The 56676-nt window shown below is 64.4% G+C and carries 49 protein-coding genes, 1 pseudogene and 1 riboswitch (2 of these 51 only partly in view); of the genes and pseudogenes, 35 read left to right on the top strand and 15 right to left on the bottom strand.

The window, feature by feature from the left end; genetic code table 11:
* Positions 1–81: the 3' portion of a type II toxin-antitoxin system VapC family toxin gene (locus KLP42_RS18125; protein ID WP_215568349.1), read on the top strand. Its footprint begins 333 nt before the window's first position; only the last 81 of its 414 coding nucleotides appear in the window; its start codon lies off the left edge, out of view; the stop codon is at positions 79–81.
* 12 nt (positions 82–93) lie between these two features.
* Here KLP42_RS18125 and KLP42_RS18120 read toward each other — a convergent pair whose 3' ends face one another.
* Together KLP42_RS18120 and KLP42_RS18115 are read right to left on the bottom strand one after the other, a co-directional pair.
* Complete coding sequence (locus KLP42_RS18120) at positions 94–3564, bottom strand: ATP-binding protein (protein ID WP_215568348.1); 3471 nt, start codon at positions 3562–3564, stop codon at positions 94–96.
* Positions 3564–4832, bottom strand: coding sequence for a metallophosphoesterase family protein (locus tag KLP42_RS18115; RefSeq protein WP_215568347.1), 1269 nt, complete (start codon positions 4830–4832; stop codon positions 3564–3566). Before KLP42_RS18115 ends, KLP42_RS18120 begins: the two co-directional genes overlap by 1 nt.
* 105 nt (positions 4833–4937) lie before the next feature.
* Positions 4938–5040, top strand: a riboswitch (TPP riboswitch).
* 155 nt (positions 5041–5195) lie between these two features.
* On the opposite strand from KLP42_RS18115, the gene KLP42_RS18110 reads away from it, so the two are divergent.
* From KLP42_RS18110 to KLP42_RS18070, 9 genes are all read left to right on the top strand, one after another.
* A complete protein-coding gene (locus KLP42_RS18110; RefSeq protein WP_502941314.1) occupies positions 5196–5984 on the top strand; it encodes an ABC transporter permease in 789 nt (262 codons plus the stop codon).
* Positions 5981–6925 (top strand): ABC transporter substrate-binding protein, encoded by a 945-nt coding sequence (locus KLP42_RS18105; protein ID WP_215568346.1) that lies wholly within the window; start codon positions 5981–5983, stop codon positions 6923–6925. Before KLP42_RS18110 ends, KLP42_RS18105 begins: the two co-directional genes overlap by 4 nt.
* Complete coding sequence (locus KLP42_RS18100) at positions 6922–7668, top strand: hydroxyethylthiazole kinase (protein ID WP_215568345.1); 747 nt, start codon at positions 6922–6924, stop codon at positions 7666–7668. The genes KLP42_RS18105 and KLP42_RS18100 overlap by 4 nt, the downstream gene beginning before the upstream one ends.
* The gene (thiE, locus tag KLP42_RS18095; protein ID WP_215568344.1) at positions 7655–8317 is read left to right on the top strand and encodes a thiamine phosphate synthase; all 663 of its coding nucleotides are present in this window, start codon (positions 7655–7657) and stop codon (positions 8315–8317) included. Before KLP42_RS18100 ends, thiE begins: the two co-directional genes overlap by 14 nt.
* Positions 8314–9114, top strand: a complete 801-nt coding sequence (gene thiD, locus KLP42_RS18090; RefSeq protein WP_215568343.1) for a bifunctional hydroxymethylpyrimidine kinase/phosphomethylpyrimidine kinase — start codon at positions 8314–8316, stop codon at positions 9112–9114. Before thiE ends, thiD begins: the two co-directional genes overlap by 4 nt.
* Positions 9114–10889, top strand: a complete 1776-nt coding sequence (locus tag KLP42_RS18085) for a TRAP transporter large permease subunit (protein WP_215568342.1) — start codon at positions 9114–9116, stop codon at positions 10887–10889. Before thiD ends, KLP42_RS18085 begins: the two co-directional genes overlap by 1 nt.
* Positions 10890–10900: 11 nt before the next feature.
* Positions 10901–11887: a TRAP transporter substrate-binding protein gene (locus KLP42_RS18080; protein WP_215568341.1), complete on the top strand. Its 987-nt coding sequence runs from the start codon at positions 10901–10903 to the stop codon at positions 11885–11887.
* Positions 11888–11974: 87 nt separating this feature from the next.
* The gene (recX, locus tag KLP42_RS18075) at positions 11975–12544 is read left to right on the top strand and encodes a recombination regulator RecX (RefSeq protein WP_215568340.1); all 570 of its coding nucleotides are present in this window, start codon (positions 11975–11977) and stop codon (positions 12542–12544) included.
* 195 nt (positions 12545–12739) lie between these two features.
* A complete protein-coding gene (locus tag KLP42_RS18070; protein WP_502941313.1) occupies positions 12740–15718 on the top strand; it encodes a DNA translocase FtsK in 2979 nt (992 codons plus the stop codon).
* 3 nt (positions 15719–15721) lie between these two features.
* Here the strand turns inward: KLP42_RS18070 and KLP42_RS18065 are convergent, their stop codons facing one another.
* The 6 genes from KLP42_RS18065 to KLP42_RS18040 all read right to left on the bottom strand — a co-directional run bounded on the left by KLP42_RS18065 (position 15722) and on the right by KLP42_RS18040 (position 20913).
* Positions 15722–17074, bottom strand: coding sequence for an LLM class flavin-dependent oxidoreductase (locus tag KLP42_RS18065; RefSeq protein WP_215568339.1), 1353 nt, complete (start codon positions 17072–17074; stop codon positions 15722–15724).
* A 12-nt stretch (positions 17075–17086) separates the two neighbouring features.
* The gene (gene hutC / locus KLP42_RS18060) at positions 17087–17875 is read right to left on the bottom strand and encodes a histidine utilization transcriptional repressor HutC (RefSeq protein ID WP_215568338.1); all 789 of its coding nucleotides are present in this window, start codon (positions 17873–17875) and stop codon (positions 17087–17089) included.
* 4 nt (positions 17876–17879) lie between these two features.
* Entirely contained in the window at positions 17880–18671 is a 792-nt protein-coding gene (locus tag KLP42_RS18055) for an amino acid ABC transporter ATP-binding protein (RefSeq protein ID WP_215568337.1), read from the bottom strand.
* Positions 18668–19336: an amino acid ABC transporter permease gene (locus KLP42_RS18050; protein ID WP_215568336.1), complete on the bottom strand. Its 669-nt coding sequence runs from the start codon at positions 19334–19336 to the stop codon at positions 18668–18670. The genes KLP42_RS18055 and KLP42_RS18050 overlap by 4 nt, the downstream gene beginning before the upstream one ends.
* Positions 19333–19974, bottom strand: coding sequence for an amino acid ABC transporter permease (locus tag KLP42_RS18045; RefSeq protein WP_215568335.1), 642 nt, complete (start codon positions 19972–19974; stop codon positions 19333–19335). The genes KLP42_RS18050 and KLP42_RS18045 overlap by 4 nt, the downstream gene beginning before the upstream one ends.
* Before the next feature lie 114 nt (positions 19975–20088).
* Entirely contained in the window at positions 20089–20913 is an 825-nt protein-coding gene (locus KLP42_RS18040) for a transporter substrate-binding domain-containing protein (protein ID WP_215568374.1), read from the bottom strand.
* Between the two features lie 256 nt (positions 20914–21169).
* Here KLP42_RS18040 and KLP42_RS18035 point away from each other — a divergent pair, with 256 nt between their 5' ends.
* The 3 genes from KLP42_RS18035 (at position 21170) to KLP42_RS18025 (ending at position 26387) form a co-directional block, all read left to right on the top strand.
* A complete protein-coding gene (locus KLP42_RS18035) occupies positions 21170–22942 on the top strand; it encodes an ABC transporter ATP-binding protein (RefSeq protein WP_215568334.1) in 1773 nt (590 codons plus the stop codon).
* A 223-nt stretch (positions 22943–23165) separates the two neighbouring features.
* Positions 23166–25886, top strand: a complete 2721-nt coding sequence (locus tag KLP42_RS18030; protein WP_215568333.1) for an ABC transporter transmembrane domain-containing protein — start codon at positions 23166–23168, stop codon at positions 25884–25886.
* Positions 25887–25919: 33 nt separating this feature from the next.
* Complete coding sequence (locus KLP42_RS18025) at positions 25920–26387, top strand: cyclic nucleotide-binding domain-containing protein (protein WP_252193075.1); 468 nt, start codon at positions 25920–25922, stop codon at positions 26385–26387.
* A 19-nt stretch (positions 26388–26406) separates the two neighbouring features.
* Here the strand turns inward: KLP42_RS18025 and KLP42_RS18020 are convergent, their stop codons facing one another.
* From KLP42_RS18020 to KLP42_RS27150, 3 genes are all read right to left on the bottom strand, one after another.
* Positions 26407–26889, bottom strand: a complete 483-nt coding sequence (locus KLP42_RS18020; RefSeq protein ID WP_215568332.1) for a class I SAM-dependent methyltransferase — start codon at positions 26887–26889, stop codon at positions 26407–26409.
* A 74-nt stretch (positions 26890–26963) separates the two neighbouring features.
* Complete coding sequence (locus KLP42_RS18015) at positions 26964–28307, bottom strand: nucleotide sugar dehydrogenase (protein ID WP_215568331.1); 1344 nt, start codon at positions 28305–28307, stop codon at positions 26964–26966.
* A gap of 78 nt (positions 28308–28385) precedes the next feature.
* On the bottom strand, positions 28386–28514 hold the full coding sequence (locus KLP42_RS27150; RefSeq protein ID WP_286675483.1) for a hypothetical protein: 129 nt from the start codon (positions 28512–28514) through the stop codon (positions 28386–28388).
* Between KLP42_RS27150 and KLP42_RS18010 the strand changes: the two genes are divergently transcribed.
* Positions 28497–29585, top strand: a complete 1089-nt coding sequence (locus tag KLP42_RS18010; RefSeq protein WP_215568330.1) for a glycosyltransferase family 4 protein — start codon at positions 28497–28499, stop codon at positions 29583–29585. The genes KLP42_RS27150 and KLP42_RS18010 overlap by 18 nt on opposite strands.
* A complete protein-coding gene (locus KLP42_RS18005) occupies positions 29582–30322 on the top strand; it encodes a polysaccharide deacetylase family protein (protein WP_215568329.1) in 741 nt (246 codons plus the stop codon). Before KLP42_RS18010 ends, KLP42_RS18005 begins: the two co-directional genes overlap by 4 nt.
* A gap of 73 nt (positions 30323–30395) precedes the next feature.
* Here the strand turns inward: KLP42_RS18005 and KLP42_RS18000 are convergent, their stop codons facing one another.
* Positions 30396–31376: a glycosyltransferase family 32 protein gene (locus KLP42_RS18000; RefSeq protein ID WP_252193074.1), complete on the bottom strand. Its 981-nt coding sequence runs from the start codon at positions 31374–31376 to the stop codon at positions 30396–30398.
* Positions 31377–31636: 260 nt separating this feature from the next.
* Between KLP42_RS18000 and KLP42_RS17995 the strand changes: the two genes are divergently transcribed.
* The 15 genes and pseudogenes from KLP42_RS17995 (at position 31637) to KLP42_RS17925 (ending at position 48294) form a co-directional block, all read left to right on the top strand.
* Positions 31637–33529: an ABC transporter ATP-binding protein gene (locus tag KLP42_RS17995; RefSeq protein ID WP_215568328.1), complete on the top strand. Its 1893-nt coding sequence runs from the start codon at positions 31637–31639 to the stop codon at positions 33527–33529.
* Complete coding sequence (locus tag KLP42_RS17990) at positions 33526–35430, top strand: ABC transporter substrate-binding protein (RefSeq protein WP_215568327.1); 1905 nt, start codon at positions 33526–33528, stop codon at positions 35428–35430. Before KLP42_RS17995 ends, KLP42_RS17990 begins: the two co-directional genes overlap by 4 nt.
* Position 35431: 1 nt before the next feature.
* Positions 35432–36430, top strand: a complete 999-nt coding sequence (locus tag KLP42_RS17985) for an ABC transporter permease (RefSeq protein ID WP_215568371.1) — start codon at positions 35432–35434, stop codon at positions 36428–36430.
* On the top strand, positions 36427–37599 hold the full coding sequence (locus tag KLP42_RS17980; RefSeq protein WP_215568326.1) for an ABC transporter permease: 1173 nt from the start codon (positions 36427–36429) through the stop codon (positions 37597–37599). The genes KLP42_RS17985 and KLP42_RS17980 overlap by 4 nt, the downstream gene beginning before the upstream one ends.
* 62 nt (positions 37600–37661) lie before the next feature.
* Positions 37662–38870: a glycosyltransferase family protein gene (locus KLP42_RS17975; RefSeq protein ID WP_215568325.1), complete on the top strand. Its 1209-nt coding sequence runs from the start codon at positions 37662–37664 to the stop codon at positions 38868–38870.
* 5 nt (positions 38871–38875) lie between these two features.
* Entirely contained in the window at positions 38876–40114 is a 1239-nt protein-coding gene (locus KLP42_RS17970; RefSeq protein ID WP_215568324.1) for a glycosyltransferase family 4 protein, read from the top strand.
* A gap of 14 nt (positions 40115–40128) precedes the next feature.
* A complete protein-coding gene (locus tag KLP42_RS17965) occupies positions 40129–41343 on the top strand; it encodes a glycosyltransferase (protein WP_215568370.1) in 1215 nt (404 codons plus the stop codon).
* A gap of 343 nt (positions 41344–41686) precedes the next feature.
* A complete protein-coding gene (locus KLP42_RS17960; protein ID WP_215568323.1) occupies positions 41687–42202 on the top strand; it encodes an MgtC/SapB family protein in 516 nt (171 codons plus the stop codon).
* 179 nt (positions 42203–42381) lie between these two features.
* The gene (locus KLP42_RS17955; RefSeq protein WP_215568322.1) at positions 42382–42645 is read left to right on the top strand and encodes a Pam3-gp28 family putative phage holin; all 264 of its coding nucleotides are present in this window, start codon (positions 42382–42384) and stop codon (positions 42643–42645) included.
* Complete coding sequence (locus KLP42_RS17950; protein ID WP_215568321.1) at positions 42642–43352, top strand: hypothetical protein; 711 nt, start codon at positions 42642–42644, stop codon at positions 43350–43352. Before KLP42_RS17955 ends, KLP42_RS17950 begins: the two co-directional genes overlap by 4 nt.
* Before the next feature lie 199 nt (positions 43353–43551).
* Positions 43552–45222 carry a major capsid protein gene (locus tag KLP42_RS17945; protein ID WP_215568320.1) on the top strand — a complete coding sequence of 557 codons (1671 nt, stop codon included), beginning with the start codon at positions 43552–43554 and terminating at the stop codon, positions 45220–45222.
* Between the two features lie 38 nt (positions 45223–45260).
* The gene (locus tag KLP42_RS17940; protein WP_215568319.1) at positions 45261–45911 is read left to right on the top strand and encodes a hypothetical protein; all 651 of its coding nucleotides are present in this window, start codon (positions 45261–45263) and stop codon (positions 45909–45911) included.
* Positions 45898–46473, top strand: a complete 576-nt coding sequence (locus tag KLP42_RS17935) for a hypothetical protein (RefSeq protein WP_215568318.1) — start codon at positions 45898–45900, stop codon at positions 46471–46473. The genes KLP42_RS17940 and KLP42_RS17935 overlap by 14 nt, the downstream gene beginning before the upstream one ends.
* A gap of 247 nt (positions 46474–46720) precedes the next feature.
* Positions 46721–47194 (top strand): annotated as a pseudogene (locus KLP42_RS27405) (rolling circle replication-associated protein); the annotation flags it as partial.
* 593 nt (positions 47195–47787) lie between these two features.
* Positions 47788–48294, top strand: coding sequence for a hypothetical protein (locus tag KLP42_RS17925; protein ID WP_215568316.1), 507 nt, complete (start codon positions 47788–47790; stop codon positions 48292–48294).
* A 169-nt stretch (positions 48295–48463) separates the two neighbouring features.
* On the opposite strand, the gene hutC (KLP42_RS17920) is transcribed toward KLP42_RS17925, so the two are convergent.
* Together hutC (KLP42_RS17920) and KLP42_RS17915 are read right to left on the bottom strand one after the other, a co-directional pair.
* Entirely contained in the window at positions 48464–49183 is a 720-nt protein-coding gene (gene hutC, locus KLP42_RS17920) for a histidine utilization transcriptional repressor HutC (protein WP_215568315.1), read from the bottom strand.
* Positions 49180–50526 (bottom strand): formimidoylglutamate deiminase, encoded by a 1347-nt coding sequence (locus KLP42_RS17915; RefSeq protein WP_215568314.1) that lies wholly within the window; start codon positions 50524–50526, stop codon positions 49180–49182. The genes hutC (KLP42_RS17920) and KLP42_RS17915 overlap by 4 nt, the downstream gene beginning before the upstream one ends.
* A 96-nt stretch (positions 50527–50622) precedes the next feature.
* Between KLP42_RS17915 and hutI the strand changes: the two genes are divergently transcribed.
* The 5 genes from hutI to KLP42_RS17890 are packed head-to-tail and all read left to right on the top strand — an operon-like array spanning position 50623 to position 56503.
* The gene (gene hutI / locus KLP42_RS17910; RefSeq protein WP_215568313.1) at positions 50623–51897 is read left to right on the top strand and encodes an imidazolonepropionase; all 1275 of its coding nucleotides are present in this window, start codon (positions 50623–50625) and stop codon (positions 51895–51897) included.
* A complete protein-coding gene (gene hutH / locus KLP42_RS17905) occupies positions 51894–53429 on the top strand; it encodes a histidine ammonia-lyase (RefSeq protein WP_215568312.1) in 1536 nt (511 codons plus the stop codon). The genes hutI and hutH overlap by 4 nt, the downstream gene beginning before the upstream one ends.
* A 4-nt stretch (positions 53430–53433) precedes the next feature.
* Positions 53434–54246, top strand: a complete 813-nt coding sequence (gene hutG, locus KLP42_RS17900; RefSeq protein ID WP_215568311.1) for an N-formylglutamate deformylase — start codon at positions 53434–53436, stop codon at positions 54244–54246.
* Between the two features lie 2 nt (positions 54247–54248).
* Positions 54249–55922: a urocanate hydratase gene (gene hutU / locus KLP42_RS17895; protein WP_215568310.1), complete on the top strand. Its 1674-nt coding sequence runs from the start codon at positions 54249–54251 to the stop codon at positions 55920–55922.
* On the top strand, positions 55922–56503 hold the full coding sequence (locus KLP42_RS17890; RefSeq protein ID WP_353844890.1) for a HutD/Ves family protein: 582 nt from the start codon (positions 55922–55924) through the stop codon (positions 56501–56503). The genes hutU and KLP42_RS17890 overlap by 1 nt, the downstream gene beginning before the upstream one ends.
* 45 nt (positions 56504–56548) lie before the next feature.
* On the opposite strand, the gene KLP42_RS17885 is transcribed toward KLP42_RS17890, so the two are convergent.
* Positions 56549–56676 carry the final stretch of a LacI family DNA-binding transcriptional regulator gene (locus KLP42_RS17885; RefSeq protein WP_252193072.1) on the bottom strand. It continues 925 nt past the right edge of the window, so 128 of the gene's 1053 nt are visible here — the last part of the coding sequence; its start codon lies beyond the right edge, outside the window; its stop codon occupies positions 56549–56551.

The raw sequence follows: 56676 nt of genomic DNA, 5'->3' as shown, positions 1-56676 counted from the left end.
CATGGCGGGCGGCTTGCCACCCGCAACACCGGCGATTTCCTCACCTGCGGCCTCGACATCGTCAATCCCTGGGATTTCTGAGCGGCCGCCCCGTCACAGGGTGTGGATGCGCACCTCCGGCACCACGGCTTGGGCGATCTCGCAGAGATGGCGATGATGCGTCAGGTAGATCACCTGGCCGAGCCGTGCCATCTGGCCGAACAGGCGGAATACTTCTTCCGAGCGCAATTCGTCGAAGGTTTCCATGATATCGTCGGCGATGAAGGGCACCGGCGGGCGCACGGCGGCCAGTTCCTCATAGCCGGCAAGGCGGAGCGCCAGATAGAGCTGGTAGCGCGTGCCGGTCGACATCACCTCGGAGAGCCTGGAGGCGCCATCGCGCGCAACCCCGATCAGCACTTCGCGATCCTTGTCCGGCTGGGCGGCAAGTCCGGAATAGTCGCCGCGGGTGATCTGGCGGAAGGCTTCGGAGGCGCGTTTCATCATCGAGCTGCGGTGCCGCTCGCGATAAAGCGACAGGGCGTTTTCCGCCGCCAGCGTGCCGGCCCGGAGCTTCAGATAGGCAAGCGCCCGCTCCTCGATATCGAGGAGGAGGGTGGAGCGGCGTGCCTCCAGCTTGGCCACCGCATCGTCGCCCCCCACGGCCTCGACCCGGTCACGGGCCCGGGCCAGTTCGGCAAACAGCATGCGGCTGCGCTCGGCGAGGTTGTCGATCCGCTCGGCAAGTTCCTCCGCCTCGCGCGCCACGGCCTGCGCATCCGCATCGGCAAGCAGGGCTTCTGCCTCGGAAAGGCTTGCGACCTTCAGTTCGCCGAGAAGATCCGCCCTCAGATCGCTGCGTCGCCGCTCCAGCTGGTCGCGCTCGGCGGCCCGCTGCAACTGCATGCTTGCCTCGGCCAGGGTCTCCACGCCAAAGAAGCCGAGCAACTCCTGCCGGCGGGCCTGATGGGCGTCGATTGCCCGCTGCAGGTCGGCGCGCTCGGCGCGCGCCCGCTGCAGGTCCGCAGCCTTGGCGGTCTGGCGGTCGCGTGCGCGCTCCGCCTCTGCCCTGCGAGCGGCAAGCAGGCCTGCGAGATCGCGTGGCGAAAGTCCGTCCGCCGGCCATTGCAGCGCCTCGCGCAAGGCATCCACCTCGATGGCAAAGGCCTGCATGTCGCGCTCCATCAGCTGGATGCGCTGGAAAAGCTGTTCGCGCTCGCGCAGGATCGCCGGCAGCTCGGCGAGGGCGTCGAGAATGGCGCGCACGGCCGCCGGATCGGTCTCGTGACCAAACCAGGTGCGGTCAAGGGCAGAGCTCCAGTCGGCCGTCCAGCGACCCTCGGCCGCTTCTGCTTCGACGAGATCCCGCTGCCGTTCCGACAGGTCGCGGCGAAGATCTTCCAGCCGGCTGTCCAGCCCGCGGCGCTCGGCGAGCGCGGACTGCAGATCGGCCAGCCGGTCGGCGGCACCGTCGATCAGCAGGCGTGGATCGGCACCGTCCTCGACCGGCCAGCCAAGCGCCTCCAGCACCTCCTGCAACCGTCCGAGCGCCTCGTCCAGTTCATCCTTGCAGGCGCTTCTGCGTGCCTCGGCCTGCCGCAGCGTCTCTGCAAGCGCGAGGGCTTCGCTGCGCCGCAGGCGCCATTCGTCCAGCCGGGACAGCAGGCTCGCCATCTCCTGGCTCGCGGAGACGGGAAATGGGCAGCCGGCCTCCACGGCATGGCGCAACGCATCCATCTCCGCCGATGCTTCGTCCGCGAGCGCCTCCTCCTGCGCCAGGCTGGCGCGGCAGACCTGCGCCTCCTGCTGCAACTGCCTGAGTTCCGCCAGATCGCTGGCGCGGGCAAGGCGGGCCTCGGCCAGTTGGTCGTCCTGTCTGAGCCGGTCTTCGAACTGCCGTGCCGTCTCGGCATCGAGGTTTGCCCGATGCGCCTGCCAGGCCGCTTCGCGGGCCGCGCGGGCAGCGATGGCGGCGGCATCGTCGATGGTCGGTCCGGCGCCCTGCAGCGCCTGCAGCCGGGCCGTCACCTCGGCCAGCCGCGACGTCAGTTCGCGCTGCCGGTCGCGGCTGCGCTCAAGGCGCCGCTCGATGTCGGTGGCGCGCTGGCGCCAGCTTTCGATCTGCCGGACATCGGCCCCATCCTGCCGGGAAAGCTCTTCGACATCGCCCTGCCAGGGGTGCAGCCTGTCCAGCGCGCGCTGAAGGTTTTCCGCAACCTCGCGGCTGCTGCGGCTTTCGGCCCGCAGCCTTGTCTGCAATTCGCCCTTCTGCAGCGCTGCGACGGCAGTTTCCAGCCGGCGCAGCAGCGCGGCAGACGGCAGCGTGCCGACGCCGTCCTGCTCCAGCCGTCCTTCCAGGTCGTCAAGGGCCAAACGCGCCCGCTCCACCTCGCGCGCCGCGTTTGCGCGCGTTGCCGCTATGCCGGAACGGGTCTCGATCAGGTCGCGCAGCGTACCTGCAAGCGCGGCGGGCAGCACGAGCGCGGCGGCATCGGCTTCTGCCGGCTGGCCCAGCGCAGCCAGTGCCCGTCCAAGGGCGGCCTGCTGCTCGGCGAGCGACAGGCGGCGCTTGGGCAGGTCGTTTTCCGCCGTCTGATAGCGGGCGCGGCCGTCATCCAGACCGGCAATGCGGGCCGACAGCGACAGCAGGGCGGCATCCGGCACGATGTCGGCCAGTTCCTGCTCCAGCCGCAGGATCGCGGCATCGAGACCCTCGCTTCGTGTCTGCAGCCGGGTTTCGTCGCGCATCAGTTCCGGCAGAAGGTCTGCCCATTCGCGCGGCGGGCGCGGCAGGTCGGCATGGGCTTCCGCCTCGGCTGCGAGCCGCGCCAGTTCGCGCGACAGCGGCAGGGCCCGCTGCAGGGAGGCAAGATGCGCCTGCCGGGTGCGCGCAGCGGAAAGCTCGGCCAGCACTTCCGCATAGGCCTTGTCCGCCTGCGCCTGCGTGGCCACCAGCCCTGCATAGGTCGAGGCATAGGTATCGATCGCCTCGCGTTCGGCCTTCAGCGCCGCAAGCTGCTGTTTCAGTTCGGCAAGCTCGGTATTGCGCGCCCGCTTGCGGTGAAACTGGTGCGCCTCCTCACTGGCTGCGGCAAGAACCCGGCTGATATCGGCAAGGCCCGAGCTTGCTGAAAACAGCATCTCGCCCAGATCGCCCTTGCTTTCCAGGATTGCGGCACCGCCATCGCGCAGCGAGCGGTCGTCCAGAGAGAACATGGTGCGATAGGATTCGCGGCTGATGCCGCCGAGTGCGGACGAGAGCAGCGCCTCGTTGACCGGCTGCCCCCGCGGATCGACCAGCGCCTGGCTGCGCTGCTTCAGCCGCACCAGCATGTGCTCTGCGCCGTCGAATTCCAGCACGGCGCCCACCTGCATGGCGCTGTAGGCATGCAGGAAATTGTAGCCGCTGCGCTCCGGTATGCCGAACAACAGGTCGAGATAGGCGGAAAAGGCGGTGGACTTGCCGGCCTCGTTGAGACCGTAGACGATGTGCAGATCCGGCGCGCCGGGTGTCGCCGGCCCGAAATCGATCGCCTGGTCGGTGAATTTGCCGTAGCGGGTAAGGTCGAGACGCCTGAGGCGCATCAGCGCTCCTCCCCGGAGGCTGCAACGAGACGGGCAACGAGATCCTCGCTGCCCTCGCGGATGACCGTTTCCACGAAGACATCGAAGGCGGCCGGGTCATTGCCGGCCAGCCTGCGCGCTTCGGGCGGCAGGTCGTCCAGCAGGCCCTGTACCAGATCGCGCACCTCCTGACGGAAACTGTGGGCGGGCAGAACCTCGTCGCGCATCAGGGTGCCCAGTTCCAGCACCGGATCGCCGGAGACCGTCCGGCCGGGCAGCGAGGGGGCGGCGACGGCCAGTTCCAGCTTCTCCACCCAGGTCCGCCCCGCGCGCTCCGCCCTCTGCTCGGCCTCGGCGATCAGCAGGTCGAGATCACGGCGGAGACGAAAGGCAAGCGCGCTTTCGCCCGTAAGCCGCAGGCGCGCCACCAGATGGTCGGAGCGGGTGCGGGTCCGTTCGGTCTCCAGCGCCTCACCGATCAGATCCATCAGGCCGCGCCAGTCGGTCGCCGTCGACACATCCACCGTCACGCGGGCGAACTGGGCAAGGCTGGTCAGCCGCTCCTCCACGGACACGGTTCCATCATCGGCGATTGTCACGAGGGACACCGTCTTTTCGCCGGCCTCGTTGATGTCGCGCCCCTGCGGCATGCCGGGCATGATCACCATGCGCTCGCCGGCGTGGTGGGTGCGCTGGTGGATGTGGCCAAGCCCCCAGTAGTGGAAGCCATGCGCATGCAGATCGGCTGCAGAGCAGGGCGCGTAGGGGTCATGTCCCGGCGCGCCGGCAAGGCTGGTGTGCATCAGGCCGATATTCACCGCGCCGCCGATCGGCGGCTTGTATTTCGGCAGCAGGCTTTCCGGCGCCTGCGGCCTCGAGAAGCTGATGCCGTGAATGGCGATGGCAAGCCCGCCGCGCTTCAGTTCCACCGCCTCCGCCCGGCCGCCGAACACCTTCACCGACGGCGGCAGCACCAGTTCCTGGGTGATTTTCGACAGGGCGTCGTGATTGCCGCGGATCTTGAAGACGGCGATGCCGGCCGCATGCAGCCGCTGCATCTGCGTGGCGAGAAACCGGGCGGTCTTCATCGAGGTCTGGTCCCCGTCATAAAGATCGCCGGCGATCATCAGCGCATCCACCTGCTCCTCGAGGCAGAGATCGACGATGCGCACCAGCGCTTGGCGGGTGGCGTCGCCCACCAGGGCCGCAAGCTCCGGATTGCGCAGCGACAGCGAGCGAAGCGGGGAATCGAGGTGAAGATCGGCAGTGTGAACGAACCTGAAAGCCATGCCCATGGTCTAGCGCTCCGGCGCGCGGCTGGCAACGCTTGGCCGGCCTTTCGCAAAACATCCCGCACAGGCAATTGACATTGGCGGCGATTTCCACAAAGGTCACCGCATTCCGAGGGGGGCATCGTACGATGCTGAGATGGCGGTGAGCCGGACCCTTGAACCTGATCCGGGTCATGCCGGCGTAGGAACGGAAACGCGAAAGCCCGCGGTCTGCGGCCAGTCTCGCCATTTCTCTTCTCCGCTTCACCTGGGTCTCCCTGCTGTCTGGCTCTGGAGATCGCGATGTCATTCCTGCTACACCCCTTGAGGGGTCACCCCATCCTCCGCATCAGGTCCGGTCTGCCGACCGGCTGATACCGCATGTCGATGGCCCGCACGGGCTCGGCGCTCCTCGTCCTGCTGCTGGTGTGGCAGGGCGTCGTCACGCTGTTCGAGCCGCCCCGCTATCTGTTGCCAGCGCCACAGGCCGTGCTGCAGGTGTTCCTGCGCCAGCCGGGCTTCCTGCTGCACCACACGTTGGTGACCGCCGGTGAAATTGTCGTCGGCCTTGTCCTCGGCAGCCTTCTGGGGGCGGCCACCGCGCTTGCGCTTGCCGCCTGGCCGAAAGTCGGCGGGCTCGTCTGGCCGCTGGTGCTGATCCTGCAGGCGTTGCCGGTTTTCGTGCTGGCGCCGGTCCTCGTCCTGTGGCTCGGCTTCGGGCTGGCCTCGAAGGTGGCGATGACGGTGATCATCATCTTTTTTCCCGTCGCCTCGGCCTTTGCCGACGGGCTGAAGCGCACCGACCCCGTTCTGCTCGATGCGGCGGCGCTGACGCCGGCAAGCCACCTTCAGGTGCTGGTGATGCTGCGCATGCCGCTGGCGCTGCCGGCCCTGATTTCCGGGCTGCGGGTGGCCGCACCCCTTGCGCCGCTCGGTGCCGTCGTCGGCGAATGGGTGGGAGCGGCCGCCGGGCTCGGCTTCATCATGATCCAGGCGAACGCCCGCCTGCAGACCGACATCCTGTTTGCCGCCGTGGCGGTGCTTGCCCTCTTCACCCTTCTCCTGCGGCTCGCCGTCGATCGGCTGACGGCGGGCCTCGTTCCCTGGGCGCCGGAGAAGAACGAAATCTCTTCCCCTCACCTCTCCCTCAGAAGGAAAACCAACGGATGAAACGATCGATCCGCGCGCTCACAACGGCGCTTCTGCTCGCGCTCGCCCCGGCCTCCTCGCAGGCCGCCGACAAGCTCAGCGTTCTCCTGGAATGGTTCGTCAATCCGGATCATGCTCCGATGGTGATTGCTGCCGAGAAAGGTTACTTCGCCGAGGAAGGCCTCGATGTGCAGCTGATCGCGCCCTCCGATCCCTCGGCGGTGCCGCGCCTCGTCTCCACGCGACAGGCCGATATCGGCATTCACTACCAGCCCAATCTCTATCTCGATCATGCCGCCGGCCTGCCGCTGGTGCGCTTCGGCACCCTGGTCGAAACGCCCCTCAACACCGTGACCGTGCTGGCCGACGGCCCGATCAAGAGCCTGAAGGACCTGAAGGGCAAGAAGATCGGCTTTTCCGTCGCCGGCTTCGAGGAGGCGATGCTGAAGCGCATGCTGGCCTCCGAAGGCGTGGAACTGACCGATGCCGAACTGATCAACGTCAATTTCTCGCTGTCTCCCTCGCTGATCGGCGGCAAGGTGGATGCAACCGTCGGCGGTTTCCGCAATTTCGAGCTGACGCAGATGAAGCTCGAAGGGCATCCGGGGCTCGCCTTCTTTCCCGAGGAGCATGGCGTTCCCGTCTATGACGAGCTGATCTTCGTCACCCGCCCGGATCTCCTGAAGGACAGCCGCCTGCCGCGTTTCCTGCGCGCGGTCGAAAAGGCCGCCGTCTTCATCACCAACCATCCGAAGGAGGGCTGGGACCTGTTCGTGAAGGCCTATCCGAACCTCGACGACGAACTGAACCGCACGGCCTTCACCGATACGCTGCCCCGCTTTGCCAAGCGCCCGGCCGCACTTGATCGCGGTCGCTACGAACGCTTCGGCGCCTTCATGGCCGAGAGCAAGCTCATTCCCTCGGCTCCCGTCGTCGATGACATTGCGGTGGAACTGAAATGAACGAGAGCCTTTCCCGCCCGACCGCTGCGGATGCGGCCGAGCTTCTGGCACGGGTGCGGGCGCGGCGCCCGCGCGTGCACTGCCTGATGAATTCCGTCGTGCAGAAATTCACAGCCGATGGCATTACCGCCGTTGGCGCCATCCCGTCGATGACCGCTTCGCTGGACGAGGTCGCCGATTTCGTGGCGCGCGCCGACGTGCTCACCGTCAATCTCGGCACGCTGGATGCGGAGCGGCGCCACGTCATCCGGCTTGCCGTCGACATGGCCAATGCTGGCGGCAAGCCCTGGATCCTCGATCCGGTGCATTGCGACTATTCGCCGGGCCGTCTCGCTTTCGCGCAGGAACTGATCGGGCTCGGACCGACCGTGGTGCGCGGCAACCGGGCGGAAATGGCGCTGATCGGCGAGGTCCGCGCCAGTCTCGCCATCGAGACCGGACCGGTCGACCGCCTGTGCGACGGAGCGGTGCAGGTCACCGTCGAGAACGGCCATGCCTGGATGGCCGGTGTCACCGGCACCGGCTGCCTGTCGGGCGGCGTCATTGCGGCGTTTCTGGCGGTCGAGGGCAATGCGCTGAAGGCCGCGGCGGCGGCGCTTGCGACGACCGGTGTTGCGGCGGAGCTTGCCGCGCCCGAGGCGCGCGGCCCCGGCAGCTTCGGCATCGCCTTCCTTGATACGCTTGCCTCGCTGAGCGCCGATGACCTCCTGAAACACGCAAGGATTCGCCATGCGACCGCTTGATTACCGTCTGAACGCCATTGTCGATGCTGCGCTCTCCGATGTGGCGCCGCTGCCGGAATTGGCGGCCCGCGCGGCCCGCGCCGGCGCAACCCTTATCCAATACCGCGACAAGACCGCCTCGACACGCCTGATGATCGAACGCGCCAGCGCGATCCGGGCAGCGCTCGCCGACACCGGCATAGCCTTTGTCGTCAATGACCGGGTGGATGTGGCACTGGCGGCCGGCGCCGGCGGCGTGCATCTCGGCGCCGAGGACATGGAGGCCGAACAGGCGCGTGCGCTTCTCGGTCCGCGCGCGATCATCGGCCTTACGGTGAAGACCCCGGAGGATGCGGCCCGCGCCGGCACGGCGCCGGTCGATTATGCCTGCATCGGCGGCGTGTTCGAGACGCTGTCCAAGCTCAACCCGGACCCGCCGGTCGGTCTCGCCGGGCTGAAGGCGCTGCGCCGGCAGATCCGCGATCTCAACCCCGCGCTTCCTGTTGGCGCGATTGCCGGCATCACGCTGACCCGCATTCCCGATGTGATCGCCGCCGGGGTCGATGGGGTGGCGGCAATCTCCGCGCTGTTTCGCGCCGACGACATCGAGGCCGCCATCCGCGGCTTCCGCACCACCATCGACCACGGACTGAAGGAGAGACAGGCATGACCGCGATTGCACTGACCATTGCCGGATCCGACAGCGGCGGCGGCGCCGGAATCCAGGCCGACATCAAGACCTTTTCAGCGCTCGGCGCCTATGCCGCAAGCGTGCTGACGGCCGTGACGGCCCAGAACACCCGCGGCGTGACGGCGGTCGAGGACATGTCGCCCTCCGTCATCGCCGCGCAGATCGATGCGGTGCTCGGCGATCTCGCCGTCGATGCGGTGAAGATCGGCATGGTGTCGCGCGCCGAAACCATCGGCGTGATCGCCGGCCGGCTGTCGTCCTTCGCCGGCCCCATTGTCGTCGATCCGGTGATGGTCGCGACCTCCGGTGACCGTCTGCTACGCGAGGATGCGATGGCGGCACTGGTGGGTGAGCTTCTGCCACTCGCCCATGTGGTCACGCCGAACCTTGCGGAGGCAGCCCTCCTGACCCGCCATCCCATCGCGGCGGGGCCAGAGGAGATGATCGGCCAGGCCCGCATCATCCTTGGCTTCGGCGCGAAGGCCGTGCTGATCAAGGGCGGCCATGGAACGAGCGAGACGAGCACCGACCTTCTGGTGACGCATGAGGCAGTCACCGCGCTTGCCGCACCGCGCATCGACACGCGCAACGACCACGGCACCGGCTGCACGCTGGCCGCCGCCGTCACCGCGCATCTGGCGAAGGGGCTGGCGCTTGCCGAGGCCTGCCGCGCGGCAAAGACCTATCTGCATGCCGCGCTCGAGGCCGGCCGTGGTCTCAGCATCGGGCAGGGCAGGGGACCGGTGCATCATTTTCATGCCTGGTGGACGGCGTGATGAAGCGCTGGCTCGGCACAGTGGAGGCGGTTCTCGGGGCGCTGGCCGCCCTGCTGCTGCTTGTCCTGCTGGTGCTGGTACTGGTCAATGTCATGCTGCGCTACGTTTTCCAGGCGGGCTTCATCGGTGCGGAGGACCTGGGCATCTGGCTCAATCTGGCGCTGATCTCGGTTGCCGCGCCACTGTCGCTCACCGGGCCGCTGTCGATGCGGTTCGATGTTGGCCGCCGGCTGTTCGGGTCTCGCATCGGTGCGGTGGTCGATACGCTGGCCGATGCCGTCAGCGTCGTGGCGGCGCTGGCACTGGTCAGCGGGGCTGTGGCCACCATGGGCATGCTCGGCGGCACCTCGCCGACGCTCGGCCTGCCGGAATGGGTGCGTTATGCCTTCGTCGCCACAGGCGGCCTGCTGTTGCTGCTGATGCTCGGCCTCCGGCGTCTCGCCGATGACAAGGCTATGGGTCTTGTGGCGGCGCTGGCAATCGGCTCTGCACTCCATGTCGCGGCCAGCCGTTTCGACTTTGGTGGCGACTGGCCGCCCAGCCTGTGGCTGGCGCTGATGGCCGGTCTCGGCCTCATCTCGGCTGCGCCGCTGGCGCATGCCTTCCTTGCTGCCGCCTCGCTGGCACGCCTGTTCGGCAGCAGCCTGCCGGAACCGGCGCTGGTGGCGGCTTCGGTCAACGGCATGTCGAAATTCCTGTTGCTTGCCATTCCCTTTTTCCTGCTGGCCGGCGGCCTGCTGACCGCCTCCGGTGCCGCCGAACGGCTGGTGCGCTTTGCCGCAACTCTTGTGGGCCACCGGCGCGCCGGTCTTGCCCAGACGGTGCTGCTGACGAGCGTGATCTTTTCCGGCGCGTCCGGCTCATCGGTCGCCAATGCCGCCTTCGGCGCCTCCACCTTCCAGCCGCAGCTGGTGCGCAACGGCTATCCCCCGGCACAGGCCGGCGCGATCATCGCCGCGGCCTCCGTGCTCGACAATGTCATTCCGCCCTCGATCGCCTTCCTGCTGCTGGCCGCCGCCACCAATCTGTCCGTCGGCTCGCTGCTTTCCGGCGGCTTCCTTGCGGGCGGATTGATGGCGGTCTGCCTTGCCGTCGCCATCCACCTTTCGGTGCGGGCGCGCCCGGAAGGACGTCCCGCCACGCCGGCGGAGCGGGGAAGGGCGGCCCTTTCGGCCCTGCCTGCCTTCGGTCTGGGGATCATCGTCGTCGTCGGCATCCGCTTCGGCGTGGTAACCACCACGGAGGCGGCGGCGCTCGCCGCCGGCTACACGCTGTGCCTGGCGCTTGCCGCACGGCTCGACCGCAGGCACCTGCTGGCAGGCTTCCGGCAGGCCGCGACAGAGGCCGGCGCAATCGGCCTCTTGATCGGCTCGGCCGGACCCTTCGCCTTCCTGCTGGCGGTGGACGATGTCGGCAACCTGATTGCCGGGGCGGTGCATTCCTTCGGAAGCAGCCCTTGGCTCGTGCTGCTGATGGCCAATCTGGTGCTGCTTTTGGCAGGACTGGTGCTGGATATCGGCGCGGCCATTCTGCTGCTCGGCCCCATCCTGTTGCCTGTTGCGACGGCGGCGGGCATCGACCCGATCCATTTCGGGGTGATCCTGGTGGTCAATCTGATGATCCACGGGCTGACGCCGCCGCTCGGCATGCTGGTCTTCGTCGTCTCGGGCGTCACCGGCGTTCAGGCGGCCCAGCTGTTCCGGGCCGTCCTGCCCTATCTTTTCGCGCTCCTGGTGGCGCTTCTCATTCTCTCCCTTGCAACCCTGATGTTCTGACGAGGTTTCCGATGGTGCTTCTCTCCCGCCGCTCCCTGCTTGCCGCCTCGGCCATTCTGGCAGCGCCCGCCCTGTGGCGGCCGGCAGAGGCCCGCACCACCACCATCACGGTCGCCTCGCTGCTTGGCGAGGACAAGCCGGAAACCCTGATCTGGCGCCGCATCGCCGAGCAGGTGGAACAGGCACTGCCCGGCCGCTTCCGCTTCAACATCGTCGCCAATGGCGCGCTGGGCGGCGAAAAGGAGGTGGCGGAGGCCACGAGGCTCGGCTCCGTCCAGGCCAGCCTTTCCACGGTCTCGGCGCTGACCGGTTGGGTGCCGGATCTGCAGGTGCTTGATCTTCCGTTTCTGTATCGTGACGCCGACCACGTGCGGCGTGTCGTGACGGGAGCGGTCGGTGCGGACCTGACGGCCAAGCTTGCCGCGCAGAATTTCATCGCCTGCAGCTTCATCGATTACGGCGCCCGGCATCTGCTGACGAAAGAACCGGTGACGCGCCCCGACCAACTGGCCGGCAAACGCATCCGGGTGATCCAGAGCCCGCTGCACACCAGGCTGTGGAGCGCCTATGGCGCGGCCCCGGTCGGCATTCCGATCACCGAGACCTACAACGCGCTCGCCACCGGCGTCGTCGATGCGATGGATCTCACCAAGTCGGCCTATGCCGGCTTCAAGCTCTACGAAGTCGTGCCCTTCCTGACCGAGACCGGCCATATCCGCGCCTCCGGCGTCGTCTTCTTTGCCGCGTCCTTCTGGCAGGGGCTGCCCGATGCGGAACGCGCCGTGCTGCGCCAGGCCGCCGAAGCGGGTGCGGAGACCTTCAACCGGCTGATTGCCGAGGACGAGGCGCGCTCGATGGAGACGGCCCGCGCGCATGACGGTCAGGTTCTGACGCCCGAGGCGCTTGAGGCCTGGCAGGCCGGCGCCCGCACCGTCTGGCAGGATGTGGCGTCGCAGGTCGGCGGCATGGCGCGCATCGAGACCATTCGCGACGCCTGACCAGCGCATGCGGGGCTCGCCCGTTGGTCGTTCCGCAAAAGGCTGGACCTCTGGCGGGCAGGGCGCTTTCGGGCTAGGACATCGGCGATGACCGATGAGACCGACGACACCGACAGGCCCGATTCCGCTTCCCCGACAGCCCGCATGCTGAGCTGGGCACGCAATTCGGCCGCCTACCGGCTGTCGAAGCGGATGATGACGGAGCGGCAGCTGGCGGATGCGATCCGCCGCAAGGCGCGGGAAAAATTCGAGGGCATCAGCGAGGAACAGCTGCAGGCCCTTTCGGAGAGCGCCGTTGCCTTTGGCCGCGACGTGAAGGCGCTGGACGATCAGGCCTATGCCGAGATCCGCACCCGTTCCGCCGGCAGGGCCGGCAAGTCGCGGCGGGCGATCACCCAGACCCTGGTTCAGAAGGGTGTCGACCGGGAAATCGTCGAAGAGGCCGTGCAGGCAACGGACGATCTGGCGGCAGGCGTCGCCTATGCCCGCCGTCGTGCCTTCGGCCCCTTCCGCCGGGCAGACCTGGACGAGAAGCAGAAGGCGAAGGAGCTCTCGGCCTTTGCCCGGCAGGGTTTCGGCTACGAGATCGGCGCCCGGATCGTTGCCATGGCGCGTGAGGAGGCCGACGAGATCCTCTCCGGCCAACCCTTCGGTTGAGACACATCTTCAACATCTGGAACCCGCCGCGGATTCTTGCTGTTATCCCTTTTTATTCAATTTGTTATGGGCTGGATGACCGCCCTGGAAAGGGGCTTGCAGGCCGGTGATCCGGCCTCTGATCGCTGCGGGCGAAAGGAGCCATTAACCTTTATTTTCTATTCATACACTGCCATCTAGTACGCGGTCGGTGTCATGCATTTTTACAGAACGAACTTCCCCAAATCCTCCGAGGCCACGCAGTCCGACGACGGGTCCTATGACCCGGCGGGCGCTGCCCAGGACCGCAGGATGCCGGCGGTTGATCCGACCCAGGTCGTGGAAGAGCAGGCGCCCTGGCAGGCTGCCTTCCGTCTTGCCCCGAATGTTCGCTTCACCCGCACGCCGGAAGCGGTGATCGCGCGGCCGAGGACGCGTGACCAGATCGCACCCGTTGCCCCCGAAGAACGGATGCCTGCCGCCAATGGCCGGCTGATGGAGCCGGTCGAGATGGCCGGCGGCGCCCGGACAGGCGAGGAGACGCTGGCGCCGGAACTGCTGGTCAATGCCCTGCAGGGTGTGGCTTCCGCCATGCAGCAACCGGCAATCCCGCCGGTGCCGAAGGTGAAGCCGGAACCCTCGCCGCGTGCCCTGATCTTCAAGCGGCCGAAGAAGCCGGAGCCCGCACCGGAAACGCCGGAGGCGCCCGCGGCACAGGCTGACGTGCAGGCTGCCGCGAACACCGATGCCCCGGTGGCCTGCGTCGAGGCACCGTCCCCCGCAACCGCAGGCATGGAGGGCGCGGCAACCGCAAGCCCCGTGCTGCCGGTCGCCGGCGTGGCTCCGGCGACTGCCGAAGCCGCATCTCTCATCGCCGCCGTTTCCGTGCCGCTTGCGGCCACCGTGGCGGCTGCTCCGGTCGTGGCACCGCTTGCGGCCGCAGCGCCGGCTGTTGCCGCCGCACCTGCCATGCCGGGGCCGGAAACGCCGGTCGCAGCACCCGTCCCTGCAGCAGCCTCCACGCCTGTCTCTCCAAAACTCTGGCTGTCCGATTTCGCCTTCTTCGAAGCGGGTTTTGCCGGCGAGATCTCGCAGTCGCCGGCCGCTGCCGGCCGCAAGCCTGAAGCGGCCGTGATCCTTCAGCAGGCGGCACTGCCGCGCCGTCCCGCAGAGGTCGTGCGCCTGCAGCATCCGCTGGTGCCGGACAGCGTGACGGCGCTTTATCGCGAGGTGCGTCCGGGCACCCGCTATCCGCGTTCCGTCGCCGCCGCCCTGACGCCGAAGATGGCGATGCAGGCCATGCAGCCGACGGCAATTGTTGCTGCAGACACTCCGGCACCAGTCGAAGCGTCCGCGCCGGCGGCTGCAGCGACGGCCATTGCCGCCATGCCGCTGCCCGTGGCTGCGCCGGACGCGATGGCATCCGTTGTCCCGCCGGTCGCCCCGATGATGGCATCGGCGATCTCCGAACCGGCGGTGCCCGTCGAGGGACCCGTCATGGCAGCCCAGCCGCTGCCAGCCGCTCCGGCCGCCGAAACCGTTACTCCCGCGGCTCCGGCGCCATCCGCGCGCACCATCGTGCCGATGTCGCGCCGTCGTCCGGAAGGTCTTCCGGGTCTCTCCGGCGCCATGAGCGTGCGCGACAGCGACGACGCCTATGAATTCCCGCCGATTTCCCTGCTGCAGGAACCCTATGGCCAGCAGGCGGAGGCCATGCAGCCGGACATGCTGCAGCAGAGCGCGGGCCTTCTCGAAAGCATTCTGGAAGATTTCGGCGTCAAGGGCGAGATCATCGACGTGCGCCCCGGCCCGGTCGTCACGCTCTACGAATTCGAGCCGGCACCGGGGGTCAAATCCTCGCGCGTCATCGGTCTCGCCGACGATATCGCCCGTTCCATGTCGGCGCTCTCGGCTCGCGTTGCCGTCGTGCCCGGACGCAATGTCATCGGCATCGAACTGCCGAATGCGGTGCGCGAAATGGTGTTCTTCCGCGAACTCATCGAATGCGAGGATTATTGGGAAACCAAGCACCGCCTGCCGCTCTGCCTCGGCAAGACGATCGGCGGCGAACCGGTGATCGCCGAACTTGCGAAGATGCCGCATCTCTTGGTCGCCGGCACCACCGGTTCCGGCAAGTCGGTCGCCATCAACACCATGATCCTGTCGCTTCTCTACCGGCTGCGCCCGGAAGAATGCCGCCTGATCATGATCGATCCGAAGATGCTGGAACTCTCCGTTTATGACGGCATTCCGCATCTGCTCACCCCCGTCGTGACGGATCCGAAAAAGGCGGTTCTGGCGCTGAAATGGGCCGTGCGCGAGATGGAAGACCGCTATCGCAAGATGTCGCGGCTCAGCGTGCGCAATATCGACGGCTACAATGCCCGCGCCGCCCAGGCACGCGAAAAGGGCGAGACGATCACCGTCAGCGTTCAGACCGGTTTTGACCGCAATACCGGCGAGATCGTCTACGAGGATCAGGAACTCGATCTCTCTCCGATGCCCTATATCGTCGTCGTCGTCGACGAGATGGCCGACCTGATGATGGTGGCCGGCAAGGAGATCGAAGGCGCGATCCAGCGTCTGGCGCAAATGGCGCGTGCCGCCGGCATCCACCTGATCATGGCAACGCAGCGTCCGTCCGTCGATGTCATCACCGGCACGATCAAGGCGAACTTCCCGACGCGCATCTCCTTCCAGGTGACCTCGAAGATCGACAGCCGCACCATTCTTGGCGAACAGGGCGCCGAACACCTGCTCGGCCAGGGCGACATGCTGCACATGGCGGGCGGCGGCCGCATCATGCGCGTGCATGGTCCCTTCGTCTCGGATGCCGAGGTGGAACATGTCGTCACGCACCTGAAGGCGCAAGGGCGCCCGGATTACCTCGGCACCGTGACCGAGGACGAGAGCGATGCCGAGGACGAGGCGGAAGGCGATGCCGCCGTCTTCGACCGCACCCCGATGGGCGCTGCCGACGACAGCGACGACCTCTACGAAAAGGCCGTCAAGGTGGTGATGAAGGATCGAAAGTGCTCGACCTCCTACATCCAGCGCCGGCTCTCGATCGGCTACAACCGCGCCGCCTCGCTGGTGGAACGGATGGAGCAGGAAGGCCTTGTCGGCCCCGCCAACCATGTCGGCAAGCGCGAGATCATCTCGGGCAAGGGCAACGGCGGCCAGGGTGACGAGTGATCGTCACCCCTGCTGCCGGGCTGCCACGTAACGGTTGACCGGCAGCGAGAGGCCAAGATTCTCGCGCAGGGTCGAGCCTTCGTATTCGTCGCGGACCAGGCCGCGGCGGCGCAGTTCCGGCAGGACAAGCGTGACGAAATCGGTGAGGCTTGCCGGCAGCGTCGGGCACATCAGGATGAAGCCGTCGGCGGCACCGGCCTCGAACCATTCCTCCATGAAATCGGCGATTTCCGTCGGCGTGCCGGTGATGCCGTTGCCGGTGCTCTTTTCCGCATAGTGGCGGATCAGGTGGCCGAGCGTGTGGCCCTTGCGGATGTAATCGGTCAGTTCTTCGAAGAGCGCCTTGGAGCCCTTGGGCTCTGCAGGAAGCCGCTCCATCGGGAAGGGTTCGTCGAGTGCTGCGCCGGAAAGGTCCGTTTCGAGGAATTCACCGAGCATCCAGCGACCGACATCCGGATGCAGGTTGTCGATGAGGAAATCGACCTTCGCCTGGGCCTCCGCTTTCGTTGCGCCGACATTGATGACGACGCCCGGCATCATCTTCAGGTCGCTCGTCTGCCGGCCATATTTCGCCATGCGGCCCTTGACGTTTTCGGCAAAGGCCTTGTTGCGCTCCAGATTGGAGGCAAGGCTGAAGACGATTTCGGCGGTGCGGGCTGCCAATTCCATGCCCGGCTCCGAGCCGCCGGCCTGGGCAATCACCGGGCGCCCCTGCGGCGAGGCGGCGACGTTCAGCGGCCCGCGTACCTGGAAATGTTTGCCCTTGTGGTTCAGGATGTGCAGCTTGTCCTTGTCGTAATAGAGGCCGGATGCCTTATCGAGCACCAGTGCATCCGGTTCGAAACTGTCCCAGAGGCCGAAGACGACATCGACAAATTCCGCGCCGCGCTCGTAACGCCAGCTGTGCGGCGGCAGCCCATCAAAATTGTAGTTGTAGCCCGTTTCGTCATGATCCGAGGTCACCACGTTCCAGCAGGCGCGGCCGCCGCTCAGGTGATCGATGGAGGCAAAGATGCGGGCGATGTTGAACGGCTCGTAGAAGCTGGTCGAGGCGGTGGCGACGAAGCCGATCTTCTCGGTCAGCACGGAGAGCGCCGAGATCAGCGATAGCGGCTCGAAACGGTTCATCTTGGTTGGAGAACGCGATAGCGCTTCGGGATCGCCAATGGCGGCGGCGGGCGAATCCGCCAGGAACATGAAGTCGAATTTCGCCGCCTCGGAGATCTTCGCCACGTTCAGCAGGTGGTCGATCCTGTTGGCGCCGTGAACGTCCGCATCCGGATGGCGCCAGGCGGCCGGGTTGAAACCAAAGGTATAGACGAAGGTGCCAAGCTTGAGCTTGTCGGGGCGTGCCATGGCGGCTTCCTTTCAGGAGGGATTGGTCTTGGACTGTCTGCCGTGCAGGGGGGTGAAACGGGCAGTGAGAGCGTGCTGGCTGCCGGGATAGGTCAGCCGCACCCGCGTCACCGTCTCCTCCAGCCGCCAGGTCTGCCGCTCGACAACGAGGACCGGCGCGGAGCGGGGAAGGCAAAGCGCGGCGGCAGCGCCGGCGGAGGCGGCTTCGGCCGAGATCCGGTGTTCCGCCGCACTCCACGGTACATGCTTCAGCAGCCACTGGCCGGGCGCCAGCGTCTCGAAGGCCTCCGTCTCGGCCTCCGACGCGATGGAAAGGTTGATGATGCGCTCTTCGAGGCAGAACGGCGCCTCACCGGCAAGATGCAGGACGGAGATGGCCAGCACCCTGGCGCGTGCCGGCAGTGTGGAGAGCGCCTGCTCGGTCTTTGTCGGTCGGCGCACCGTGCGCGACAGAACCCTGTGACGATAGGCAAGGTTGAGGGCACGCACCTCCTCGCCGATATCGTAGATCTCCAGAATGGCGCTCTGCCCGTCCTGCGGCATCACCACGCTGCCGGTCTTGCGCCGGCGCAGCAGCAGGCCCGCGCGCGCAAGCTCCGTCAGCACCTTGTTGACCGTCATGCGCGAGCAGCCATAGGTTTCGGTCAGCGCCTGTTCGGAGGGAATGCGGTGGCCGGCCGGCCAGCGCCCGGAAAGAATGTTGCCTTCGATATCCTGCAGGATGCGCCGATGCAGCGACACCGGCGCGGCCGAACCGCTGTCGGAATGACGGGGGACCGGGATCTGCGGCGTGCTGTCCATGCCTTCAGGCCAGCATGGAGGCGCCTCGATCCAGATAGGTATCGAGGAACTGTTCGAGACGCAGATGGCGCGGCTTGGCAAAAATTTCCGACGGCGGCCCGGTGAAGAGCAGGCGCCCCTGGTCGAGGAAGCTGATCTGGTGGCCGACGGTCGCAGCAAAGCCGATCTCGTGACTGACGACGACCATGGTCATGCCCTCGGCGGCAAGTTCGCGCATGACGTTCAGCACTTCGCCGGTCAGCTCCGGATCGAGCGCCGAGGTCGGCTCGTCGAACAGCATGATTTTTGGCGACAGTGCCAGCGCTCGGGCAATCGCCACGCGCTGCTGCTGGCCGCCGGACAGCTGCGAGGGGTAATGGCCGGCGCGGTTGGCAAGGCCGACCTTGGCGAGCTGCACCATTGCACGCTCTTCGGCTTCTGCCTTCGGCACCTTGTGCACGGTCTTCAGCGCTTCGGAGACATTGCCGAGCGCCGTCATGTGCGGCCAGAGATTGAACTGCTGGAACACCATGCCGATCTGCGCGCGCACAGCGCGGATCTGGCCGGCCGGCAGCCGTTCGCGTTCGCCCTTTGCATTCTCGAAGAAGCCAAGTGCCTCACCATTGACGGTGATCATGCCCTCGCTTGCCTCTTCCAGGAAGGCGAGGCAGCGCAGAAGCGTGCTCTTGCCGGAGCCGGAGGGGCCGATCAGGCAGGAAACCTTGCCTTCCGGCACGTCGAGATCGATCTCCTGCAGCACGGTGGTGGTGCCGAAACGCTTGACGAGGCTGCGGACGGAAATAGCGGGAAGCGTCATGATGCGGCAAACCTGAAGGTGGAGAGACGGGTTTCGGCGAGGCGTCCCAGACGGGCGGCAGCCTCGACGATCACCCAGTAGATGATGGCAAGCAGGAAGATCGCTTCCAGGAAGGCATATTCCTGCGATCCGATGGCGCTGACCGTCGTTGTCAGTTCCGGCACGGTGATGATCGACAGCACGGCGGATTCCTTCAGGAGGATCACCGCGAGGTTGACCGAGGGCGGCAGCACGATCAGCGCCATTTCCGGCAAAAGGATGCGGCGGATGATCTGGAAGCGCGTGAGGCCGAGGCACTCGCCCGCCTCCACATGGCCGTGCGGAACGGAGGCGTAACCGGCGCGGAAGATTTCCGAATAATAGGCCGCCGCATAGATGCTGAGGCCGAGAAGGCCGCAGGGGATCGGATCAAGGGAGATGCCGATGAAGGGGCCGCCGTAATAGACGAGAAAAATCTGGATCAGGAAGGGCGTGCCGCGCAGCACCTCCACGGCAAGGCCGAGCGGCACGTCGAGCAGGCGCCCGCCATAGCGTCGCAACGTCGCGACGACGAAGCCGATGAGGATGCCGAGCAGCATGCCGGCAATCCACAGTGCGAGCGTGACGCCGGTGCCGCTGATGATCTCCGGCAGGTGTTTGAGGATGACATTCGGATCGAAGATCATTTGGCGGCTCCCGGCAGGGAACGTTCGCCATACCGGCCGGCCAGCGCCACGGCCCAGCAGATGACGAGATAGATGAGCGCCGCCGAGGAGAAGATCTCGATCGGCATATAGGTCGAGGAGGCGAGATCCTGCGCCATGCGGGTAATCTCGACGATGCCCACCACCGAGACAAGCGACGAGGATTTCAGGATCATGATCGCCTCGTTGACGAGCGCCGGAAAGGTGAGGCGAAGCGCGATCGGCACCTTGATGCGCAAAAAGACCTGTCTCGGCGAAAAGCCCACCATGTCGGCGGCCTCGATCAGCCCCTTCGGCACGCTTTCGAAGCCGCCACGCAGGTTTTCCGCCTGGTAGGCGGCGGTGCAGAGCGACATGCCGACGATGGCCGCGACGATGCTCGGCACGTTGAGGCCGATGAAGGGCAGGAGATTGTAGATCAGCAGCAGTTGCACGAGCAGCGGCACGCCGCGGAAGAAGCTGATGAAAAATTCCGCCGGCCTGCGGTAGAGCGCCTTGCCGGACAGCAGCGCTGCCGACAAGCCAAGCGCAATCAGGAAGCCGAGCCCGATGGAAATGGCACTGATGCCGATCGTCCAGACGGAGGCCTGGACCAGCAGGGAAAACAGCTTGAACGACATGGTCTTGTCCGCCGCGGCGAAAGGAGGCCGGACAGGGAGCCCGGCCGGGCAGGGGATGAAGCCGGTTCGCGTGCCGCCCGCCTCGAAGGGCAGGCGGTCAACGCGTCAGGCGGATCAGATCGCCGGTTCCTTGACGGCGTCCGGCGTGTCGAACTTGGTGCCGAACCACTTTTCCTGCAGCTTGGCCATCCGGCCGTCACCCTTCATCTTGATGAGGGCGGCATCGATCGCATCCATCAGCGAGGCGTAATCGGCATCCTTGCGGCCGACGAAGCCGAAATAGGTCTTCTTGCCGAAGGGCGGCTGCACCACTTCGAACATGCCGGCGCGCTGTTTGGCGACGAAGGCGATGTTCGGCAACGAATTGGCGACGGCAACGATACGGCCGGCCGCCATGTCGGCATAGGCGTCGTTGAAGGCCGGATATTCGCGAATGTCCACCTTGGCCGGCAGCGTCGCCGAGAATTCCGTCAGCTGGGCCAGCTGCGCGGTGGCCTTGCCGACGCCGACGGCCTTGCCGGCAATGTCTTCCGGCTTGCTGATCGGAGCGCCGGCCTTCTTGAGGATGGCAACCGTCGCCTCGGCGATCGGCGCGGTGAAGCGGTAGCGCTCCATGCGGGCCTTGGTGATGGTGGCCGGACCGGCGACGACGTCGAACTTGCCGGCCTCAAGGCCCGGCAGCACGCCTTCCCACGGCAGCGTGACCCATTCGATCTTCACGCCGAGCTCCTTGCCCACTTCATCGAACAGGTCGACATTGAGGCCGACATGCGCGCCCGCATCGATGAAATCGAAGGGGGCGAAGGCGGTTTCCGTGCCGACCTTCAGCACGCCGGCGGCCTTGACCTTGGCCAGCACGTCTTCCGCATGGGCGGCAAGCGAGGTGCCAAGCAACATGGCGGCACCGACCACCGCCTTGAGGAAAAATCTCTTCTGCATCATGATGACTCCCGTTCCAGTTCCGGACTGCGTGCTGTTCCCCACAGGTTGCCGGTGTTCCGGCTTCTTTTGACTATACAAATAGAGCCAGACGCGCAGCCTGTGTCAATCGGATTGTATAATTTTTTTGCATGCATAATTTGTCGGCAGACTGATCCTGTATCGGTTTCGGCCATCGCGGGTTTGCAAATGACGGCCGACCGGTCTATTCCGGTGTCCATGCCTCAAGATTAAGCCGCATCTCCGGAAATCCGCCATGTCCCAGATCCTCCGGCGCTTTGCCGCCTATTACCGTCCGCATACGCGTCTGTTCCTGCTGGATTTCGGCTGCGCGGTGGCATCGGGTCTGCTGGAGCTTGCCTTCCCGCTGGCGGTGACATTGTTCATCGACCGCCTGCTGCCGACCGGGCAGTTCGGCCTGATCGCCCTTGCCGCGGCCGGCCTTCTGGTGATCTACCTCATGAATGCGGGCCTGCAGGTGATCGTCACCTATTGGGGCCACATGCTCGGTATCAACATCGAGACGGAGATGCGGCGCAAGGCCTTCGACCACCTGCAGACACTCTCCTTCGGCTACTTTGACAATGAGCGCACCGGCCGGCTGGTGGCGCGGCTGACGAAGGATCTCGAGGAGATCGGCGAGGTGGCCCATCACGGGCCGGAAGACCTGTTCATCGCCGTGATGACGCTGATCGGCGCCTTCTGCATCATGCTGTGGGTGCACATGCCGCTGGCGCTGATGGCGGCGATCATCGTGCCGCTGACGGCCTTCCTCACCACCCATTACGGGCAGAAGATGACGCAGACCTGGCAGGCACTCTACGGCCGGGTTGCGGATTTCAACACGCGCATCGAGGCCAATGTCGGTGGCATCCGCGTGGTGCAGGCCTTCGCCAACGAGGATCACGAGCGCCGCCTGTTTGCCCGCGACAACAGCCAGTACCGCACGACGAAGCTGCAGGCCTATCGCTACATGGCCGCCTCAATGTCGCTCACCTATCTGTCGATGCGCTTCGTGCAGGTGATCATCATGCTGGCGGGTGCCTGGTTCGTCACGCAGGGCTCGCTCAGCGCCGGCGGTTTCGTCGGCTTCCTGCTGCTGGTCAATGTCTTCCTGCGGCCGATCGAGAAGATCAATTCGGTCATCGAGACCTATCCGAAGGGCATTGCCGGCTTCCAGCGCTATCTGAACTTCCTCGACCAGAAGCCGGAGATCGTCGATCGTCCGACGGCAAGGCCGATCGGCCGGCTGGATGGCGATATCGTCTACCGGCAGGTGGGCTTCCGCTACGGGAGCGGCCGCCCGGTGCTGGACAGGCTGGACTTCACCATCCGCGCCGGGGAAATGGCCGCCTTTGTCGGGCCTTCCGGCGCCGGCAAGACGACGCTCTGCTCGCTGCTGCCGCGCTTCTACGATGTCACCTTGGGCGCCATTTCCATCGGCGGCGTCGATGTTCGCGACATGACGCTGAAATCGCTGCGCGGCAATATCGGCATCGTGCAGCAGGATGTCTTCCTGTTTGCCGGCACGATCCGCGAGAACATCGCCTATGGCAGGCTCGATGCAACGGAGGCGGAGATCCGCGAGGCTGCCCGGCGGGCAAGGCTGGCGGATGTCATCGAGGCCATGCCGCAGGGGCTCGATACGGTGATCGGGGAGCGGGGCGTAAAACTCTCCGGCGGTCAGAAACAGCGCCTAGCCATTGCTCGCATCTTCCTGAAGAATCCGCCGATCCTCATTCTCGACGAGGCGACCTCGGCCCTCGATACCGAGACCGAGCGGGCCATCCAGGCCTCGCTGGCCGAGCTATCGGTCGGCCGCACCACGCTCGTCATCGCCCATCGCCTGGCAACGATCACCCGCGCCGACCGGATTTTCGTCGTCGATCAGGGCCGTATCGTCGAACAGGGAAGCCATGCGGAACTGGTGGCCCTCAACAGCGGCCTCTATCGCCGGCTTCACCAGGTGCAGGTGGAGGGCATGGCGAGCCTTCTGGACGGTTCCCGCCCGACAGAGCAGACCGCCTGAGCCGGGTTCCGCCCGCCTGCCGCGCAACCGGCCTCCGCCGCAATCCGACCCGAATTTCCTGATTGACGTGGCCGCGCCGCCGCAGGGTGAAGCTTTTGGCAAGAATGTCGCGCCAAGATGGGTGCTGCATTTGCGAAGCACCGTGGGCGACAATATATACCTGTTCCTTTGAAGATCCGCATGACCGGCCGGCCATGCGCGACATGCCGAAGACAAGCACCGGATGGACAAGAACCTATTACGCTATATCTGGCGGCATACGCGCTCGCAGCAGATCTGGATTCTGGCCATCGTGCTTGTCTCGATGATCCCCTATTTCGCGGCCTTCGACCTGCCGAAGCAGATCATCAACGGGCCGATCCAGGGGCAGGGCTTCGAATCGCCCGATGCCCGCGCGCTCTTCATGGCCTTCGACTTTTCGATTCCGCTGACCGGCTGGAACATGTCCTTTGACGGCATCGAACTCGACCGCATGTCGATGCTGATGGCGCTCAGCGCCGTCTTCCTGCTGCTCGTGATCGTCAACGGCCTCTTCAAGTTCTACATCAACACCTACAAGGGCCGGCTCGGCGAGCGCCTGCTGCGCCGCATCCGCTATGAGCTGGTCGATCGCGTGCTGCGCTTTCCGCCAAGCGCGATGAAGCAGGTCAACGGGGCGGAAGTCTCCACCATGGTGAAGGACGAGGTGGAGCCGTTCGGCGGCTTCACCGGCGATGCCTTCGTGCAGCCGGCGCTGCTCGGCGGGCAGGCGTCCGCGGCGCTGTTCTTCATCTTCCTGCAGAATGTCTGGCTCGGCCTGATCGCCGCCGTGATGGTGGCGATCCAGGTGGGCATCATTCCGAAGATGCGCCGCCGCCTGATCGATCTCGGACGCCAGCGCCAGATCACCGCGCGTCATCTGGCCGGCAAGGTCGGCGAGATCGTCGAGGGGATCGACACGATCCATGCCTATGACACGACCAATTTCGAGCGTGCCGACATCGCCCACCGGCTGGGGCAGATCTACCGCATCCGCTTCGAGCTTTACCAGTGGAAGTTCATCGTCAAGTTCTTCAACAACTTCCTGTCGCAGCTGACGCCCTTCCTGTTCTATTCGATCGGCGGCTACTTCGCCCTGCGCGGCAGCCTCGATGTCGGGCAGCTGGTGGCTGTCATCAATGCCTACAAGGACCTTCCCGGTCCGCTGAAGGAACTGATCGACTGGGATCAGGCGCGCCAGGACGTCCAGGTGAAATACGAGCAGGTGCTGGAGCAGTTCGAGCTGCCGCATCTGATCGAGGCGGACCGCCATGCGCTGTCGGCGGCAACCCCGGCCTTCGGTCTCGGCCCGCTTGTCGCCGCCAACATCACCGTGACGGATGGCGCCGGGGCGAAGGTTATCGAGGGCGTATCGGTCAAGATCGAGCGCGGCGAGACGGTGGCGGTGATCGACAATACCGGCAGCGGCGGCGAAGCGCTGGCGGAAGCTTTCGGCAGACTGGTCTGGCCGCTGGCCGGCAAGGTGACGCTCGGCGATGCGGACCTTCTGGAACTGCCGGAATCGGTAACGGGCCGGGCAATCACCTATGTGTCGGTCAGCAGCTACTTCTTCCACGGCAGCGTCAAGGACAACCTGCTTTACGGACTGAAGCACGCGCCGACCAGCACCGTCAGCTACAGCGGTCGCGAGGCAGCCACCCGCCGCTGGGAAATCCAGGAGGCGCAACTGGCCGGCAATGCCAGCTTCGATCTCAATGCCGACTGGATCGACCGCCGCTCCACCTCGATCATGCGCGGCTTCAGCGACGACCTGAAGCAATCGGTGCTGCGGGCACTCGATGCGGTGCAGCTGACCTCCGACGTGATGGAACTGGCGCTGCATTCGCATGTCGATCCGGAGGAAAATCCGGTGATTGCCGAGCGTGCCGTGAAGATGCGCCATGCACTGCGCGAGGCCCTGCAGAGGGAGGGGCTCGGCCACATCGTCGCCCATTTCGATCCGACCGCCTACAATCCGGAGGCGACAGTGGCCGAAAACCTGCTGTTCGCCGCCACGCGGAAGGGGGCGGCGCATGAAACCGATGTGGCCGATACGCCCTATGTGCATGAGGTGCTGCAACGGGCCGGTCTTTCAGATCTCCTGTTCGACATGGGCCTGACGATCGCCGAGAACCTGGTGGAAATCTTTGCCGACCTGCCGCCGGAGCATCCCTTCTTCCAGCAGCTGGAGCGGCTGAGCGCCGAGGACATTGCCGGCTACCAGCAGTTCCTGCAGAAGCGGAAGACAAGGGCAGGGCAGACGGTGACGGAGGAGGAGCGCCGCGGCATCGTGCGCCTGAGCCTCCATTACATCGAGCCGCGCTACCGTTTCGGCGTGCTGACCGCGCAGATCATGGATCAGGTGGTGGCCGCGCGCGATCTCTTCTACGAGAACCTGCCTGCGGATCTGCGCGATCGCATCGAGCGCTACGATCCGCACCGCTACATGGCGGCCGCGACGCTGCGCGAAAACGTGCTGTTCGGCAAGCTGTCGCACCGGGTGCCGGATGCCGCCGCCAATATCCGCCGCATCGCGGGCCGCATCATGGACGAGATGGGCATGCGCGACAGCCTGATGGGGCTTGGCCTGGAATTCGACGTGGGAAGTGGCGGACGTCGTCTGACGGTGACGCAGCGCCACAAGCTCAGCCTGGCGCGGGCGCTCGTCCGGCGCTCCGATTATTATATCTTCAACCGGGCGCTGCCGGGGCTCGACCGGCGCATCCAGGAGGAGATCGTCCGCAACGTCATCGACTTTCTGCGGGAGCAGGACAACAATCCCTCGGTCATCTGGGTGCTTTCCAACACCTCGCTGTCACGTCTGTTTCACAGAGTCATCGTATTCGACCGCGGCACGGTGGTCGAGGACGATACGTTCGAGGCCCTCGACAAGGAAAGTGGCATTTTCAAATCGCTGGTGGCGTAACCTGGCGTGCCTTCCACGACGGGGTGAAATGAGATGATCTCGCTGAACGACGAAGTGAAGCTCCTGCGGCAGATCCCCTATTTTGGCAGGATCGACGCCTTCAAGCTGAAGCTTTTGGCCTTCACCTCCAGCCGCGCCTGCTATGAAGGCGGCCAGATCGTGTTCCACCAGGGCGATGCAAGCGACGCGGCCTATGTCGTTCTGCGCGGCACCGCCGAGATCGTTGCGATGGCGCCGGGCGGGGAGACCAGCCTCGGCGAAGCGACGGCCGGCACGATGTTCGGCGAGCTCTGTCTGGTCAGCGATGCACCGCGCCTGTCGACCGTGCGCGCGCTCACCGCTCTCGAACTCCTGCGCATTCCGCGCGACAGCTTCCTGCGCCTGGTCGCCGACAATCCGCGCATGAGCGCCGAAGTCAGCCGGGCGCTGGCAGAAGCCATTCGCGACAAGGCCGCGAGCCTTGCCCGCCAGCTGGCAAGGGTGCCGCAACGGCTCTCGTGAAGCGAATGCCGGTGCGGGCCTATCGGCGCCGGTAGTGGAAATAGCGACCTTCCTGGATCGTCTCCAGCCGCGGCAGCGGCTCCAGGGCGGGATGATCGAGCGGCAGGCCGCTCACCGCGATGCCGCCCGCAGCCAGCATGCCGGCCACCATGTCCGGCAGCCAGGTGAGCGTGATTGCATCCTTGTCGTCATAGCCGGTGCCGATATCGGCGTGAACCAGCGCTGCGGTGCGGTCCATGTGGCTCTGTCCCGTCTCGCGGATCTCGCCTTCGACGAAATCCTCCGGTGCCGGCGCGGACGAGGCATGCGCCGCAAGCTTTCGGTCGAAGGCGATGATGCGCCGGTCGGGAAAACACTGCTTCAGGTGGCTGTAGGTGCGTCCGTTGCCAAGCCCGACCTCGAAGATCGGACCTTCCGGCGGCAGCGGATAGCGGTCGCGCACGTGGTTCAGAATGTCGCGCTGGGCGCTCATGCGATTGATGAAGCTGTCGAGCCTGCTCATGGTCTTTCCGGTCTCGGCACCGTCTGCGGCGCCCTTGGCATGGTTATGTCAACGTCCGGTCCTTGCCGGTGTGGTCAGGCCTTGACGATCGTGCCCGCCGCGACCCCCTTGCGGGCAAACACGTTGCGGGTGTCGACGATCAGCGGCGCGGACTGCGCGATCATCGGATAATCGACCGCATCATGGTCTGTCGCGACCACCACCGCATCGAAACCGGCCACGCTGTCCGGCGACAGCTCGACCGAGCGGCGCCCCTTCAGATGGCTGTATTCGCGGGTGCGCGGCACCTCTGCGATGAAGGGATCGTGGTAGCAGACCTCCGCACCACGCTCGATCATCAGTTCCATCAGCTTCAGCGAGGGGCTCTCGCGAATGTCCGGCACGTTCTTCTTGTAGGCAAGGCCGAGGATCAGTATGCGCGAGCGGCTGAGCGCGCGGCCGAGCCGGCGGTCGAGCGCCTCCGCGAGCCGTTCCACCACATGGCGCGGCATGGCGGTGTTGATCTCGCCGGCCAGTTCGATGAAGCGGGTCGGCTGCTCCACCTCTCGGGATTTCCAGGTCAGGTAGAAGGGGTCGATCGGGATGCAATGGCCGCCAAGGCCGGGACCCGGATAGAAGGGCATGTAGCCGAACGGCTTGGTCTTGGCCGCGTCGATCACGTCCCAGACGTCAATGCCCATGGCCTCGTAGACGATCTTCAATTCGTTGACGAGGGCGATGTTGACGGCGCGGAAGATGTTTTCCGTCAGCTTGACGGCCTCTGCCGTGCGCAGCGTCGCGACCGGCACCACGGTTGTGACGACGGCGCCATAAAAGGCCTGCATCATCTCGGCCGCCAGCGGCCCGTCACCGGCCACCACCTTCGGAATGGTCGAGGTCTGGAAGTCGCGATTGCCGGGATCCTCGCGCTCAGGCGAATAGCCGAGGAAGAAATCGACGCCGCAGACGAGGCCGCCCGCCTCGAGGATCGGCTTCATCACCTCCTCCGTCGTGCCGGGATAGGTGGTGGATTCGAGCACGATCAGCTGGCCGGGGCGCAGGCGTCTGGCGATGTCGCGGCAGGTGTTCTCGACGAAGGAAAGGTCCGGGTCGCGATAGCGCGTCAAGGGGGTGGGCACGCAGATGGCGATAACGTCGCATTCGGCCAGCCGTTCGAAGTCGGAGGTTGCGGCAAAGCGTCCCGCCCGATGTTCCTCGGCCAGAACCGCATCGGGCACCGCATCAATGTAACTGCGATGCGCGTCGATGCGGGTGATCTTGTCCGGATCGATGTCGAAGCCGAGCACGGAAAAGCCGCCACGGGACATGCTGATGGCGAGCGGCAGGCCGACATAGCCCAGCCCGATCACGCCTGCCCTGGCGCTCCTGTCGCGAATGGCCGAAAGAAGCTTTTCGCCATGATCCTGCGTCGCACTCACCCTGGCATCTCCACATCATCTATCTGTTCAGGCTGCTCAAGTGCGGCGCCGGGTGGCCGGTGTCAAGATCACGGCGGCTCACGGCGGGACAAGAGGCCGCGCGGCGGGCGTGAGATCCTGCATGTGGAATGCCAGAAAAATGACCGGCGCTGCTTGCAAAGCAGGGGCGGCCTGCGCCATCTGGAAGGCATGAAGATCGCGTTCCATGCTCCGCTCAAATCCCCGGATCATCCGGTGCCTTCCGGCGACCGCCTGATGGCGCGGCAGCTGTTTGCGGCCCTGCAGATGGCGGGGCATGCCGTGGAGCTGGTGTCCGGCTTCCGCGCCTTCTCCCCGACCCCGGACGTGCCACCGGAGCAGGAAGGCCTTGCAACCGCCGAGCGGCAGCGCATCGCCGCGCTGTGGCGAGAGCAGGGGGTCCCCGACCTCTGGTTCTGCTACCACCCCTATTACAAGGCGCCGGACCTGCTGGGCCCGGATCTTTGCCGGCAGTTCTCCCTTCCCTATGTCACGGCCGAATGTTCCTATTCCGGGCGACGCAACATCGGCGGCTGGGCGTTGTCGCAGGACAAGGTCCTGGCCGGCATCCGGCAGGCCGCGGTGAACATCTGCCTGACGGTGCGGGACCGGACCGGGCTTCTGCAGGCCGAACCGCAGGCGCGCGTGGAGCATCTGCCGCCGTTCATTGATGCCTCTGCCTTTCTGATGCGCCCGCCCGCACCCCGGCCCGGCCATCTGGTCACCGTCGCGATGATGCGACCGGGTGACAAGCTGAGCAGCTACCGCGCGCTCGCGGCAGCGCTCGCCAAGGTCTGCGACCTCGACTGGCGGCTCAGCATCCTCGGCGACGGGCCGGCGCGGACCGAGGTGGAGGCGGCCTTTTCCGCCCTGCCTCCCGACCGTGTCCGCTGGCTGGGGCAGGGGGGGACGCAGGAGGTGGCCGATCTTCTGTCCTCTGGCGCCCTCTATCTCTGGCCCGGCCATGGCGAAGCCTATGGTCTTGCCTATCTGGAGGCACAGGCCGCCGGCCTGCCGGTGGTGGCGGAGAAGGTGGCCGGCGTGCCGGAGGTGGTGGAACACGGCACGACCGGCGTGCTGACGCCGCCCGGCGACGTCGAGGCCTATGCCGATGCCGTGGCGCGCCTGCTGTCGAACCCGGCGGAGCGGGACCGGCTCGCGGCGGGCGCGCGCCGCTTCGTTGCCGAAACCCGCTCGATCGACGCCGCGGCAAAGCGCCTCGACACGATCCTGCGCCACACCCTGGAGACTGCGTCATGAGCCGGGCCGCCCTTCAACAGCATCTCGATCACCTGGCAGAACAGGGGCGGCACGTCGATCTGTGGCTGCGCGACGATGATGCCGTGCGTCCCACGCCGGCTCTCGAGCAACTGCTGGGGCTTGCCGCCCGGCACGAGGTGCCGCTGACCCTTGCCGTGATACCGGAGGAGACGGGAGAGGATCTTGCCGAGCGCCTGACGGCGGAACGCCGCGTGGATGTCGCGGTGCATGGCTGGTCGCATCGCAGCTATTCCACGCCCCCGGCCAAGAAGCAGGAGCTTGGCCGCGATCGTCCGCTCGACGTGGTTCTCGATGAGTTGAGCGCCGGCTTCCGCAAGCTGCACGCCCTGCATGGCGCGGGCTTCGTGCCGATGCTGGTGCCGCCATGGAACCGGATCGCGCCACAGATCGTCGCGGCGCTGCCGGGCCTTGGCTTCCGGTTGCTGTCGGTTTTCGGTCGCGAGACGCCGGCCGCACTGCCGCTCCTCAACACCCATCTCGACATCATGGACTGGCACGGTATCCATGGCGGGCGCCCTGCAGACAGCCTGCATGCCGAACTGCTCGAACACCTTCGCGCCGAACCCCGGCTTGCGGCCATCGGGGTGCTGACGCACCATCTCGTGCATGACGCGACGGCCTGGGCCTTTCTGGAGGAACTGCTGGCGCTTACCGCCCGCCACCCGGCCTGCCGCTGGCGGCGTGCCCGCGATCTGGTGCCGGGACTGGCCATCTAGTGGAATGAATTTGACATTTGCTCTCAAGGGCGCCGCGAACGGTAGCAAATGCAAAAATCAGACTACTAGGCGGTTACCAGGACTTCCAGTCGATCAGCAGACCCGCATCGCGGGCCAGCGCCATGCGGCGGGCCTCCTCGACGGCTTCCGGCGCCGCGCCGCGCGCCAGGCGGGCCGCAACGATTTCGGCATCCGGCACCTGAACCGTCGTCTGGCGCAGCAGCAGCGACATCACCAGCGGGCCGGTCGACCACCAGGCCGGCCCTTCCGGCAGAAGCCGGACCGCCTCTGGCAGAATGTCGAGGAGGCGGGCAAACACGGGGTGGCCCGCCGGCGTGGCGATGAAGGAATTGGTCAGGAGCAGGCTGCCGGCACCGGTTTCGCGCGGCGTGTTCTCCGCCAGCGCCGCAAGCCCGATGAGCGGCAGGAAATCGGCAAAGCTCACATCGTCGCGGGCCGGATACCAGTCGCAGTCCAGGTAGATGCCGCCGACCGCGTGCAGCACGAAATAGCGGGCGATGTCTACCGCACCCGGATAGTCGCCGGCTTCGAGCATCTGCAGATAGGCGGCGTGAAGTGGAACTCCCAGTTCCTCCAGATCGGCCTCGCGCCACAGACGGTATTCGAGACCGTTCGCCTGCGCATGGCGTCGCCAGGCCTCGCTTGCCGGCGGCAGCGGCAGTTCTCCGAGCCAGATCTGGTGCAGGATGCGCGGCACAGGATGGCGGTTGACTTCGTTCATCGCGCGCCGCGTCGTCCCGTCGAGAACGGCAAGCGGCGCCAGCAGTGCCGGCGGCGGCACCAGCGCATGCTGCAGGCCGATCCGGTCGACGAGATTTCCCTCCGCCTTGGCGAGCTTCAGCCAGGCCGAATGCAGCTTGCGCGGATAGCCGAGCAGCGTCGGCGTGCCGAGCGAAGGGTCCGATCGCAGCGAGGGATCGCGGCTCATCGCTTCGAGCCCCGCTCTCGGTTCGCTGAGGAGGCCTGTCTCGATCATGTCGCGAATTCGCTTCAGCCGCTGGCGCGGCGTCTCGGGGCCGGGACGCGTCGTCATGGCGCACCTCCGGCAGACAGGGGATGTGCCGCTTCGGCAGCAAATTCGCTTTTCAGGAGAAACATACAAGCCAACCGGTATTTCATGAGGGACTGTCATTCTTCGGCAATGATTTATCAGGCAAATGCACTGCTTGTCAGCAGCAGGTGTTGTTACAGGTCTTCCGGATAGACACAAACAATGGGCTGCGATACGGTCGGCGCAAAAGACAAGGGAACTGGCTCCGGCCTGCGTGCAGGAGCCTTCGGGGTTGGGATTGCATGAACGACAGGACGGATCTGCTGCGTGTGGAGGGATTATCCGTATCCTTCCCCATGATGTCCGGCAGCATCGATGCCATCAAGGCCATCAGCATGCGCATCCGTCCGGGCAAGGTCACGGCGCTGGTCGGGGAATCGGGCTCGGGCAAGTCCGTGCTCGGGCGCTCGATCATGGGCATCGAGGCCAGCATTGCCCGCATCGGCGGCCGGGTGATCTTCAACGATCCGGCGACCGGCGAAAGCATTGACCTTCTGTCCCTGCCGCATGACGGGCGGCAGATCCGCGCCATTCGCGGCAATCGCATCGGCATGATCTTCCAGGAGCCGATGACCTCGTTTTCGCCGATGCACACCGTCGGAAACCAGATCGAGGAAGTGCTGAAGATCCACACCGTTCTTTCGCCGGCCGAACGGCGCGACCGGTGCCTGGAGATGCTGGGGCTCGTCGGCTTTGCCGAACCGGCACGCGCCTTCGATATGTATCCCTTCGAACTGTCCGGCGGCATGCGCCAGCGCGCCATGATCGCGATGGCGCTGGTCTGTCGCCCCTCGCTGCTGATTGCCGACGAACCGACGACAGCGCTCGACGTCACCATCCAGGCACAGATCCTGAAGCTCCTGCGTGACCTGCAGTCGAGGCTCGGCATGGCCATGCTGCTGATCACCCACGATCTCGGCGTCGTCGCCAGCATGGCCGACGAGGTGGTGGTGGTCTATCGCGGCGAGGTGATGGAGGCCGGCTCCGTCGAGGCGATCTTCCGGCAGCCGAGCCATGCCTACACCCGGGGCCTGATGGCCGCGGTGCCGGATTTCGACAGCCCGCGGGATGCCCGGCTGAAGCCGCTGAGGGAGATCCGGGTGGAAACCGCCGGCCTGATCGACAAGGCGCGCAGCACGGCCTGCATGCCGGATGTGCTGCTGCGGGTCGAGGGCGTGTCGAAGACCTTCCAGACCAAGCGGGTCGGCGGCTTCGGCCTCAAGCCGCCGCCGGCAACGCTTGCGGTCAACGATGTCAGCTTCGAGATCCGGCGGGGCGAAACGCTCGGCCTGGTCGGCGAAAGCGGCTGCGGCAAGACCACGCTCAGCAAGATACTGATGCGCGGCGTGACGCCCGATGAGGGCCGCGTTACCTTCCATGGAGAAGGCGCGCCGATCGATGTCCTGGGCGCGCGCGGCGCGCAGCTCGACCGGTTGCGCACCCGTATCCAGATGGTGTTCCAGGATCCGGTTTCCTCGCTTTCCCCGCGCATGACCGTGCGCAACATCATCAGCGAGCCGCTGGAGATCCACCGGCGCGGCAACCCGCAGGCGCGGCTGGAGGCGACACGCCGTCTGCTGTCGGCCATCGGCCTGCCGGACAACGCCATCAACCGCTATCCGCACAGCTTTTCCGGTGGTCAGCGCCAGCGCATCGGCATTGCGCGCGCGTTGGCGCTCGGGCCGGATCTGCTGATCTGCGACGAGCCGGTCTCGGCGCTCGACGTGTCGATCCAGGCGCAGATCCTCAACCTGATGAAGGATCTCAAGTCGGATCTGGGGCTCACTTATCTCTTCATTTCCCACAACCTCGCGGTGGTCAACTACATGGCCGACCGCGTGGCCGTCATGTATGCGGGCCGCATCGTGGAGATTGCGCCCTGCGAGGTCATCATGCGCCAGCCCGTCCACCCCTATACGAAGAAGCTGCTGGCCGCCGTGCCGGTGCCGAACCTCGACCGGCCGCTGGATTTCGAGGCAATCGGCCAGCCGAGTGCCGCAGCCCGCAAGCTGTGGGCGCGCCAGTTCAAGGCCGACGAGGGCGGCAGCGACGACGATCTGGCGCATGTCGATCTCGGCAACGGTCATCTGGTGCTGGCACGCCGCAACATCGACTGGCGGGAGTTGCGGCCATGATTACCCGCAGACAGGCGCTGGCGCTGCTGGCCGGAACCATGCTGCCGAAGGCCGCCCTCGGCGCCTCTCTCGATTCGACCTACCTGTCCGAGAGCGGGATTGCCGGCACGCTGCCGCCGCTCTCCGAGCGCCTGCCGCGCAATCCGCGCGTCGTGCATCTGGCCGGGGAAGAGGGCAAACTGATCGGCCGGCATGGCGGAACCCTGCGCATCCTGATCGGCGGCCAGCGCGACATCCGCTACATGCCGATCATTTCCTATGCCCGCCTTGTCGGCTACAACGAGAAGCTGGAGATGGAGCCGGATCTGGTCGAGCGCTTCGAGGTTGAGGCGGACCGCATCTTCACCTTCCATCTGCGCGAAGGCCACCGCTGGTCGGACGGTTCGCCGTTTACGGCGGAGGATTTCCGCTATGTCTGGGAAGACATGTTCCTCAACAAGGAACTCTATCGCGGCGGCATTCCGTCGAGCCTCATCATCAACGGCACGGCACCGCATTTCGAGGTGCTGGACGAGCGCACGGTGCGTTACAGCTGGGAGGTGCCCAATCCGGACTTCCTCACCGACATCGCCTCGCCATCCCCGCTCAGGCTGATGATGCCGGCTGCCTATCTCAAGCAGTTTCACCCGAAGTACCAGAACCCGGAAGCGCTGAAGGAACTGATCGCCAAGGCCCGCGTCGAGGACTGGATCGCGCTGCATCAGAAGCAGTCACGTACCGTCAGGCCGGAAAATCCGGACCTTCCGACGCTCGATGCCTGGCGCAACACGACGCCGCCGCCCTCCGGCCGCTTCGTCTTCGAGCGCAATCCCTATTATCACCGGGTGGACGAGGAGGGGCGCCAGCTGCCCTATATCGACCGCGTCTATTTCGACGTCAGCTCTTCCGATCTCATCGCCGCCAAGACCGGCACGGGCGAAAGCGACCTGCAGTTCACCAATCTCGATTTCGCCGACTACACCTTTCTCAAGAATGCCGAGGATCGCTATCCGATCAAGGTGGACCTGTGGAAGCGGATCCAGGGCTCGCGCATGGCGCTCTATCCGAACCTCAACTGCAAGGACCCCGTCTGGAACAGGCTGTGGCGGGATGTCAGGGTGCGGCGCGCCCTGTCGCTGGCGGTCAACCGCCGCGAAATCAACATGGCGGTCTTCTTCGGCCTTGCGGCGGAAAGCGCCAATACCATCCTGCCGCAGAGCCCGCTGTTTCGACTGCACTACCGCAATGCCTGGGCACAATACGATCCCGCCGAAGCCAACCGCCTTCTCGATGAAGCCGGTCTCGACAAGCGCGGGGCAGGCGACATCCGCCTTCTGCCGGACGGCCGCCACGCGCGCATCATCATCGAGATCACCGGCGAAAACAGCATCGAGACGGACATTCTCGAACTGATCCACGATCACTGGCTGGAGGTGGGCATCAAGATCTTCGTGCGCACCTCGCAGCGCGAACTGCTGCGCCGGCGCGTCAAGGGCGGCGAGACGATCATGACCGTGTTCCACGGCCTCGACAACGGCGTGCCGACAGCCGACATGTCGCCGGAGGAACTGGCGCCGACGAGCGACGACCAGATGCAATGGCCGCTCTGGGGCCTGCACGCCTATTCCGGCGGCAGTGACGGCAAGCCGGCCGACATGCCCGAGGCAATCCGGCTCTCGGCGCTGCTCGATGAATGGCGCCTGTCGGAAAGCGCCGCCGAACGCGAGGTCATCTGGCATCACATGCTTGAGCTCTACACCGATCAGGTCTTCACCATCGGCACCGTGAACGCGACGCTGCAGCCGGTGGTACGCGCCCGCAACCTGCGCAACGTGCCGCAGGACGGGCTCTACGGCTACGATCCAATGTCCTATCTCGGCGTCTACAGGCCCGACACATTCTGGTATGACAAAGATGCGTGAGATGATCCGCTACATCCTCTGGCGCATGCTCGTCATGATCCCGACGCTGGTGCTGATCTCCATGCTGATCTTCACCATCATCCAGCTGCCGCCCGGCGATTATTTCGAAAGCTACGTGGAGGAACTGAAGGCGATCGGCGAGAAGGCCGACATGCAGCAGATCGAGGAACTGCGCGCCCGCTATGGCTTCGACAAGCCGCTGCCGGTGCAGTATCTGCACTGGGTCGGCGGCATGCTGCACGGCGATTTCGGCTATTCCTTCGAATATCGCCTGCCGGTTTCCGACGTGGTGGGCGACCGGCTGTGGCTGACGATCCTCGTGTCGACGGTGACGATCGTGCTGACCTGGATCATCGCCTTTCCCATCGGCATCTACTCGGCCACGCATCAGTACAGCTGGGGCGATTACGGGTTGACGCTGCTTGGTCTCATCGGTCTGGCCGTGCCCAATTTCGTGCTGGCGCTGGTTCTGATGTATCTCGCCAATATCTGGTTCGGCACGTCGATCGGCCATCTGATGGATCAGAAATATCTCGCCGAGCCGATGAGCTGGGCGAAATTCCGGTCGATCCTCGAGCATATCTGGATCCCGGTCATCATCATCGGCACGGCGGGAACGGCGGCCATGGTGCGGCGCGTGCGCGCCAACCTGCTCGATGAGCTGCACAAGCAGTATGTGATGACGGCGCGCGCCAAGGGGCTGCATCCCTTCAGGGTGCTGGTGAAGTATCCGCTGCGCATGTCGCTGAATTTCTTCATCTCGGACATCGGCTCGGTGCTGCCGGCGATCATTTCGGGCGCCGAGATCACCGCCGTCGTGCTGTCGCTGGAAACGACGGGGCCGATGCTGATCCGCGCCCTGCAGAGCCAGGACATGTATCTGGCGGGGTCCTTCCTGATGTTCCTCGCCTTCCTGACCGTGATCGGTGTTCTGGTCTCCGATATCGCGCTCGCCCTTCTCGATCCCCGGATCCGTCTGCGCGGAGGAAGCACCAAATGAGCGCCACGACCCACGCCCAAACGGACGAATTGCCGCATTTCGTCAGCACCGCGCCCTTCGACCCCTATGCCGACGACAAGGCGGATGCCGGCGGCGTTGCGGCACAGGCGTCCCAGCTTCGCCTGATGTGGTGGCGTTTCCGCCGCCACAGGCTGGCGCTGATTTCCGGCATCGCGCTCCTGATCGCCTATGTGATGATCGTGTTCGTGGAGTTTCTGGCGCCCTACAAGGTGCACACGCGCAATGTCGATTTCATCTTTGCGCCGCCGCAGGGCGTGCATCTGTTCCATGAAGGCCGTTTTGTCGGACCGTTCGTCTACGGGCAGGACATGACGCTCGACATGCGCAACCTGCGCCGCGTCTATACCGACGACCGCAATGACGTGCAGCCGCTGCGCTTCTTCTGCCGGGGCGAGCCCTACCGTTTCTGGGGCCTCGTGGAAACCGACCGGCACTTCGTCTGCCCGGCCGAGGGTGGCCAGTTCTTCCTGCTCGGCACCGACCGGCTGGGGCGCGACATCTTTTCACGCGTCCTCTACGGCGCGCGCATTTCGCTGACCATCGGCCTGTTCGGGGTGATGACCAGCTTCATTCTCGGCATCGTGATCGGCGGTCTTGCCGGCTACTGGGGCGGCTGGTTCGATCTCGTCGTGCAGCGCGTCATCGAGGTGCTGCAGTCGATCCCGAGCATTCCGCTGTGGCTCGCGCTGGCGGCGATCCTGCCGGTGGACTGGAGCCCGCTGCTCGTCTATCTCGGCATTACCGTCATTCTCGGCCTGCTTGACTGGACGGGTCTTGCGCGGGCGGTGCGTTCCAAGCTGCTGGCGCTGCGCGAGGAGGATTACGTGCTGGCCGCGCAGATGATGGGCGCCGGCAGCGCGCGCGTCATCGGTCGCCACCTCATTCCCGGCTTCATGTCGCACCTGATCGCCAGCGCGACGCTGACCATTCCCGGCATGATTCTTGGCGAGACGGCACTCAGCTTCCTCGGGCTTGGCCTGCGCCCGCCGATCACGAGCTGGGGCGTGCTGCTCACGGAAGCGCGAACGGTGAGTGTACTGGCGCTCTATCCCTGGCTTCTGTTTCCGGTCGTTCCGGTCATTTTCGTCATCCTCGCCTTCAATTTCCTTGGCGATGGGCTTAGAGATGCAGCCGACCCATATAAGTGAGAGACTTCGGATCGCGCGGGGAGGCGTTGTCCGGCACATGAATTCTACGGAGAAGACAGAGTATGCCGAGACGTCTGGGAAACGCCCGTATCCTGATGTACAGCCACGACACCTTCGGGCTCGGCCACCTCAGGCGCTGTCGCACCATCGCCCATTCGCTGGTTGAGGATTATCGCGGGCTCAATGTCCTGATCGTCTCCGGCGCGACGATTGCCGGCGCCTTCGACTATCGCGCCCGCGTCGATTTCGTGAAGATCCCGAGCGTCATCAAGCTGCGCAACGGCGAATACACCTCCATGGACCGGCACATCGACCTGCAGGAAACCATGAAGATGCGCCAGTCGATCATCCGCCATACGGCGGAGAGCTTCGAGCCGGATATCTTCATCATCGACAAGGAGCCGCTCGGCCTGCGCAACGAGGTGGAAGACACGCTCGCCTATCTGAAGACACGCGGTACCACGCTCATTCTCGGCCTGCGCGACGTGATGGATGCGCCGCACCTGCTGGAAGCCGAGTGGAAGCGCAACGACGTGCTGCGCAAGATCGGCAATCTCTATGACGACGTCTGGATCTACGGCCCGCCCGATTTCTACGATCCGCTGACCGGCATCGACGTGCCGGCTTCCGTGCGCTCCAAGATGAATTTCGTCGGCTTCCTGCAGCGCAAGGCCTCCCTCGATGCCGGAAGCAGCCAGGTCGGCAAGGAGGATTACCTGCTGGTCACGACCGGCGGCGGCGGCGATGGCGCCGATCTGGTGCGCGACGTCATCGGTGCCTACAACGCCGATCCGACGCTCACCCACAAGGCGGTGATCGTGCTCGGGCCCTACATGCCGGCGGAGCAGCGCGGCAACTTCCGCGAGGCGTGCGAGGGGCATCCGCATCTGGAGATCCTGGAATTCGACAATCGCATGGAAGACCGCATCGCAAACGCGCGGGCCGTCATCGCCATGGGCGGCTACAACACCTATTGCGAGATCCTGTCCTTCGACAAGCCGGCGCTCATCGTGCCGCGCACCCAGCCGCGCGAGGAACAGCTGATCCGCGCCACGCGGGCGAGCGAACTCGGTCTCGTCAGCATGATCTCCGGCGATGAATCGGCCGACAGCCTGCGCTTTGCCGGCGCGATCAAGGATCTGCTGAAGCGCGATCCGCCGTCGATCAGTGCGCCGGGCATGCAGCTGGAGGGTCTGCCGAACATTTCGCGCATCGTGGCCGACTGGTTCCAGCGCAAGGGCGACAGCCATCTGTCGCTGGCTCAGGGCTGAGGGGCATGAGAAAGATCCTGGTCCTTCTCAAGGGATATCCCCGCCTGTCGGAGACCTTCATTGCCCAGGAACTGCTGGGTCTGGAGCGGGCCGGTTTCACGCTGGAACTGGTGGCGATGCGCCGCCCCACCGACAGGAAGCGCCACCCGGTGCATGACGAGATCCGCGCATCGGTCTGGTATCTGCCGGAATACCTGCATGAGGAGCCGCTGCGGGTGCTGCGGGCGCTGACGAAGGTTCGCCGTCTTCCGGGTTTTGGGCGGGCATTGAAGGCCTTCCTCAGGGATCTGCCGCGCGATGTGTCGCGCAACCGGTTCCGCCGCTTCGGCCAGGCGGCCGTGCTGGCGGCCGAATGGCCGCAGGATGCGGGCTGGCTGCATGTGCATTTCATCCATACTCCAGCCTCGGTTGCCCGCTATGCCAGCATGATGAACGGCATTGCCTGGACGGTGTCCGCCCATGCCAAGGACATCTGGACCTCGCCGGACTGGGAGCTTAGGCAAAAGCTTGCCGATGCCGACTGGGCGGTGACCTGCACCCGCGTCGGCTATGATCAGCTGATGCGGCTGTCCGGAGCGCGCCGCAACGTGCATCTGAGCTATCACGGTCTCGATCTGGAACGCTTCCCGCCCTGCACCGGCACACGCAGCCCGCGGGACGGCTCCGATCCTGCCGATCCTGCCCGGCTTCTCAGCGTCGGCCGTGCGGTGCCCAAGAAGGGCTATGACGTGCTGCTGGAGGCGCTGGCCCGCCTGCCCGCCGATCTGGCCTGGCACTTCGTGCATATCGGCGGCGGCGACGAGCTTTCGCGGTTGAAGGAGCAGGCGGAGCGGCTGGGCATTGGCGCGCGCATCACCTGGAAAGGGGCGCTCGACCAGCGCGATGTGCTGCAGCACTACCGCGACAGCGATCTCTTCACGCTTGCCTGCCGCATCACCGGCGACGGGGACCGCGACGGTCTGCCGAACGTGATGGTGGAGGCGGCAAGCCAGGGTCTGCCGGTGGTGTCCACCACGGTCTCCGGTATTATCGAGCTGTTTGCCGATGGCGACAACAGCCTGCTGGTGGCGCCGGAAAACCCGGATGCCCTGGCGGCAGCACTCGCCCGGATGATCCGCGATCCGGACCTGCGCCGGCAGCTTGCCGCGCGCGCCGAACACAAGGTGCGCACCGAATTCGACCACAAGAACAGCATTGCCGATCTCGAACGGCTCTTCACCGCCAGCTGGAACAGGGAAAACTGAGCGTGTCCGACATCATCCTCTCCGGCCAGCAGGTCCGCAAGCGCGTCTTCTTCTATGTCCAGCACCTGCTCGGCATCGGTCATCTGGTGCGTGCAAGCCGCATTGCCGCCGCCCTGCACGCCGCGGGGCTTGAGGTGACGCTGGTGACCGGCGGCAATGCCATCGAGGGGTTTCCCGGACCGAATGTGCATCATGTCCAGCTGCCGGCCGTGCTGTCCTCCACCACCGGCTTTTCCGGCCTGGTGGACGAGCATGGCCGCAAGGTCGACGAGAGGCTGGAAGCAAAGCGCACCGCGCTGCTGCTGGAGGCTTTCCACGCCGCAGCACCGGATGCGGTTCTGATCGAGGCCTTTCCCTTCGGTCGCCGGCAGATGCGCTTCGAACTGCTGCCGCTGCTGGAGGCGATCCGCGCGCGGCAGCCGAAGCCGCTGCTGTTCAGCTCGGTGCGCGACATCCTGCAGCAGAACCGCAAGCCGGGCCGCGACCAGGAAACGGCCGAACTGGTCATGCAGCATTTCGACGGGGTGCTGATGCATGGCGACGAGCGGTTCGTACGGCTGGAGGATACCTTTCCGCTTGCCGCCGCGATTGCCGACAAGGTGCATTATACCGGGCTCGTGGCACCCGATGCACCAGAGCCTGCAGCGGACCGTTTCGAGGTGGTTGTCTCTGCCGGTGGCGGTGCCGTCGGCGCTGCCCTGATCGAAGCGGCCGTCGATGCGCGCGAGCAGCTTGGCGACCGGCGCAGCTGGTGCCTGATTGCCGGCCCGAACATGCCGGCCGACCATTTCGACCGACTGTCGGCGCGTGCCGGCGAGGGAGCGGTTTTGGTGCGCTTCCGCAAGGATTTTCCGAGCCTGCTGATGAATGCCGAGCTGTCTATATCCCAGGCCGGCTACAACACGGTCTGCGATCTCTTGCGGGCCCGCTGCGCCAGCGTTCTGGTGCCGTTTGCCTCCGGTGGCGAAACGGAGCAGACGGTTCGGGCCGAGAAGCTCGAAGCCCTGGGGCTTGCCCGCGTGGTGCCGGAGAAGGCGCTGTCCGGCGAGACGCTGGCGAAAGCCATAGCCTCCGCGCAGCCGGCCGGCACGGTGCCGCCGGTTTCGCTTTCCCTTGACGGGGCGGCGACCACGGCCCGGATCATTCTCGACATGCTTGCCGCGCAGAACAGGCCCGAAGGTGCGCCGGACGCCGAAACGGCCGCCGGTGAGCGCCCGCAAGAGGCCTGACGCCGCCTCGCCTGCAGCCTTCCAAGTTTTGCCGGATCGCTGGAACTCGCGCGGACGCAATGTGTTAGCGACACAGATGCCGACCGGGCCGGTGGGGACGTGGTCCTTCATCGCCGGGAGCGGGGAGGGGATCGGGCCAGACCTCCCTCGCGGCAGAGACTGGGCGCGACGCTGCGGCTCGGCCGCGCAGCAGGCCAGGGGCGCAAGCCCGTTTCAGGGAATGCGCGAACCGCTGGCAGGGGGTGGAGCCCCCGTTGGGGCTGGTCGATGACATCGCACGTCACCCGGCACCAGCCGTACCGCGCGGAGGGAACAAGGCATACGCTGGCCATGTTTTCCCCGCATGGAAACCATTGCCGACGAATTATCCCGCGACACATACCTTCCGCTTGGCGTGATGGGCCTGCGCCTTGGCCTTGCCCTGATCTGCGGTGCCATTGTGGGGCTGGAGCGTGAATGGCACCAGCGCGCGGCCGGCTTCCGCACCCATATTCTCATCTGCCTTTCCGCCGCAACACTGGCCATAGCCGCCGTCGAGATGACGCATCTGCAGACCTTCAGTTCCGACCGGACCCGTATCGATCCCCTGCGCCTGATCGAAAGCCTGACCAGCGGTGTTGCTTTTCTGGCCGCCGGCACCATCGTCTTTTCACGAGGCGAGGTGCGCGGGCTGACAACCGGTGCCGGCATGTGGCTGGCCGGAACGATCGGTCTGGCGGCTGGGCTTGGTTTCTGGCAGCTGGCGGGCCTTTCGACAGTCTTCGCCCTGCTGGTTCTCTGGTTGCTGCGTCGCTTCGAACATCACCTTGGCCGCGACGAAAAGAAGGAGGAGAATGAAAGACAGGGGCGGCAGCATTGAACCCGACGTTGGCATTGACCAGTACATCAAGAGGCGAGGCTGTCGCATCTCTAACTGGCCCAACTGTCGCATTACTAAATAGCCGCTACACAGGTGTGTGGCGTAAGGCATCATCTGGATCGTGAACAAAAGATGATTTCAGCAACCTAAACGCGAAATCCCAATATTAGGGGGTTCGCATGAAATTGAAATGGAATATCGATCGCAAGCTTTTGCTTGTGATCCTCTCTCCTCTCGCAAGGGCTGCTTCGTCTGCTCTTGTAGGTTACCTGACGGCGAAGGGAGTTCCGGCAGAACTTGTCGGCCAGTTTGCCGATTTGATCGGCGGCGCTGGCGTCATTGCTTTCAATGTCTGCTGGGAACTGATCGACCGCCGCAAGGCGGAAACCCGCGCTGCCATGCGGGTTATCAACGATCTCGCTCCGACGGGGTCGGCTCGATGAGCATCTTTTCGGCGATTGGTAGTCTTGTCGGTGGTCTCTTCGGCAGTAAGAAGACCACGACGACAAGCACAAGCTATGTTGACTATGATAGGATGGTTCGGGATGCTAGCGCTGCTGGCTTCAATCCCCTGACCGCTCTTCGCAATGGTGGCTCTGCCGGTTTTTCCACCACCACCACCACAAGCCCGACTGCTTCGCAGATACCTGGCGCGCTTGCCTCTCTCGGCGGCGCGCTCGGTGAAGCCTTCGAAAAGAAGACTGATCCGCTGGAGCAAAAAAAACGCCAGTTGGATACGGCGCTCGTTGACTATCAGCTTCGGCAACTCAGAGAGGGGCCGAAAGCGATGCCGGGGCAGTTGTACCCGGCATCTCAGACGACTGGCGTCAAAGTTTCATCCTTCGGAAAAAAGGATGATGGGGCGTTCATCGGGCCTCCCATGCCTGAGCACCTGAAGCTTGATAAGCCTATGCCGATGTACGTGACCGTTATCGATGATAACGGCAAGCGTCATCGGATGGTCAATCCTGAGCTTCCTGATCTCGATCAGATGATTGTGCCGACTATCGGCATTGTCAGGTCTGAAGGGGCGCAAGCCGTTACCCGTGCTCCGAGTTGGTGGGACAGTTGGACCTTTCCCGGACCTAAGGAGCGCCCTGCGGGTGTTCCTGCAGGGCAGGGCAGGTGGGGGCGGTATCAGCGTCCTTAGGCGATGAAAACCCCCCCTAAGATCGCAATCACGATGAAGAAAAAGCCGATTCGATAGATCGTAACCATAGGTTCCCCATGTCCTCAGACGTCAAAAAAAGCGTTCGCTGCTCTGGTTGTGAGCGGCGCGCGCAAAAACTCAAAGAAGCATCAATGAAGGTCTGGCGCAAGGTCCAGACCCTGAAGAAGGGCAAGCGCAAATGAGACTGAGTGCAAACGAAATTCGCGACATTGCGCGCACGAATACCACACCGATTTCCATCGCGCGCTCGGTGCGACAGATCAATCAGATCGTTGCAACGTCCATGCCTGCCGGCAAGATGGTTCCGGTTGCGGCGTTTCCGCTGCTGCGTGAAGATCAGCTGCGGAATTCCATGATCCATTGCAAGGTGGATTTGATGGAAACGGCCGAGGTTATCAAGAACGGCATTCAGGTTCGGTTCATGGCCTATTTCGTGCCGTTCCTCGCCTTCGAGCGTTTCAACGGCGGCATGGATGAATTCAACCGTGCTTACATGAAACAGAATATCGCTGACGGCTCCACCGTCACGCCGTTCTTCAACACGATGACGGCGGGGCCGGTCGGCTCCATCGCAATTCACAAGTATCTTGGCTTTCATGCCGCGCCGACCGACGTGATCAATACGGCCTATATCGAGGCCTATAACCTGATCTGGAATTTCCGGGCGCGGAATCGCTCGGAAACGCTGTATCAGGCGAAGAAGCGGGCAATGACCGCGACGGCGCTTGCGCCCGCCTTCTGGCAGCATGAACAGTTCAAGTATGTTGTCCCTGATTGGGATGATGTCGCGATGGAGGGTTCAGTTGATCTGAGCTTCACCAGTGCAAATATCCCTGTTCAAGGTATTTTGAAAATGAACACAACGTTCGGTACGGCGTCGGTGTCCGGGCGTGATAGCACTGGTGCGGCTGTCACGTATGCTCCGGGAGCGCCGTTCAACGCGGCGAATGCGAATGAGTTTTTCGCGGCGAAGTCTAAGACCGTGGGCGGTGTGAGCGTGCCGGATATCTTTGTCAGTATGGCAAATGCTGGCGTCAAGATTTCGCTCGCGAATATTGAGCTTGCCAAGCGTACACAGTGGTATGCGAACCTGAAGGCGCAATTCGAAGGCATCCCCGATAACTTTATCATCGACCTGTTGATGCAGGGCGTTTCGGTGCCTGATCAGATGTGGAAACAGCCAATTCTGATTGCCGACAAGACGGAGATTGCTGGCGTCGAAAAGCGGTGGGCGACCGATGGCGCGAACCTGACCGATGCCGTTGTCAACGGCTCGGCCTTCTGCGATCTCGATATGGTGCTGCCGCGCACGCCTACGGGCGGTATCGTCATGATCGTTGCCGAAATCCTGCCGGAACAGCTTTTCGAGCGCGGGCGCGATCCGCTGTTGTTCACTGCCGATCCGGCAACGCTTCCCAATGCGATGCGGGATGATCTGGACCCTCAGAAGGTCGAACGCATGTCCAAGGGCGAAATCGACACAAGCCATGCGGACCCGAACGGGCTGTTCGGATACCGTCCCCTTAACTGGAAATGGCAGATGTCGAATACCCGCATCGGCGGGAAGTGGTTCAAGTCGGCGCCCGACAACACGTTCAACGAAGAACGGCAACACTTCTGGACGGTGGAGGTGGCAAACCCTGCTTACAACTCGGATTTCATGATTTCCGAGACGTTCAACACGCTGCCTTTCGTCGTCACCAATCAGGATATCGGTGAAGTGCAGCTGCAGGGAACGGCGATCATCGAAGGCAACACGCAATTCGGAACGCGTCTGCTCGAAAACGATAACGCGTATGCCGAAGTCCTCTCCCAGGTCGATCAATCGAGGCTGACGAAGGGGGTTTAATCCTCCTTCTGGCCGTCCTCTTTTCACGGAAAAATCAGATGCAGAAGCTCAACATGATTCAGGCATTCGCGGAACTGCCGGAGGGCACTGACGCGACATTCCAGCACCCGCAAGGGCAGGCCGAACAGGCCCGCTTGATCAAGATGCGCGTCAATGCGCCTCAGGCGGTCAATCTCTACATTACGCCCGTCCAGATCGATGAAGAAACCGGCGAAGTCACGTCGCATGATGAAGCCGGGTCGATCTTCCTTGCGCACGTCGCGGCGGGTTTCGATCAGATCGAATTCTTTTACCGGGGGTCGTTCTGCCTCGCGGCGCTCGGCGGTTCGATCTGGCTGGATACCTCCGACAATACGGCCTTCAGCGTCGAGGCGTCGGATTACTCCAGCTATGCCCGCCTCTGGGAGCGGGAGGAGCGCGATCCGCGCATTCTCGAAATCGAACGTGCTGCACGGCACAATCAGGAAATGTTGCTTCGCCAGATGGCGGAAGATCGTGCGGCCTTTGCCGCGCAAATGGCGCAACTCGCTGAAAAGGTGACCCCGAATGTCTCTGCGTCTTCAGCTTCTGGAAATCTCGGAACGGCAGGCGCTGGCCCGCAAGGCTCCACCGGCGACGGTGCAGGCGATCCGGCAATCGATGCAGCGGCTTCGGGAGGAGATGAGGGGGAACCCAATGCCGACGCCTGATTATCGCAACATCGATCCGGCGACGGTCTATCCTCGTGCACTCCAAGCCATGCGCAATCCGGGTTTTCTCAAGTCTCCCAGGTATCAGGAACAGCAGACGCGAGCTAATCGCGTCGGCGCCCATCCGCATATTCTGGAGTTTTCAGACAAGCTCGTCAAAAGGGGGGCTGCGCTCGGCATCCCTCTTTTCGCTCATTGCATTGTGCGCACGTTTGACGAACAGGCGGCGGCCTTTGTTCTCGGGCATTCGAAAGACCATCCCGACGATGGTCTTTGGCCGCATCGGTGTGCTGCTGTGGATATCATCCACGGCACCTTAGGCTGGATGGATCAACCGAACATTCCCCATGCATGGGATGTGATCGGCCACCTGGGCCACGAAGTCGCCCGCTCCATGGATATCAAAATCACATGGGGCGGTGATTGGGACGGTGACGGCGACACCATGGATAACCGGCTTTACGATCCTGCTCACTTCGAGCTTTCGAACTGGCGACAGATTGCCATTTCAGGCGACAAGTATTGGTCTCCGCACGGTGCCTCCGGGACCGTGGAGCGCTAGCGAGCCAAAGGCCGGAGGCCGTAGCCTCTTCAGCAACATTTCAGGGAGTGGAAGCGCTGCTTAACCGGCAACGGTGAAGCGCGCCTAAACGTCCACTCCCGCCTCATAAGCAAAGCGAGCGTCCCGGCTTCCGGGGCGGTCGATCCTGCGCGCCTACACATCTCCTCGCGTGTGTGTAGGCGCGCGCCCGCATCCTCCCTTGTCTAAATGTGCATTTACTGACTGCGGCTGCTTCCGGAGAGAAATCATGTGTATATCACCAACGCTGTTGAACGATGGCCAAACAGCCGCATGTCGAAAATGCTGGCAATGTCTCGAACACAGAGTAGATAACTGGGTTGGTCGATGCATTGCCGAAAGTAAGACAAGCGTTACATCTGTTTTCATCACCCTGACCTATGGAAGGGACGAAAACGGGAACGAAAGCCATGCTAGATCGGCTATCTTGACTTACTCCGATGTGCAAAATTATTTCAAGCAACTGCGGAACCGGAAACTCAAATTCCGGTATCTCGTTGTTGGTGAGATCGGCAAAAAAAAGGGCCGCACTCACTGGCACATCGTAATTTTCTTTCAAGAAAAGCTTCCAGATGGGTTTTGGGACTACGGGGGCAACTCGTGGCACCGCGAGAAACGCGAACAACGTGCGTGGGTCCCTCTCGTCTGGAACAGGCGCTTTAATGAGCCCTGTTGGCCGCATGGCTTTAGCCAATGGGACCCGCTCCACGCGGGCCATACAAAGGGCGGTGTGCGGTACGCATGCAAATACATCAACAAAGACGTTGATGACGAAAGCGCCCAATCAAAGCTCTGCATGTCGAAAAATCCGCCAATCGGCGCGCTGTATTTCGAACAAAGAGCGCAACGCTTCGTAGATGAGGGCTTAGCCCCACAAGACGGAATTTATACGTTCCCAAACGAAGCTAAACGCAGATCAGACGGAAAGCCGGTGAAATTCCGGCTGGCTGACAAGTCCTCCGATTTGTTCTGCGAAAACTTCATACGCAAATGGCGGGGGTTCCCTCGGATTGGGTACGAGGGGCCGCCGTCGCTTCCAAGGGGGTGGCACTACCCCGAAAGCGAATATGTCCAAGAGTATGAAGACAGGCTAACCCGTGAATATTGGGACCGCGAAGCGGACGAATTGGAGCGCCGCGTTCGGCCCGCCATGCGTTGGCCGTTCGCGCCTCCTGCGGGTTATGCCGACAAAGATATCGAGTGGACGGCAACGCCACTTGGTTTGCCCCTTGGTCCGACGATTCGGACGCCTATGGGGCCTATTTGGTACTGTCCAGATGAAAAGGGAACAAACGCATGGCGAAGCAAACACACAGGCAACGTGTGGCAAGAGAAGCCAAGATATCAACCGAAACCAGACCGCTGCGCGGCGCGGACCCAATCGCAATGGGTCGAGTACCTCGCGCGGCGCTGGGTGTTCTGGATAAGCCGCTCGTCGGCGTCTCTCGGTCGGTGGACAACCGGCAAGACGCCATCCGCGAGCGGCACGCCCGTCTGGCTCAAATTGCAGATGAGTTGACGCGGGAGCTCACCCGCAAGGGCAGGGCGCTGCACGACGACGCGCACCGCAAGGCGTCTGCACCCATGGAACAAAAGGCACGGCCTAATCAGGTCCGTGTCAGCGATTACGGCTCTTTGAGCCGGACGCGGCCAAACACGAAAACGGGGGTGGTTCATGAGCACGATAAAAAGAGTTCACCGGAAAAGGTGCGCGAAAACCCCACGTGTAAAGAAAGGCCGTCGTCTAATCGCGGATCAGGCGGCAGCCGTGCATTCATCCCATGGTGCAAAATAAAGCGCTGAAACTGATTTGCGGCTGTTGCAAAAAACCGCAAATCAGTTCACGCAAATGGTGGGGCTGAGAGATGCTCAAAGCTCCGAAAACGCAACTCGCGTTAAGGGTGCAGGATTTACATTTGTTCACGGTTCGTGCGGCCTTTGCAGCATAAGGCATCTTATGGAACAGTCCGGATCAACCGCCGGGCTGGAAGCGTGCCACCAGCGCATGGCGGTCGCCCGGATAGGTGAAGCGGACGAAGGTGACGGGGCCATCCGCGCCCCAGGTGCGGCGTTCGATGACGAGGCAGGCGGCGTTGCGGGCAATTTCCAGCTTCGCAGCGACCTCCGGCGAGGCGGTGACGGCCTGGATGCGGTGCTCGGCGGCGTTCCACGGGACGCGGCTGATCAGGAAGGCGCCGGGCGGCGTCCGGCCGAAATCCTCGCCTTCCGCCTCCGGAACAGTGGCAAGGTTGATCAGCCGATGCTCCAGGCAGAAGGGGCGCCCGCCGGCCAGATGCACGGCCAGGCATTCCAGCACTGCGCCGCCTCCCGTCAGTTCCATCAGCGCGCAATCCTGCCTCGTGGCGCTGCGGCGCGTACAGGCGTCCAGACGGTAGCCATAAGGCAGGTTGAGGGAGCGCACCTCCGTCTCGATGTCGTGGATATCGAGCACGGCCGACTGTGCCACCGGCTGTGCGACGAAACTGCCGGACTTCTTGCGTCGCTCGATCAGGCCGCCACGTGCCAACTGTGTCAGCACCTTGTTGGCCGTCATGCGCGAGCAGCCATACTGGGCGGCGAGATCCACCTCGAAAGGCAGGCGGTAACCGGGCGGCCACTCGCCGGAGAGAATGCGCCGCTCCAGATCGCCCAGGATGCGGCTGTGCAGCGTCTTCTCTTTTTCCATGTTCATTGGGCCAGCAGTTCCCGCATCACCGTTTCGAAGCGGCGGCTTATCGCGTCGCGCTTCCTGTGGCGACCCTTTTCCACCAGCTTTCTGCCTGAAATCCAGGTGCTGTCCACGCCGACACCGCCAGCGAAGATCCAGTGGTCGAGAATCTGGTTCCCGCCGAGATAGGGTACCTCGGAGACATCGAGCGCAACGAGGTCGGCGCTGGCGCCGGCCACGATGCCGGCTGTCGCGCCGAGGGCCCGTGCGCCACCGGCCAACGCCCGGTCGAACAGCTTGCGCCCGGTGGAGCCATTGGCATCGGCAACCACGTTGCGGGCCTTCAGCCCGAGGCGCTGCGAATATTCCAGCTGGCGCAGTTCCTCGGCCACTGAAATGCGGATGTTCGAATCCGAACCGATGCCGAGCGCCCCGCCGGCATCGAGATAGGCCGCGCCGGTGAAGATGCCATCGCCCAGATTGGCCTCGGTGATCGGGCAGAGGCCCGCCACGGCACCGGTTGCCGCCATGCGGGCCGTTTCCGTTTTCGTCATGTGGGTGGCGTGGATCAGGCACCAGCGTTGGTCGACCGGCGCCTCGTCCAACAGCCATTCGACCGGACGGCGACCGGTAGCCGCCAGGCAATCCTCGACCTCCTTCACCTGCTCGGCGACGTGGATATGCACCGGCCCCTCGCCGGCCAGTGGCAGGATTGTCGACAGTTCCGTGGCGGTGACGGCGCGCAGGCTATGGGGCGCGATGCCGAGACACGCGCCGGAGATGCGGGCCGTCAGGCTGCGGCAGGCCTCCATCTGGCGGGAAAAAGCGTCCAGCGAATGGATGAAGCGACGCTGCCCTTCGCCGGGGGCGGCCCCGCCGAAACCGGAATGCGCGTAGAAGACCGGCAGCAGCGTCAGGCTGATGCCGGTCTCCTGGCTGGCGGCGGCGATGCGCTCGGCCATTTCGGCAATATTGGCATAGAGCCCGCCATCCTTGTCGTGATGCAGGTAGTGGAATTCCCCTACCCTGCCGAAGCCGGCTTCCAGCATCTCCATGTAGAGCTGCGCGGCGACCGCTTCCATCTGGTCCGGGGTCATGGACAGGGCAAAGCGGTACATCAGCGTGCGCCAGCTCCAGAAACTGTCGGCGCCCGGCCCGCGCACCTCCGCAAGGCCGGCCATGGCGCGCTGGAAGGCGTGACTGTGCAGGTTGGGCATCGTCGGCACCAGCACGCCATGACGCTCGTCGCCCGCCTCGGCCGGTATGCCGGCTTCGATGGCAGCAATCCGACCGTCCTCGATTGTCAGCCGTACATCGTTTCGCCAACCCTCTGGCAATAAAGCGCTTTTTGCATGGATGGCCTGCATTCCGCCTGTCCCTTCCCCGTTTCGCTTCAAAATTCCCCTTGCGAGATGGCTATAATGTATATACATGTTTTCATCACAAGAGAAGGCGAAAGACCGATGGCAGGGGACGATTTTTCACCGAAATCACAGGATGCGCCGAGGCTTGCGCTGTGGCGCAATGCGCGTCTTGCGACGCTGAAAGCAGGGGATGGGCTGGGTCTCGTCGAGGACGGCGCGGTGCTGGTGCGCGATGGACGCATAGCCTATGCCGGCCCCTTGTCCGAGCTTCCGGAGGTGCTTTGCGCAGGGGTGGCCGCCGTGGATTGCAAGGGCCGCTGGCTGCTGCCCTCCTTCATCGATTGCCACACGCATCTGATCTATGGCGGCAACCGGGCGATGGAATTCGAGATGCGGCTGGCAGGTGCGACCTATGAGGAAATCGCCCGCGCCGGTGGCGGCATCGTCTCCTCGGTCACAGCCACCAATGCACTGGGTGTCGATCAACTGGTGGAAGCCGCCCTGCCCCGGCTTGATACGCTGATCGCGGAGGGTGTCTCGACTGTCGAGATCAAGTCCGGTTATGCGCTCACCATCGAAGGCGAGATCAACATGCTGCGCGCCGCCCGCCAGCTGGAAAAGATCCGCCCCGTGCGCATCGTCACCTCCTGGCTTGCGGCCCATGCCACGCCGCCGGCCTACAAGGGCCGCAACGGCGATTACATCACCGATATCGTCATCCCGGGCCTGCGTGCCGCCCATGCCGAAGGCCTTGTCGATGCGGTCGATGGTTTTTGCGAGGGCATTGCCTTTTCGCCGGCGGAGATCGCCCGTGTCTTCGATGAGGCCAAAGCGCTGGGATTGCCGGTCAAGCTGCATGCCGAACAACTGTCCGATCTGAAGGGCGCGACACTTGCCGCTTCCTATGGTGCGCTGTCTGCCGATCATCTGGAATATCTGGCAGACGAAGATGCAGCCGTGCTGGCTGCGGCCGGCACCGTCGCCGTTCTCCTGCCGGGCGCCTTCTACACGCTGCGCGAAAAACAATTGCCGCCGATCAAGGCGCTGCGGCAGGCGGGCGCCTCGATCGCGCTTGCGACCGACAGCAATCCCGGCACCTCACCGCTCACCTCGCTGCTGATGACCATGAACATGGGCGCCACCCTGTTTGGGCTGACGGTGGAGGAATGCCTGGCAGGTGTGACGCGCGAAGCGGCCCGCGCGCTTGGCCTTCTCTCCGAAACCGGCACGCTGGAGGCCGGCAAGGCTGCCGACTTCACGCTCTGGGACATCGAGCGTCCCGCCGAACTTGTCTACCGCATCGGCTTTAACCCGCTCGTCCAGCGGGTCTGGAACGGCCGCATCACCTCTGCCTCTGCAGGAGCCTCCGCATGACCATTACCCTTCACCCCGGCCGCGTGACGCTCGCCGAGCTTGCGCAGATCTACTGGACCGGCGAAGCCGCCGTGCTGGACCGCAGCTTTGATGCCGGCATCGAAAAGGCCGCGGCGCGTATCGCCCAGATCGCTGCCGGCAACGAACCGGTCTACGGCATCAATACCGGCTTCGGGAAACTCGCCTCGATCAAGATCGATGCGGCAGACACGGCGACACTGCAGCGCAACCTCATTCTCTCGCATTGCTGCGGGGTCGGCCAGCCGCTGCCGGAAACAATCGTTCGACTGATCATGGCGCTGAAGCTGATCTCGCTCGGGCGCGGTGCGTCCGGCGTGCGGCTCGATCTCGTACGCCTGATCGAAGGCATGCTGGAAAAGGGTGTCACGCCGCTGATCCCGGAAAAGGGATCGGTCGGCGCTTCGGGTGATTTGGCGCCGCTTGCCCATATGGCCGCCGTGATGATGGGCGAGGCGGAGGCCTTTTATCAGGGCGAGCGTCTGTCCGGCGCGGAAGCCCTCGCCCGAGCCGGCCTTAAACCGGTGGTGCTGGCCGCCAAGGAAGGTCTCGCGCTGATCAACGGCACGCAGGCTTCCACTGCGCTGGCACTTGCCGGCCTGTTTCGTGCTCATCGCGCGGCTCAAGCCGCATTAATCACCGGCGCGCTATCGACCGATGCGGCCATGGGCTCCTCTGCCCCCTTCACCGAAGACATCCATACGCTGCGTGGCCACAAGGGCCAGATCGATACGGCCGCAGCATTGCGCGGCCTGCTGGAGGGTTCGGTGATCCGCCAGAGCCATCTGGAAGGCGACGAGCGGGTGCAGGACCCCTATTGCATCCGCTGCCAGCCGCAGGTGGATGGCGCCTGCCTGGATCTTTTGCGCATGGCCGGCCGCACGCTGGAAATCGAAGCCAATGCGGTCACCGACAACCCTCTGGTGCTGTCGGATATGAGCGTCGTGTCCGGCGGCAACTTCCACGCAGAACCGGTGGCCTTCGCCGCCGACCAGATCGCCATTGCCGTCTGTGAAATCGGGGCGATTGCCCAGCGCCGTATCGCCCTCCTGGTCGATCCCGCCCTCTCCTATGGCCTGCCGGCCTTCCTCGCCAAGAAGCCGGGTCTGAATTCCGGCCTGATGATTGCCGAAGTCACCTCTGCGGCGCTGATGAGCGAGAACAAGCAGATGGCGCACCCGGCTTCGGTTGATTCGACGCCCACGTCTGCCAATCAGGAAGACCATGTCTCCATGGCCTGCCACGGCGCGCGGCGCCTCCTCCAGATGACCGACAATCTCTTCTCGATCATCGGCATTGAGGCGCTGACGGCCGCACAAGGCGTGGAATTCCGTTCACCGCTGACAACGAGCCCGGAGCTGCAGAAGGCGATCGACACCCTGCGCAGTGCCGTGCCGACATTGGAGGAAGACCGCTACATGGCGCCGGATCTGGCTGCGGCCTCCACGCTCGTCGCCGACGGGTCGCTGGTGGCCAGCGTCTCGACGGATCTCCTGCCTGGACTGGATGTGTAAGAACATGACCGCCCCCTTCACCGTCACCCGCGGCACCTCGCCCGTCATCCTCGCCTTCCCGCATACCGGCACCGAGGTTCCGCCCGCGATCTGGGATCGGCTGAACGACAATGGAAAGCTGCTGGCCGATACGGACTGGCACATCCATGAGCTTTATGCCGGCCTGCTGCCGGATGCCACGACAGTGCGGGCCAGCTTCCATCGCTACGTGATCGACGCCAATCGCGATCCGTCGGGAACGAGCCTCTATCCTGGGCAGAACACCACCGGCCTCATTCCGGAAACCGATTTCGATGGCAAGCCGATCTGGAAGGATGGAGAGCAGCCGACGGAGGCGGATATTGCCGAACGGCTCGGAGGCTTCCACGCGCCTTATCACGCAGCGCTTGCCGTAGAAATCGAACGGGTGAAGGCGCTGCATGGTGTCGCCGTTCTTTATGACTGCCATTCCATCCGCTCGCTGATCCCCTTCCTGTTTGAAGGCCGGCTGCCGGATTTCAACATCGGTACCGACATGGGGCGCACCTGTGATCCGGCCATCGAGGCGGCAGTTGCCGATATTGCCGCGGAAGCTGACGGTTACACAAGCATCGTCAACGGTCGTTTCAAGGGCGGCTGGACGACGCGTCATTATGGCAAGCCGGACAAGCACGTACATGCGATCCAGATGGAGCTTGCGCAGATCAGCCATCTCTCGACCGAAGCGCCGCCCTTCGCCTATGACGAAGCGAAGGCCGGGCGGCTGCGGGAATATCTGAAAGCCATTCTGGAGCGCATCGAAAAGGTCGCGTTTCAACTGAAACAAAAGGGGGAATAACCATGACCAACCCGCGCCACAATATCCGCGAGGTCCGCGCCGCAACCGGGACAGAACTCTCCGCCAAGAGCTGGATGACGGAAGCGCCGCTCCGGATGCTGATGAACAATCTCGATCCGGATGTCGCCGAACGCCCGCATGAACTGGTGGTGTATGGCGGCATCGGCCGGGCGGCCCGCACCTGGGACGATTTCGACAAGATCGTCGAGACGCTGAAAACGCTGAGCGAAGAGGAAACGCTGATCGTCCAGTCCGGCAAACCGGTCGGCGTGTTCCGCACCCATAAGGATGCGCCGCGGGTATTGATCGCCAATTCCAATCTGGTGCCGCATTGGGCGACCTGGGACCACTTCAACGAGCTGGATAAAAAGGGGCTTGCCATGTACGGCCAGATGACGGCCGGCTCGTGGATCTATATCGGCACGCAGGGCATCGTGCAGGGCACCTACGAGACCTTCGTGGAAGCGGGCCGCCAGCATTATGGCGGCAACCTGAAGGGTAAGTGGATCCTGACCGGCGGTCTCGGCGGCATGGGCGGAGCACAGCCGCTCGCCGCCGTCATGGCCGGCGCCTGCTGCCTTGCCGTCGAATGCGACGAGACCCGCATCGATTTCCGTCTGCGCACGCGTTATGTCGATGCAAAGGCGCATACGCTCGATGAAGCGCTCGCCCTGATCGACCAGTGGACGAAGGCCGGCGAGGCAAAATCGGTCGGTCTTCTTGGCAATGCCGCCGATATTTTTCCGGAACTTGTCCGACGTGGTGTGAAGCCCGATATCGTCACCGACCAGACCTCTGCGCATGACCCGGTCCACGGTTATCTGCCGTCCGGCTGGAGCGTCGCCGAATGGCGCGCGAAGCAGGAGAGCGATCCAAAGGCGGTGGAAACCGCCGCCCGCGCCTCGATGAAAACCCATGTGCAAGCCATGGTCGATTTCTGGAACATGGGCATTCCGACGCTCGATTACGGCAACAATATCCGCCAGGTCGCCAAGGAAGAAGGTTTCGAAAACGCCTTTGCCTTTCCCGGTTTCGTGCCGGCCTATATCCGACCGCTGTTTTGCCGCGGCATCGGCCCCTTCCGCTGGGCGGCACTCTCCGGCGATCCGGAAGACATCTACAAGACCGACGCCAAGGTGAAGGAGCTGCTGCCCGATAACAAGCACCTGCACAACTGGCTGGACATGGCGCGCGAGCGCATTGCCTTCCAGGGCCTGCCGGCCCGCATCTGCTGGGTGGGCCTTGGCGATCGCCACAAGCTCGGTCTTGCCTTCAACGAGATGGTGCGCAACGGCGAACTGAAGGCGCCGGTGGTGATTGGTCGCGACCACCTCGATTCGGGGTCTGTCGCCTCTCCCAACCGCGAGACCGAAGCGATGAAGGATGGCTCGGATGCCGTGTCAGACTGGCCGCTTCTGAATGCGCTCCTGAACTGCGCCTCGGGCGCCACCTGGGTCTCGCTGCACCACGGCGGTGGCGTCGGCATGGGCTTTTCCCAGCATTCCGGCATGGTCATCTGCGCGGACGGAACCGATGATGCGGCCCGCCGGCTGGAGCGTGTGTTGTGGAACGATCCGGCAACCGGCGTCATGCGCCACGCGGATGCGGGCTACGAGATCGCGCTCGACTGCGCGACGGAGAAGTGCCTGCGCCTGCCCGGCATCCTCGGCAACTGATGATGCAGATCCTCAAGGCTCAGGATTACAGGCGCATGCCCTGGAAGAACGGCGGCGGCGAGACGGCGGAAATCGCTATCTTTCCGCCGGGCGCCGGGCTCGACAATTTCGACTGGCGTATCAGCATGGCGACGGTCGCCACGGACGGCTCCTTCTCGGCCTTCCCCGGCGTTGATCGCACGCTGACCATTCTCTCCGGCGGCGGCATTCTGCTGGAAACCGAGGGTGAGGCGGCCATTGCCCTCAATCGCATGGCCCCGCCGCATGCCTTTGCGGCAGACCGTGACAGTTTTGCGGTGCTGCTGGATGGCAGCGTGATCGATCTCAACGTGATGACCCGGCGCGGTGTCGCATGCCACCGCGTCGAGCGCGCCTCGCTGCCGCTCGATCTGGCGCCTGCACCCGTGCTGAGGGCGGTGTTCTGCACCACGGGGCGGGTGTGGCTGTCGGACGGTACGGCGCGGACCGAGCTGGCAACCTGGGACTGCGTGCTGGTGCCGTCCGACGATCCTGCCGTGTCTTTCGATGGTTGCGGCGGTATCCTGCTGGTCACCATCGAGGATCGCGCCGGTTCGCTCTGACATCCGGTCGAGGTCCTGTCGATCTCGGCGCGGCCCCTGCCCGCCTCAGCTACTGCGGCGATGCAGCAGCGTGAAGCGGGTATCGATCGTCGCATGGGCCGGTGTCTCATGGCCGGCCAGATGCTCGATGATCAGCCGCGCCGCTTCCTTGCCGATCAGGTCGCCGGAGGGGC

The organism is Rhizobium sp. CSW-27, from assembly GCF_018760785.1.
Classification (GTDB): Bacteria; Pseudomonadota; Alphaproteobacteria; order Rhizobiales; family Rhizobiaceae; genus Neorhizobium.
The sequence above is the reverse complement of the archived record's forward strand: the minus strand, read 5'-3'. Positions and strand labels throughout refer to the sequence as shown.

What these genes read in the sequence shown, in the direction of transcription:
- KLP42_RS17990 (WP_215568327.1), top strand. Translation starts at nt 33,526, where the DNA reads ATGATTACCCGCAGACAGGCGCTGGCGCTGCTGGCCGGAACCATGCTG.
- hutU (WP_215568310.1), top strand. Translation starts at nt 54,249, where the DNA reads ATGACCAACCCGCGCCACAATATCCGCGAGGTCCGCGCCGCAACCGGG.
- KLP42_RS18100 (WP_215568345.1), top strand. Translation starts at nt 6,922, where the DNA reads ATGAACGAGAGCCTTTCCCGCCCGACCGCTGCGGATGCGGCCGAGCTT.
- KLP42_RS18055 (WP_215568337.1), bottom strand. Translation starts at nt 18,671, where the DNA reads ATGACGCTTCCCGCTATTTCCGTCCGCAGCCTCGTCAAGCGTTTCGGC.
- KLP42_RS17915 (WP_215568314.1), bottom strand. Translation starts at nt 50,526, where the DNA reads ATGCAGGCCATCCATGCAAAAAGCGCTTTATTGCCAGAGGGTTGGCGA.
- KLP42_RS17940 (WP_215568319.1), top strand. Translation starts at nt 45,261, where the DNA reads ATGCAGAAGCTCAACATGATTCAGGCATTCGCGGAACTGCCGGAGGGC.
- KLP42_RS18045 (WP_215568335.1), bottom strand. Translation starts at nt 19,974, where the DNA reads ATGTCGTTCAAGCTGTTTTCCCTGCTGGTCCAGGCCTCCGTCTGGACG.
- KLP42_RS18050 (WP_215568336.1), bottom strand. Translation starts at nt 19,336, where the DNA reads ATGATCTTCGATCCGAATGTCATCCTCAAACACCTGCCGGAGATCATC.
- KLP42_RS18110 (WP_502941314.1), top strand. Translation starts at nt 5,196, where the DNA reads ATGTCGATGGCCCGCACGGGCTCGGCGCTCCTCGTCCTGCTGCTGGTG.
- KLP42_RS18035 (WP_215568334.1), top strand. Translation starts at nt 21,170, where the DNA reads ATGTCCCAGATCCTCCGGCGCTTTGCCGCCTATTACCGTCCGCATACG.
- KLP42_RS17985 (WP_215568371.1), top strand. Translation starts at nt 35,432, where the DNA reads ATGATCCGCTACATCCTCTGGCGCATGCTCGTCATGATCCCGACGCTG.
- KLP42_RS18040 (WP_215568374.1), bottom strand. Translation starts at nt 20,913, where the DNA reads ATGCAGAAGAGATTTTTCCTCAAGGCGGTGGTCGGTGCCGCCATGTTG.
- KLP42_RS17970 (WP_215568324.1), top strand. Translation starts at nt 38,876, where the DNA reads ATGAGAAAGATCCTGGTCCTTCTCAAGGGATATCCCCGCCTGTCGGAG.
- KLP42_RS18120 (WP_215568348.1), bottom strand. Translation starts at nt 3,564, where the DNA reads ATGCGCCTCAGGCGTCTCGACCTTACCCGCTACGGCAAATTCACCGAC.
- KLP42_RS18010 (WP_215568330.1), top strand. Translation starts at nt 28,497, where the DNA reads ATGAAGATCGCGTTCCATGCTCCGCTCAAATCCCCGGATCATCCGGTG.
- hutG (WP_215568311.1), top strand. Translation starts at nt 53,434, where the DNA reads ATGACCGCCCCCTTCACCGTCACCCGCGGCACCTCGCCCGTCATCCTC.
- KLP42_RS18070 (WP_502941313.1), top strand. Translation starts at nt 12,740, where the DNA reads ATGCATTTTTACAGAACGAACTTCCCCAAATCCTCCGAGGCCACGCAG.
- KLP42_RS18005 (WP_215568329.1), top strand. Translation starts at nt 29,582, where the DNA reads ATGAGCCGGGCCGCCCTTCAACAGCATCTCGATCACCTGGCAGAACAG.
- KLP42_RS17995 (WP_215568328.1), top strand. Translation starts at nt 31,637, where the DNA reads ATGAACGACAGGACGGATCTGCTGCGTGTGGAGGGATTATCCGTATCC.
- KLP42_RS17980 (WP_215568326.1), top strand. Translation starts at nt 36,427, where the DNA reads ATGAGCGCCACGACCCACGCCCAAACGGACGAATTGCCGCATTTCGTC.
- KLP42_RS18025 (WP_252193075.1), top strand. Translation starts at nt 25,920, where the DNA reads ATGATCTCGCTGAACGACGAAGTGAAGCTCCTGCGGCAGATCCCCTAT.
- KLP42_RS18105 (WP_215568346.1), top strand. Translation starts at nt 5,981, where the DNA reads ATGAAACGATCGATCCGCGCGCTCACAACGGCGCTTCTGCTCGCGCTC.
- KLP42_RS17890 (WP_353844890.1), top strand. Translation starts at nt 55,922, where the DNA reads ATGATGCAGATCCTCAAGGCTCAGGATTACAGGCGCATGCCCTGGAAG.
- hutC (WP_215568315.1), bottom strand. Translation starts at nt 49,183, where the DNA reads ATGAACATGGAAAAAGAGAAGACGCTGCACAGCCGCATCCTGGGCGAT.
- KLP42_RS18085 (WP_215568342.1), top strand. Translation starts at nt 9,114, where the DNA reads ATGAAGCGCTGGCTCGGCACAGTGGAGGCGGTTCTCGGGGCGCTGGCC.
- KLP42_RS27150 (WP_286675483.1), bottom strand. Translation starts at nt 28,514, where the DNA reads ATGGAACGCGATCTTCATGCCTTCCAGATGGCGCAGGCCGCCCCTGCT.
- KLP42_RS17935 (WP_215568318.1), top strand. Translation starts at nt 45,898, where the DNA reads ATGCCGACGCCTGATTATCGCAACATCGATCCGGCGACGGTCTATCCT.
- KLP42_RS18030 (WP_215568333.1), top strand. Translation starts at nt 23,166, where the DNA reads ATGGACAAGAACCTATTACGCTATATCTGGCGGCATACGCGCTCGCAG.
- recX (WP_215568340.1), top strand. Translation starts at nt 11,975, where the DNA reads ATGACCGATGAGACCGACGACACCGACAGGCCCGATTCCGCTTCCCCG.
- KLP42_RS17950 (WP_215568321.1), top strand. Translation starts at nt 42,642, where the DNA reads ATGAGCATCTTTTCGGCGATTGGTAGTCTTGTCGGTGGTCTCTTCGGC.
- thiD (WP_215568343.1), top strand. Translation starts at nt 8,314, where the DNA reads ATGACCGCGATTGCACTGACCATTGCCGGATCCGACAGCGGCGGCGGC.
- KLP42_RS17955 (WP_215568322.1), top strand. Translation starts at nt 42,382, where the DNA reads ATGAAATTGAAATGGAATATCGATCGCAAGCTTTTGCTTGTGATCCTC.
- hutC (WP_215568338.1), bottom strand. Translation starts at nt 17,875, where the DNA reads ATGGACAGCACGCCGCAGATCCCGGTCCCCCGTCATTCCGACAGCGGT.
- KLP42_RS17945 (WP_215568320.1), top strand. Translation starts at nt 43,552, where the DNA reads ATGAGACTGAGTGCAAACGAAATTCGCGACATTGCGCGCACGAATACC.
- hutH (WP_215568312.1), top strand. Translation starts at nt 51,894, where the DNA reads ATGACCATTACCCTTCACCCCGGCCGCGTGACGCTCGCCGAGCTTGCG.
- KLP42_RS18020 (WP_215568332.1), bottom strand. Translation starts at nt 26,889, where the DNA reads ATGAGCAGGCTCGACAGCTTCATCAATCGCATGAGCGCCCAGCGCGAC.
- hutI (WP_215568313.1), top strand. Translation starts at nt 50,623, where the DNA reads ATGGCAGGGGACGATTTTTCACCGAAATCACAGGATGCGCCGAGGCTT.
- KLP42_RS18065 (WP_215568339.1), bottom strand. Translation starts at nt 17,074, where the DNA reads ATGGCACGCCCCGACAAGCTCAAGCTTGGCACCTTCGTCTATACCTTT.
- KLP42_RS18000 (WP_252193074.1), bottom strand. Translation starts at nt 31,376, where the DNA reads ATGACGACGCGTCCCGGCCCCGAGACGCCGCGCCAGCGGCTGAAGCGA.
- KLP42_RS17975 (WP_215568325.1), top strand. Translation starts at nt 37,662, where the DNA reads ATGCCGAGACGTCTGGGAAACGCCCGTATCCTGATGTACAGCCACGAC.
- KLP42_RS18080 (WP_215568341.1), top strand. Translation starts at nt 10,901, where the DNA reads ATGGTGCTTCTCTCCCGCCGCTCCCTGCTTGCCGCCTCGGCCATTCTG.
- KLP42_RS18115 (WP_215568347.1), bottom strand. Translation starts at nt 4,832, where the DNA reads ATGGCTTTCAGGTTCGTTCACACTGCCGATCTTCACCTCGATTCCCCG.
- KLP42_RS17960 (WP_215568323.1), top strand. Translation starts at nt 41,687, where the DNA reads ATGGAAACCATTGCCGACGAATTATCCCGCGACACATACCTTCCGCTT.
- thiE (WP_215568344.1), top strand. Translation starts at nt 7,655, where the DNA reads ATGCGACCGCTTGATTACCGTCTGAACGCCATTGTCGATGCTGCGCTC.
- KLP42_RS17925 (WP_215568316.1), top strand. Translation starts at nt 47,788, where the DNA reads ATGGCGAAGCAAACACACAGGCAACGTGTGGCAAGAGAAGCCAAGATA.